Below are 46,114 nucleotides of genomic sequence, written 5' to 3'. Positions count from 1 at the left end.
CGTCAGCGCGGCTGACCCGGACCAACAGAGGCCCGAACTCGTTCCGTAAAAAATAGTCTGCAACAAAACCTTCTGCTAACGTCACTCCTGTTCGGGGGAGCGGACAGGAGTGACGTTAGCAGAAGGTTTTGTTGCAGACTATTTTTTACGGAACGAGTTCGGGCCTCTGTTGGTCCGGGTCAGCCGCGCTGACGGGCCCGCCGGGCCGGCCTCGGGCTCTCGATCGGGGTCTCCAGGTGGCCGGTGACCAGCAGGTTCAGGGCGTCGAGCAGGGCGGCGCGCGCCTCGTCGGGGAGGGACGCGAGGGTGCTTCCGTGTACGCCGTCGACGATCTTCTGGCTCTCCCCGGCGACCTTCGCGCCCTCCTCGGTCACGGCGATGATCCGCGCGCGCCGGTCGGTGCTGGAGGGCCGGCGCTCGGCGAGCCCGGCCTTCTCCAGGGCGTCGACGGTGACGACCATGGTCGTCTTGTCCATGTCTCCGATCTCCGCGAGCTGCGCCTGGGTGCGCTCCTCCTCCAGGGCGTGCACGAGGACGCAGTGCATCCGGGGGGTGAGCCCGATCGTGTCGAGCGCGGCGGTCATCCGGGTCCGCAGGGCGTGACTGGTGTGGTCGAGCAGGTAGGAGAGGTCGGGCTCGGTGCGGGTGGGTGCCATGGCGGTCATGTCGGCAAGGGTAACGAGGATGGATCCGTCGCGGATTATTGCGAAGTGGATGAATGGGGGTGGGGGCGTGAGCCCCCTCCTCGCCCGGCTCGACCCCGCGCAGGGGCCCCGGCTCGCGGCGCTCCCGTACGTCCTCGTCTGGGCGACGACCTGGGAGGACGACGCCAACGCCTGGGTCGCGCCGCGCCTCGGGCTTCCGGCCCTGCCGCTGGTCCGCTGGCCCGAGGACGAGCCCGACCCCGGGGCGGGAGTGCACTGGAAGGTGCCGGGGATCGTGGCGTGGGCCGGTGGGCGGCCGTTCGCCTGGGTCGACGACGAGATCCGCGCGGCCGACCGCGACCGGGTCGCCGCCCACCACCCCGGACGGGCCCTGCTGCATCGAGTCGACCCTCAGCGAGGTCTGACCGCACGGGACTTCGAGGTGCTCGGCGCCTGGGTGCAGTGACCTTGGATCCAACCACCACGTCCCGCGCGGGTGTTGGCTGATACAAGGGTCGCCCCGCCCACCTCTCGTGTCATTCGCCAGTACGGCGTGCGGTCCCTGGCGGAGCAGACTCGACGGGCGCGCAGGACTTCGGACCACATGACGAAGGACACGAGGGGGCGCCATATGGGCGTGCGTCAGCAGTACGACGGCATCGGTGAGGCGTTCGAGGGCTTCAAGTCCCTGCCGCTGATGCGGTACGGGGAGGTGCCCAGCTTTCTGGGCATGGTCGGGGACGTGACGGGCAGGTCGGTCCTCGACCTGGCCTGCGGGACCGGTTTCTACAGCCGGGAGTTGAGGCGGCGCGGCGCCACGGAGGTCTTCGGCGTCGACATCTCCGGCGAGATGATCGCCGCCGCGCGGGACTCCGAGCGGCGCGAACCGCTCGGCGGCGTGCGCTACGAGATCGGCGACGTGGCCGAACTCCCGCTCCTGGAAAGCAAGTACGACATCGCACTCGGCGTGCAGTGTCTCAACTACGCCGAGGACATCGCGGGGATCGAGCGGATGTGCCGCCGCATCCACCGCAACCTCAAGCCGGGCGGCGAGTTCTTCGTGCTCGCCCAGCGGCCCGACTACCGGTTCGACTGCGCGTCCCTCCCCGCGTACGGCTTCCGCTGCGAGCCGACGGGCGAGGAGGGCGAGGCCGGGCCGCGCGTCCGGGTCACGGCGCTTCTCGAACCCGAACCGATCAGCATCATCGGCACGGTCCCGCGCCGCGAGGTCTACGAGGAGTGTCTGCGGGCGGCCGGGTTCCGGGAGGTGGAGTGGGTCCCGCTGGGCGTGTCGGAGGCGGGTGTGGAGAAGTACGGCGAGGACTTCTGGGCGGACCTCCTCGCCCACCCACCGCTGGTGATGCTGCGCTGCCGGGCCTGACGAGCGACCGGGCCGCCGTGCGCGGGCCGACGCGCCTCGGTAGGAGCGGGGCGCGTCGGCCCGGGGCCGGTTTCCACGGGTCGGCGTGCCACCGCCGACCCGTGGGGGCGGCCCCTCGCCGGCGCGCGGGCGCTACGAGGAGCGGGGCTGGGTGAAGCGCAGCATGTTGCCCGCCGGGTCGCGGAAGGCGCAGTCGCGGACGCCGTACGGCTGGTCCACCGGCTCCTGGATGACCTCGCCGCCGGCCGCCCGGACCTGTTCGAAGGTCGCGTCGACGTCCTCGGTGGAGAAGATCACGCCGCGCAGCATGCCCTTGGCGAGCAGCTCGGCCACCGCCTGCCGGTCGGCGGGGGAGGCGTTGGGGTCGGCGAGCGGCGGTTCGAGGACGATCTCCACGTCCGGCTGCGCGGGGGACCCGACGGTCACCCAGCGCATCCCCTCGAACCCGACGTCGTTCCGCACCTCCAGGCCGAGGGCGTCGCGGTAGAAGGCGAGGGCCTTGTCGTGGTCGTCGACTGCGATGAAGCACTGCGAGAGCTTGATGTCCATGCCTCCGAAGCTACGGCCGGCCACCGCATTCCGCTTCTCCGAAACGGACCGATCCGGGGGCGGGCGCCGTCGGGCCCACCGGTCCGCCGCGCCGGGTCAGGGCCGGCGGACCGGCCGCGTGCGCACCTTCGCGACGCACGCCGGGATCGCGGCCCCGTCCTCGTGGGGGCGGGCCCGGTAGGCGGACGGCGTCTCGCCGACGAGTTCGGTGAAGCGGGAGCTGAACGAACCGAGCGAGGTGCACCCGACGGCGAAGCAGACGTCCGTGACGCTCATGTCACCCCGTCGGAGCAGCGCTTTGGCGCGCTCGACGCGCCGGGTCATGAGGTAGCTGTACGGGGTCTCGCCGAAGGCGGCGCGGAAGCTGCGGGCGAAGTGCCCGGTCGACATGAGGGCGACGGCCGCGAGGGCGGGGACGTCGAGCGGCAGCGCGTAGTCGCGGTCCATCGTGTCCCGCGCCCGGCGCAGCCGTACCAGATCCTCCAGTGCCACGCCCACCAGCATGGCACGGCGGGGCGCGGGGCGGGACCGGCCCCGTGTCATCGGGTCCGCGGGCTCTCGCGGGGCGTGGCCGGTCAGTCCCGCGGAGCCGTCCCCGGGGGCGAGGCCGGTACCGGTGCAGGCGTCGGTCCCGGCGTCGGCACCGCGCCGCGCGACGCCGTCACGTACGCGAGCAGCCGGTCGAGCGGGCGGGGGACCTCGCGGAGGTCGAGGGCGTCGACGAGCGAGCGGGCGTACTGGCTCTTGCGGCCGCTGATGGTGCCCATGAAGCGCCGTAGCTGCCGCTCGACCGCGCGCTCCCGCTGGGCGGGCTGCTTCTGGAAGATACGGAAGGCCCGCAGGTCGCCCTGGGCGTCGACGACCCGCTGGACCGCCTCGGCGCCGAGGGAGCGGATCAGCTCCTCCTCCAGGTCGGCGTCGCAGACGTAGAAGCCGAGCGGTTCCATGGCGGCGCGGGCGAGGTCGTGGCCCAGCCCCGCCCGTTCGAGGGCGGCCGAGAAGTGGCGCTCCTCGCCGGCGTCGCACAGACCCGCCAGCGGCATGCCGAGGCCCCGGGGCCCGAGGAGGTGTACGTACCTGCCGATGTTGGTGGCCCCGCCGAGCGGGACGACGGCGATGCCCTCGGCGTCGAGGGAGCGGCCGTGCCGGGCCGCGAGGGCGTCGAGCGCGACGTGGTCGCTGACCCCCTCCACGAGCACGGCCGTACGCAGCTCGCTGCCGGCCGCGAGTCCGCGGGCCACCTCGGCGGCCGCCGGGGCCCCCGCGCCGTCCGCCGCCCACTCCCGGGCCGCCGCCCGGAAACGCTCCGTGGTCGTCTCCATGCGCCCCAGTCTCCCAGCCGCGGCCGCGAAGATCACGGGGATTACCGGGCCGGCCGGCCGCCGGACACGGCCGCTCTGCCCCCAGCCGATCCCAAGCCGGTCTCCACCGCAAGCCGGACCCAAGCCGTCTCCATCCCAGGCCGGACCCAAGCCGGTCCCCATCCCAGGCCGGTCTCCATCCCAAGCCGGTCTGCCCCCAGCCGGTCTATCCGAGGCTGGCGTAGACGGTGACGTTCTTGCCGTTGTCCCTGGCTCCGACGCACAGCTCACGCCGGTCGAGCAGCCAGCCGTTGGAACGGCATCTCTCCTGCTGGAGGCCCAGTTCGCGGATGATCTCCGGGCGGGACAAGTCGTTGCCGGTGACCGTCACGACGCGCCAGCAGCCGCCGGAACCGCAGCCGACGCCCTCGCTGACCATGCTGATGCCCGGCGGCAGGGAGGGGAGGACCCTGGACGGCGCGGCCGCCGAGCCGTCGCTGATCACCAGTGCGTACAGGAGGCCGGCCACGAGGGTGAGGGCGAACTGCATCCCCAGGACGCCGATGGCTCCGCTGCGGCGGTCGGCCCATCCCGGGGAGGGGGGATTCCCGTGCCGGCCTTCCAGGCTCACACCGCAGGCGATGGCCAGGGGCGCCAGGGCGGTGAACAGGAGGTGGGCGTCGGGCCGGGGGGCGTGGATCCAGACCTGCTGGACGCCGACCAGCAGACCGGCTCCGGCGAGCAGAATGCCGCCGACGACGAGGCCGACAGGGCGCGTACGGGCGATCGCCGCCCAGACGGCGACGGGCACGGCGGCGAAGAGTATCCCCAGGACGGTCGGCATGTACGGGGGGACGTACGGCCCCAAGCCCCCGGTTCCGTACGGCCGACGCTCACCTCGGACCGCCGACCGACCGAGGGCGACTCTTGCTAGCGGCTGCTTGCAATAGTTAGCAAAGGCTGGCATGGTCGGGGCATGGCATCGCTCAACGTCGGCAATCTCGGTGAGTACCTCCGCGAGCAGCGGAGGACCGCGCAGCTGTCGCTGCGGCAGCTGGCCGACGCCGCCGGGGTGTCCAACCCGTATCTGAGCCAGATCGAGCGGGGGCTGCGGAAGCCCAGCGCCGAGGTGTTGCAGCAGGTCGCGAAGGCGCTGCGGATCTCCGCCGAGACGCTCTACGTACGGGCCGGGATCCTCGACGAGACGGAGCGGGAGGAGCTGGAGACGCGCGCCGTCGTCCTCGCCGATCCCTCGATCAACGAGCGGCAGAAGCAGGTGCTGCTCCAGATCTACGACTCCTTCCGCAAGGAGAACGCCGCCGAGGCGGCGGTCGCGGCCGCAGCCGAGGTCGACCGGGCCGCAGCCGACCGCGCCGGGGCCGCCGGAAGCACCGAAGCGACCACCGGCACCACCGGAGCCGGAATCACCGGCTCCACCAGCACCACCGAAGACCCCCCAGGCGCACGCGCCGCGGCCGCCGCCGAGCGGCCCGTGGACGCTTCGCCCGATGCCTGACCGCCCCTGACCAGCGCTCGCTCGCGCACGCCACACCCGGGAGGACCACCAGCATGGCCATCATCGACGAACTGCGTACCCCCCTCTACTTCGCCGCCGGCACCGCGGACCTCGCCGTGCAGCAGGCCAAGAAGGTTCCCGGCCTGATCGAGCAGATCGCCGCCGAGGCGCCCGCCCGTATCGAGGCCGTACGCAACACCGACCCCAAGGCCGTGCAGGAGAAGGTCACCGCGCAGGCGAAGGAGGCCCAGGCCACCGTGCAGTCGCGGTTCGCCGATGTCGTCGGCGGCCTCGACACGGACCTGAAGAAGCTCGGCGAGACCGCCCAGGACCTCGCCCTGCGCGGGGTCGGCGTCGCCGCCGAGTACGCCGTCAAGGCGCGTGAGAAGTACGAGGAGGTCGCCGCCCACGGTGAGGAGGCCGTCCGCGCCTGGCGCGGGGACGTCGCCGAGGAGATCACCGAGATCGCCATCGTCGTCGAGCCGGACGCGTCGAAGTCCGAGGACGAGAAGGCCGCGGAGGCCAAGGCCGCGGAGCCGGTGCAGGCCGTCGTCGTGCCCGAGCCCACCGCGTCCGAGCCGGCGGAGGCAAAGAAGGCGCCCGCCCGTAAGACCACCGCCCGCAAGGCGCCCGCCAAGAAGGCCGGCGTCTCCGCCGAGAAGGCGTAGTACCGGGCACCAATACGGGTACCCGGTGCGTTGAACCGGGTACCTTGACCGCGAGGCGCTCTTCCCCTCTTCCCTAGGCGGTGCTCAGCATGTTGCGCGCGGGATTCGACTCCCTCCTCTCCCTGGTGATGTTCCTGATCTTCACCGGCTTCGCCGTCGCCGCGCTCGTCTTCGCCGCCATGGCGCGCGAGGACGCGTACCGCGCCGCCGAGAAGCAGACGAAGAAGTTCTGGCTGATCGTCCTGGGCATCAACCTCGCCCTGAACCTGCTCTTCCCGATGCTGTTCCTGCAGATCGCGGGCGTGATCGCCGCCATCGTCTTCATGGTGGACGTCCGCCCCGCGCTCCAGCAGGTCTCGGGCGGCGGGCGCCGGGGCGGCGGCTCCAGCAGCGACGGCCCGTACGGCCCGTACAACGGCGGTCGTTAGAAGAGTCGCCGAAAGAGAAGCACCAGAGGCCTTGACGGTCCAGGTCGCCGGTACACGTCAGTACCGCGCCACCTGCACGACGAAGAGGACAGGACCCGGAGCACCCCGCTCCGGGTCCTGTCCTCTTCTCTCTCTCAGAGCGCGGGCGTCCGGCTCCGGGCCGCCCTGTCCCCGTCCCGGTCCCTCTCCAGGGCCAGGACGGCGACGTCGTCCGTCAGCTCCCCGCCGTTCAGGGACCGGACCTCCGTCACCGCCGCGTCCAGGAGCTCGTCCCCCCGCAGGCCCGCGGTCAGCTGCCGGTTGACCATGCCGACCATCCCGTCCTGGCCGAGCCGCGGCGAACCGGGTCCCGCCGACCGCCCCTCGATCAGCCCGTCCGTGTACATGAGCAGGCTCCACGCCCCGCCGAGCTCGACCTGCCGGCGCGGCCAGCGGGCGCGCGGCAGCAGCCCGAGCGCCGGGCCGCCGTCCTCGTACGGCAGCAGGTGCGCGGCCCGCCCCTGGCGGGCGATCAGCGGCGACGGGTGCCCGGCCAGGCACAGGCCCGCACGGCGCCCGTCGGGCGCGATGTCCACGGTGCAGAGGGTCGCGAAGATCTCCTCGCTCTCCCGCTCGTGCTCCAGGACCTGCTGCATCGTGGAGAGCAGCTCGTCCCCGCACAGTCCCGCGAAGGTCAGGGCCCGCCAGGCGATCCGCAGCTCGACGCCGAGCGCGGCCTCGTCGGGGCCGTGGCCGCACACGTCGCCGATCATGGCGTGGACGGTGCCGTCCGGGGTGCGGACCACGTCGTAGAAGTCGCCGCCGAGCAGCGCGCGCGAGCGCCCGGGCCGGTAGCGGGCCGCGAACCTGAGGTCGGAGCCCTCCAGGAGGGGCGTGGGCAGCAGGCCGCGCTCCAGGCGGGCGTTCTCCTGCGCGCGGAGCCGGGACTCGGCGAGCTTCACCTGCACGGCGTCGGCGCGCTTGCGCTCGACCGCGTACCGGATGGCGCGGCTCAGCAGCCGGCCGTCGAGCTCCTCGCGGAACAGGTGGTCCTGGGCGCCGACCCGGACGGCCTCGGCCGCCAGCTCGGCGTCCGCGGAGGTCGCGAGGGCGAGGACCGCGTGCCGCGGGGCCAGTCGCAGGATGTGGCGCAGGGGCGCGAGCGGGTCGTCCCCGGCGGCGGCCCTGGGGCCGGGCAGGGACAGGTCGACGAGGACGCAGTGGACGTCGTCGGTGAGGAGCCGCTCGGCCTCGGTGAGGTTGCGGGCGGTGCGGATGCGGACCCGGGTGCCGGCGGCGTCCGCCGCGTCGAGCAGTTCGGGTACGGCGAGGACACCCGCCGGGTCGTCCTCGACGACCAAGAGGATGAGATCGGTGCGGTCGGTGCCTGTGACTGTGCCTGTCATAGCGGTGGCGTCCATGGCGGTGGCGTCCGTAGGGGCGACGTCGCCGGGTCCCGCAACGGCAGAGACGTTTCTCTGACGCGGTACGGATACGGGCATCGGTCCGGGTTTCCTTCCCTCCCCCCGAGGGTGCGCAGGGCGCCGGGTGGCGTCCGGCCCGTCCCGGACCATAGCGGTAGGGCGGTGCGCAGCGGAATGGCGATCAGCGGGTCGGCCTCCGTGGCGGGATTGGCATATGCCGCGGAAGGGGAGGTACTTGCCCCCGTACGGCCGACGGGACGCCTCCCGGGGCAATGAGAAAGGTCACGCCGGGCGGGTGCGGCGCGGTTCCGCAACCGTGCGGGGAACGCCGTGACCGCGCGTGGAACGCCTACGTCGGGGGGCGGAATGCGGTACGTCGGGGGGCGGAATGCCGTACGTGTCCCCCTCACCCCCGAGGCGCCACCGCCTCCCACCGCACCGTCAGTTCGCCCTGGCGCCACCGTCGGGGGCCGTCCGTCAGGGGCCAGTCCGCCGCCAGGTCGCGGGCCGCGCGGATCCACCGCTGCCGCGCGCCGAGGGAGGCGTACGGGGCCGCCGCCGCCCAGGCGCGGTCGAAGTCCCGCAGGAAGGCGTGCACCGGCTCGCCCGGCACGTTGCGGTGGATCAGCGCTTTCGGCAGCCGCTCCGCGAGGTCCGATGGCCGGTCGAGCGAGCCGAGCCGGGTCGCGAAGGTCACCGTCCGCGGCCCGGCCGCGTCGAGTGCGACCCAGACGTGCCGGCGCCCGATCTCGTCGCAGGTGCCCTCCACGAGCAGCCCGCCCGGCGCGAGCCGGCCGCGCAGCCGCTCCCAGACCGCCGCGACCTGCTCCTCGTCGTACTGGCGCAGCACGTTCGCCGCGCGGATGAGGGCGACCCGGCCGGGTACGGGCACCTCGAAGCCGCCGTGCAGGAAGGAGAGGCCCTCCTGCTCGTACGGCCTCGCCGCCTCGACCCGGGCCGGTTCGATCTCGATCCCGTACAGCCGGGTGCGCGGCTCGGCCGTGCGCAGCCGGGCCAGCAGTTCGACGGCGGTCCAGGGGGCGGCCCCGTATCCGAGGTCGAGCATCGCGGCGGCGGCGCGGAGCAGGATGTCCGGGGCCTTGAGCGGCTGGATGCGGCCGGCGAAGACCGGGATGAAGGCGTCCCGCGGGAGCCCGAGCCGGGCACGGGCGGCGGCCCGGCCGTCGGCGGGGCGGAAGTGGGTGCCATGCCGAAAGGTTACGGGGTGGGGGTGGGGGTTGAGCGGCCCCAGGTAATGAATTGGCAAAGCGCTGTCCGGGGTGGAAATGAAAGGTTCCGTTCCGGTGTTGTCCCGCCCGGAGGGCGCACTACGTCCTCCCGCCGCCATGCCCACGGCGCCGGGCTCGGGAACGAGGCCGGCACCGAGCCTGGTACCGGGTTCGAGCCGAGCCGGGTACCAGGGTCGGCACCGGGACCGGCGCCGGACCCGGCAGCGGGTCCTGCACCCGCACCGGCACCGACCCGACCAGGCCGGACGCGCTCCCCGAGGCGACCGGTCCCGACGTGTCGGACCCGATGCGTTCGCCCCCGAGCGGAAGGACCGCCGACGTGAGCCAGTACGTGTCCCGGTTCGCCGGCACCCGGCACCGGCACCCGGCACCGGCCCGGCTCCGGCTCCCCGGCCGGAACCGCACCCCGCGCCGCGTGGCCATGCTCAGCGTCCACACCTCCCCGCTGCACCAGCCGGGCACGGGCGACGCGGGCGGCATGAACGTCTACATCGTCGAGCTGGCGAAACGACTCGCCGCCATCGACATCGAGGTCGAGATCTTCACCCGCGCCACCACGGGCGGCCTCCCCCCGGTCGTCGAGCTCGCCGCCGGCGTCCTCGTCCGGCACGTCGACGCCGGACCGTACGAGGGGCTGGCCAAGGAGGAGCTGCCGGCCCAGCTCTGCGCCTTCACCCACGGGGTGATGCAGGCCTGGGCGGGCCACCGGCCCGGCCACTACGACCTGGTCCACTCCCACTACTGGCTCTCCGGCCACGTCGGCTGGCTGGCCGCCCAGCGCTGGGGCGTCCCGCTCGTCCACGCCATGCACACCATGGCGAAGGTCAAGAACGCGGCGCTCGCCGAGGGCGACACCCCCGAGCCCGCCGCCCGGGTGATCGGTGAGACGCAGATAGTCGACGCGGCCGACCGGCTCATCGCGAACACCGCGGAGGAGGCCGACGAGCTCGCCCGGTTCTACGAGGCCGACCCCGGCAAGATCGCGGTCGTCCACCCCGGCGTCAACCTCGACCACTTCCGCCCCGCCGACGGCCGGGCCGCCGCCCGTGCCCGGCTCGGGCTCCCGCGGGACGCCTTCATCCCGGTCTTCGCCGGCCGCATCCAGCCGCTCAAGGCCCCGGACATCCTGCTCCGCGCCGCCGCCGCGATGCTCGACCGGGATCCCTCGCTGCGCTCGCGCATGATCGTTCCCGTGGTCGGTGGACCGAGCGGCAGCGGGCTGGCGAAGCCGGAGGAGCTGCAGAAGCTGGCCGCCCGGCTCGGCCTGGCGGACCTCGTGCGCTTCCACCCGCCGGTGGGCCAGGACCGGCTCGCCGACTGGTTCCGCGCGGCGAGCGTCCTCGTCATGCCGTCCTACAGCGAGTCCTTCGGCCTGGTCGCCATAGAGGCGCAGGCGGCCGGCACCCCGGTCGTCGCGGCGGCGGTGGGCGGCCTGCCCGTCGCCGTACGGCACGGTGTGACCGGCTTCCTCGTCCAGGGCCACGACCCGGTGGACTACGCCCAGGCGCTCGGGCGCTTCGTGGCGGACCCGTCCCTGTCGGACCGGATGGGCGCGGCGGCGGCGCTGCACGCCGGCTCCTTCGGCTGGGACACCGCGGCCGCGGGGACGGCGGACGTCTACACGGCCGCCGTACACGACCACCGGCTGCGCGAGACCCGCCGTCGCGTACGCTCCCACCATGGCTGAGACCGAGGACGTCCGACGGATCGTCGAGGACACCTTCAAGGACGCGGAGCTGGAGTGGGAGTCCCCCGAACCGGGCTCCTACGTCGTGAAACTCCCCGGCACACGGAAGCTCTACACGACGCTCTCGCTGCGCCTCGGACGCCACTCGCTCTCCCTCAACGCGTTCGTCATCCGCCACCCGGACGAGAACGAGCCGGGGGTCCACCGCTGGCTCCTCGAACGCAACCTCCGTCTGTACGGGGTGAGTTACGCGGTCGACGGCCTCGGCGACATCTACCTGGCCGGCAAGCTGCCGCTCGCCGCGGTGACGCCCGAGGAGCTGGACCGGCTGCTCGGCTCGGTCCTGGAGGCGGCGGACGGCGACTTCAACACGCTCCTGGAGCTCGGCTTCGCGTCGGCGATCCGCCGCGAGTACGAGTGGCGGGTCTCGCGCGGCGAGTCGACCCGGAACCTCGACGCGTTCAAGAACCTGACCCAGAAGCCGAGTACCGCGAGCGGGTGACGAGCCGAACGCCGCCGATCCGCGACGCGCTCAGCCGACGGTGGTGGCGGTGACGGTGGTGGCCAGTTCCGCGCGGTACCGGCCCGGCGTGGTGCCGAACTCCCGGCGGAAGGCGTGCGACAGGGCGTACGGCGTGCTGTAGCCGACGCGCCGGGCGACGGCGGCCAGCGGGTCCCCGGTGTCCCGGAGCAGGGCGGCCGCACGGGTCAGCCGCCACCAGGTGAGGTACGCCATCGGGGGCCGGCCCACGAGACCGGTGAACCGGCGGGCCAGCGTGGGACGGGACACCCCGGCCTCGGCCGCGAGCAGGTCGACGGTCCAGGCGGCGGCCGGGTCGGAGTGCACGGCCCGCAGGGCGGCGGCGGTCACCGGGTCGCCGAGGGCGGCCGGCCAGCTCCCGCCCGCGCCGCCCGCGCCCGCCGTCCAGGACCGGATCATGTAGACGAGGAGCAGGTCGAGCAGGCTCGGCAGGGCGACCGCGGAGCCGGGCAGCCGCTCGCCCACCTCGCCGCCGAGGAGGGCGATGGCGGCGCGCAGACCGGAATCGGCGCTGTCGGGGGCGGTAGCGCCGTGGCCGCCGGGCTGGTGCGGCAGGTGCACGACCGGGGGGAGCTCCGCGAGGAGCGGATGGACGTGACTGCGGTCGAGCCGGTACTTGCCGCACAGCATCTCGACGACGGGACCGTCTACGGCGTCCTCTCCGAGGCCCTTCCCGGGACCCTTCCCGTCGCCTGTCCCGGCGTACTCCCCGGCGCTTTTCCCGGCGTACGCCCCGGAGCCTGCTCCGGCGGCTTCCCCGGGACGCGCGGGCGGGGGCCGTGACGCCGTCCCGTCCAGCCACCGCTCGAAGGGCACGGCGCGCGAGAGTTCCGCCGCGTCGGCGGGCCGGTCCGCCATCACGTGCCCTGTGCCGTGCGGCAGCAGGACCGCGTCGCCGGGGCCGAGTTCGACCGGGTCGCCGCCGTCGGGCAGCAGCCAGCAGTGTCCCTCCAGGACGACGTGGAAACCCGCGCCCCCGTACGCAGCGAGGCGGGTGCACCAGCGGCCGGCGATCCGCACCCGCCGCGAGGAGGGCCGGCCGATCCGTACCGCCGAGATCGCGTCGCTCACCACGTCCATCGCGCCAGCGTAGCCCCGGCCGTGGGGCCTCCGGTGAGCCGTACGCGTATCCGGAGGAGCCGTACGGGCATGGAGAGTCTCACGCGTACTGCCTAACGTCGACGGCATGACACAGGAGAGCGTGGAACGCATGGTGCTGGGGGACGTCGAGCTCGTCCGGGTCGTCGAGTGGCGGGGGGCGTTCGCGAGCGCCGCGGACCTCGTCCCCACGGCCCCCCGGCGGACCTGGCAGGACAACCGGGGCTGGCTGGCACCGGACCACTGGGAGCCGGAGGGCGACCGGGCGGTCATGGCGCTGCAGACGTGGGTGCTGCGCAGCGCGGGCCGGACGGTCCTGGTCGACACGGGGGTGGGCAACGGGCGCGAGCGCCCCGGCGTGGCGCAGTTCCACCACTGGCAGGGGGACTTCCTCGGCCGCCTGGAGCTGGCCGGGGTCCGGCCCGAGGACGTGGACGTCGTCGTCAACACCCACCTGCACGCCGACCACGTCGGCTGGAACACCCGGGCGGCGGACGGCTCGGACGGCTCGGACGGGGCGCCGGGCGGAGCCCACGGCCCGAGCCGCGCCGGTACCGGCGTCGCTACCGGTGCGGACGCCGGTACGGAGTGGGTCCCGACCTTCCCGCGCGCCGAGTACCTCGTACCGGCGGCGGACGACGCCCACTTCGGCCCGGACAACGGCTACGGCGGAGGCCGCGCGCCGCACGACCGCCTCGTCTACGAGGACAGCGTCGCGCCCCTCCACCGCGCGGGGCGGACCGTGCTCTGGGACGGGTCCCACCGCATCGACGAGCACCTGACCCTGGAGTCCGCGCCGGGGCACACGCCCGGCTCGGCCGTCCTGCGCCTCGCGTCGAAGGGGGAGCACGCGGTGTTCGTCGGCGACCTGCTGCACAGCCCCGTGCAGATCCTCGACCCCGCGCACAACAGCTGCTTCTGCCTGGACGCCGGAGGAGCGGCGGCGAGCCGCCGCCGGATTCTCGAACGGGCCGCCGACCGGCGGGAACTGGTCGTCCCCGCGCACTTCGGCGGCTCGGGCACGGCCGAAGTACGCAGGGACGGGAACGGCTTCAGGCTCGCGGGGCAGGAGCACCGGCCGAGGGACTGACGGCGGACTCCGCGACGGCGGGCTCGGCGACGGTGGACGTCCCGACGCCGGGGCCGATGTCACCGACGCTCACGACGACGACTCCTACCTCGTCGAGGCCGCCGCCGACGCCGCCGTCATCCGACAGGCTGCCGCCGTCGACGACCCGGACACCGCCGCCACCGGTCTCCTCCGTACGGCCGCCACCGGTCTCCTCCCCGCTGCCGACTCCGGCGCCGTCCTCGCAGAGGGCCTTGCGGAGGCGCAGGGTGTAGCCGACGGCGGCGAGGACGCCGACGGCGAAGGTCGCGGCCCACAGGACGTCGGGACCGGGCCCGCCGACGATCGCGCCGGCGCCGATCGGGGCGACGAACCCGGCGACGGCCCAGGACATGCCCATGACGCCCTGGTAGCGGCCGCGGGCGTGCTCGGGGGCGAGGAGCGCGGTGGCGGCGGCGTTCGTCGGGACGTGGATCATCTCGCCCACGGTCCAGATGACGACGGTCGCGGCGAAGGCCACCACGGAGGAGCCGGCGAGGGCGGTGGCGCCGGTGCCGAGGGCGAAGAGGAGCGAGGAGAGGGTGAGCAGGACGACGGGGGAGCGCTTGTCGGTGAGCTTGTTGACGAGCAGCTGGAAGCCGACGATCACGATGCCGTTGACGGCGATGACGACGCCGTAGGAGGAGGGCGAGAGGCCCTGGTCCGCCATGGTGAGGGGAAGGCCGATCCAGGGGGCGGTGAAGACGAGGCAGACGAGGAGGTTGAGGAGGACGAGGGTGCGGAAGGGGGCGTCGCGCAGCACCGTCAGCATGCTGACCTCGGCCTCGACGACGGGGGCGCCGGTCTGGTCGGTACGGGCGGCGGGGCGGGTCTCGGGGAGGCGGAGGAAGACGATGACGGCGCACAGGGTGGTCGCGATGGCGTCCACGACGAACAGCGTCCGGTAGCCGAGGAAGATCGCGGCGCCGCCGCCGATGGAGGCGATGGCGAAGCCGAGGTTGAGGGCCCAGTAGTTGAGGGCGTAGGCCCGGCGCACGTCGTGGGCGGGGACCATGTCGGCGATGGTCGCGTTGATGGAGGGCCGGACCGCCTGCATGGCGACGCCCATGAGGAGGACGACCGTCGCGATGGCCCAGGCGCTGGTGACGACGGCGAGGGCGGCGGCGGACGCGGCGGCCGCGAGGTGCATGGTGACCATCGTGGGGCGGCGGCCCCAGCGGTCGGTGAGCGCGCCGCCGAGCGGGGAGCCGGCGACGCCGCCGAGGCCGTGGAGGGCGACGACGAGTCCGGCGAACCAGGCCGAGTGTCCGAGCTCCACCGTCAGGTAGAGGGAGAGGAAGGTGAGGACGAAGGCCCCGGTGCGGTTGACCAGGGTCGACAGCCAGAGCCACCAGAAGCCCCGCGGAAACCCGGAGACGGTCGCGCTGGCTGATCGTCTGAGCGAGTCGATGGACATGTGTGGCCGGCCCCCTGTGAGTGTAAGTCCCGCTTGCGGCCCTCGTAACTTACGTATCTCAGGTGTCGGACGCCAGCGAATTGACGACGCGCGTCAATCGTCGGAGGTCCATTAGGCTCGTCCGCATGGCCGACGCACCGTACAAGCTGATCCTCCTCCGCCATGGCGAGAGCGAGTGGAACGAGAAGAATCTGTTCACCGGATGGGTGGACGTGAACCTCACCGCGAAGGGTGAGAAGGAGGCGACGCGCGGCGGCGAGCTGCTGAAGGACGCCGGCCTGCTCCCCGACGTCCTGCACACCTCCCTCCAGAAGCGCGCCATCCGCACCGCCCAGCTCGCGCTGGAGTCCGCGGACCGCCACTGGATCCCGGTGAACCGCTCGTGGCGCCTGAACGAGCGCCACTACGGCGCGCTCCAGGGCAAGGACAAGGCCCAGACGCTCGCCGAGTTCGGCGAGGAGCAGTTCATGCTCTGGCGCCGCTCGTACGACACCCCGCCGCCGCCGCTCTCGGACGACAGTGAGTTCTCGCAGGCGCACGACGCCCGCTACGCGACGATCCCGCCGGAGCTGCGCCCGGACACGGAGTGCCTCAAGGACGTCGTGGAGCGCATGCTCCCGTACTGGTACGACGCGATCGTCCCGGACCTGCTGACGGGCCGCACGGTCCTGGTCGCGGCCCACGGCAACAGCCTCCGCGCGCTCGTGAAGCACCTGGACGGCGTCTCGGACGAGGCCATCGCGGGCCTCAACATCCCGACGGGCATCCCGCTCTCCTACGAGCTGGACGAGAACTTCAAGCCCCTCAACCCGGGCGGCACCTACCTCGACCCGGAGGCCGCGGCGGCCGCCATCGAGGCGGTCAAGAACCAGGGCAAGAAGAAGTAACCCTGACGCACGAAGGGCCCCCACCTGCGGTTTCTCCGCGAGTGGGGGCCTTGCTCGTACCCGTGGGCCCGGGCGCGGCCCGGCTCCTGCCTCGCTTCGGCCCGGCCATCCGACGCCCGCGCGGCGGGAATTCGCGCGCCGAATCCGTGGGTCCTCGCTAGCCTCCGCCCCATGAGTACGTCGCTCCGCCTGGAGGAGATCACCCCCGCCACCGTCGACGCCGCCCTCGCCCTGCGCGTCCACCCCCACCAGGAGCGGAACGTCGCTCCCGTCTCGACCTCCCTCGCCGAGGCCTACGCCTTCGGGGAGGCCGCCTGGCCGCGGCTGGTCTTCGACGGGGACAAGGCCGTCGGCTTCCTCATGGCCTTCCTCGACCTCCAGTGGAACGCCGAGAAGGACCCCGACGACCGCCGCAGCGGTCTCTGGCGGCTCAACATCGCCGCCGACGGGCAGGGCAGGGGATACGGCCGGTTCGCCGTCGAAGCCGTCCGCGACGAGCTGCGCCGGCGCGGCGCCTCACAGCTGTACGTCACCTGGGAACCCGGCGAGGACGGGCCCGGCGCCTTCTACGAACGGCTCGGCTTCCGTCCCACGGGGGAGACCAGCGGCGACCAGATCGTCGGCGTCCTGGACCTGTAGTAAGGGGAGAACGGAGACGGGGGCGGGTGCGGCATCCCCGCACCCCACCCCCTCCGCACATCCCGGTCAGCCCGAGCAGCCGCCGCACTGGCACGGGCCGCCCGACTGGCACCCGCAGCCGCAGCCGGAGCCGCAGCCGCAGGCGCCCAGCAGGGGCAGGTGCACCGCCTCGCGCGGTGCCTCCGGCCCCGAGGTGGTCGCGGTCGGGTTGGGGGAATCGGCCATGGGGGTCCCTCCCTTTCGAGGCGCACATCGCCTCCCCCCATTGCATGCCCACCCGGACCGGCGCATCAACGGCGCATCGGCGCCCGCGCGCCTACGCGCCCTCGACCGGCGCGTCCGCCGCCTGCAGCTCGTCCGCGTGCTCACCCGTCACCAGGTACACCACGCGCTTCGCCACCGACACCGCGTGGTCGGCGAACCGCTCGTAGTAGCGGCCGAGCAGCGTCACGTCGACCGCCGTCTCGATGCCGTGCTTCCAGCGGTCGTCGATCAGGTGCTGGAACAGCGTCCGGTGCAGCAGGTCCATCTCGTCGTCGTCCGTCTCCAGCTGGAGCGCCAGGTCGACGTCCTTGGTGATGATGACCTCCGCCGCCTTCGCCATCAGGCGCTGCGCCAGCTGCCCCATCTCCAGGATGGTCGCGTGCAGGTCCCGGGGCACCGCCGTGTCGGGGAACCGCAGCCGGGCGAGCTTCGCCACGTGCTGCGCCAGGTCGCCCGAGCGCTCCAGGTCGGCGCTCATCCGCAGCGACGTGACCACGATCCGCAGGTCCGTCGCCACCGGCTGCTGCCGCGCGAGCAGCGCTATCGCCCGGGCCTCCAGCTCGTGCTGGAGGTCGTCGACCTTCTGGTCGGCGGCGATCACGCTCTCCGCCAGCTTGAGGTCCGCGTCGAGCATCGCCGTGGTGGCGCGTCCGACCGCGGACCCGACGAGGCGGGCCATCTCGACCAGGCTCTCGCCGATCGAGTCCAGTTCCTCGTGGTACGCGTCCCGCATGGATGTCCCTCTCTACGCAAAGCTCGGCAAAGCTCCGGGGTCCGGATGGGGGGCTCGGATCCCCACGCTCCCACCCTCCGTCCCTCACGCGTCCGGCTCCACCCGCACACATGAATCAATACTTTCCCCAAGGTGAACTCTGGGCGACGTGAGCCGTCGGCCCGCCCGGGGCATGTGAACCACTCCGGTCCTCGGGGTGAACTCTGAGCGACGAGTGTTCGAGGAGCCACTCGGACGGCTGGGAGAGAGTCCTCGCACCCGCATAACCTGGGAGGCATGGACGTGAACGCGGCGGTCGCCGCCCTGGCCGCGATCGCCGGCGTGTGCACCGGCGTGATCGCCATGCTGGCGTTCCGCTGGAGCGAACGCGACCAGGCCAGACCCACTCGTACCTCCCTGCACACGGACGCCGTGCTCCCGCCCGGCGTCGACACCGTGCTGTCCGTACTGCGCTCCTCCGCGGTCGTCCTCGACGAGAGCGACTCCGTGGTGAAGGCCAGCTCGGCGGCGTACGCGCTCGGCCTGGTCCGCGGCGGGAAACTGGCCGTCGAGCCCATGCTCAACATGGCCCGTGACACCCGGCGCGACGGCGAGATACGACAGGTCGAGCTGGACCTGGCCCGGCGCGGCAGCGGCCGCGGCGAGGCACTCGCCGTGTCCGCGCGGGTCGCCCCGCTGGGCTCGCGACTCGTGCTGCTGCTGGTCGAGGACCTCACCGAGGCCCGCCGCATCGAGGCGGTACGGCGCGACTTCGTCGCCAACGTCAGCCATGAGCTCAAGACCCCGACGGGCGCGCTCTCCCTGCTCTCCGAGGCCGTCATGGACGCCTCGGACGACCCCGAGGCGGTCACCCGCTTCGCCGGCCGCATGCAGATCGAGGCGACCCGCCTCACCAACCTCGTACAGGAGCTCATCGACCTCTCCCGCGTGCAGAACGACGACCCGCTGGAGGACTCCGAGCCGGTGTCCGTGGACGAACTCGTCGACGAGGCGATCGACCGCTCCCGGCACACGGCCACCACCAAGCAGATCACCATGGCGTCCGGAGGCAACGCCGACCTGCGGGTCTGGGGCAGCCGCGGCCAGCTCGCCGCCGCCCTCGGCAACCTCGTCGAGAACGCCGTCAACTACTCACCCGCCCGCACCCGCGTCGGCATCGCGGCCCGCAAGATCGCCGCGCCCGGCGGCGACCTGATCGAGATAGCCGTCACCGACCAGGGCGTCGGCATCCCCGACAAGGACAAGGAGCGCGTCTTCGAGCGCTTCTACCGCGTCGACCCGGCCCGCTCCCGTGCCACCGGCGGCACCGGACTCGGCCTGGCCATCGTCAAGCACGTGGCCGCCTCCCACGGCGGAGAGGTCACCGTCTGGAGCACCGAGGGCCAGGGCTCCACCTTCACCTTGCGGCTGCCCGAGGCGGGCGCCGTACGGGACCGCCGACCCGCCTCGTCCCCCACCCCTGATCTCATGACCGAACCGCTTCCTGCCCCGGAGGTCCTTCCGTGACCCGAGTGCTTGTCGTCGAGGATGAGGAATCCTTCAGCGACGCCCTGTCCTACATGCTTCGCAAGGAGGGTTTCGAAGTCGCGGTAGCGGCGACCGGGCCCGACGGCCTCGACGAGTTCGAGCGCAACGGGGCCGACCTCGTCCTCCTCGACCTGATGCTTCCGGGCCTGCCCGGCACCGAGGTGTGCCGGCAGCTCCGCGGCCGCTCGAACGTCCCCGTCATCATGGTGACGGCCAAGGACAGTGAGATCGACAAGGTCGTCGGGCTGGAGATAGGAGCCGACGACTACGTGACGAAGCCCTTCTCCTCGCGGGAGCTGGTCGCCCGCATCCGCGCGGTGCTGCGCCGCCGCGGCGAGCCGGAGGAGGTCACCCCGGCGGCCCTGGAGGCGGGCCCGGTCCGCATGGACGTCGACCGCCACGTGGTGACGGTCGCGGGCGGCAAGGTCGACCTGCCGCTGAAGGAGTTCGACCTCCTGGAGATGCTGCTGCGCAACGCGGGCCGCGTGCTGACCCGTATGCAGCTCATCGACCGGGTCTGGGGCGCGGACTACGTCGGAGACACCAAGACCCTCGACGTCCACGTCAAGCGCCTCCGCGCCAAGATCGAGCCCGACCCGGGCGCCCCGCGCTACCTGGTCACGGTCCGCGGCCTGGGCTACAAGTTCGAGCCGTAGACGAGAGCCCGAAGCGGGCCGGTCACCGCGGACGACGACCGCGCCCCAGGCCGGCCACGACGCCCGTAGCCGGCCGGCCCCGGCCGCCCGTCCACGACCGGCCCGCACGTACGCCGAAGGGCGCCCTCCCGGGTGGGGAGGGCGCCCTTCGGCGCGCATGCGTGCGTACGGGTCAGTGGCCGGCCGCGTGGCTCGCCTCGCCCGACGGCTCGCCGGAGGCCTCGCCGCCGTGCCCGCCCTCGGCCGCGCCCGAGGGCGAGGCGGTGGCGGTCGGCTGGGCGCCCGGGGGAGCCGGGAGGATGGTGGGGCCGAAGTCCTTGAAGTAGCTGGCGGCCGGGACCACGAAGGCGCTCAGGCCCACGTCGCCGGTCCGGCTCAGCTTGAAGACGACCTTCTGCGCGTCGCCGTCGCGGGTGGCCTCGCTGCCGTTCGCGATGACCGCGGAGGCGTTGCCCTCGCCGCCGATGACGACCGAGCCGAAGGCCGGGACGACGATCGGCCCGGCGCCGGAGGCGGCCTTGAGCGCCACGGCCGTGCCGGTGCTGCCCGGCAGGGTGATCGACTCGAGGGTCTGGGGCTTGTCGCCGTTGTTGAAGACGGTGGCCGAGACGACGGCCGGGCCCTTGGCCACGTCCAGGGGCTGGGTGATCACCAGCGCGTTCTGGATCTTGACGTCGTCCACCGTGACGGCGGCGTTGTCCGGCTTGACGCCGAGCGTCTGCGCGTCGTTGCCCGCACCACAGGCGGACAGCGCGGCGACGGAGAGAACGATGGCGGTAGCGGCGAGGGCGCCGCGTCGAAGGCTGCGGCTCACGGCGGCGGCATCTCCTAGGACGTACGGACAGGCTACGGACAGGCTTCGGACAGTTGTGGAACCACAGACCGACGACAGGACCGAGGACCGGCTGAAGGTGTGTCAGCAGACGGGCCAAGGGTGTGTCAGCGCGCTCAGGTTACCGAGCCGCACTCTCCGTCCCGCACCCGACCCGCCCCTTACCGGCCACGGGGTCGCCGCGGACGAGGTCGCCGGACGGCCCCCGCCGCTTTCGCGCGTCGGCCGCCGTGGCCGGATCACGACCCATTGACCTGTTGTTCACATAACCGCCTTGATCAATTCGGGGGCCACGCCGCATTCACGGAGCCACGCCTACGAAAATTCCTGACCGGCGTCCACTGATCAATTACGGGAATCACCCCGTGATGCATCCGTACGGGTGGACGATCCTCGAACGGAGTACGTTGGGAAGGGCACTCCCAACCGGACAAAACGGGACATCGGGTCTCTCTTGTGAGGGTTCGGGTAGGTGTAACGTGCGCGTTTCTCTCCGTCCGCACAGCGGCTCCGACCTGCGAATACCGCCTTCCGGAAGCCCGTCGCAGCACGTCCGTGTCACCGTTGTCAAGCCCCGAGATATGCCCTGACCTGCGAAAACGCCATTCAGAAGAAGCCGAATCCGTGTTACCCTGGATAGCCACGGAAGGGGTACCTGTCACATGACGTTCAAGGTTGGCGACACCGTGGTCTATCCCCATCACGGGGCCGCGCTGATCGAGGCCATCGAAACTCGCCAGATCAAAGGCGTGGACAAGACCTACTTGGTGCTCAAGGTCGCGCAGGGCGACCTGACGGTTCGTGTGCCGGCGGACAATGCGGAGTTCGTCGGTGTTCGCGACGTAGTCGGTCAGGACGGGCTGGACCGGGTCTTCGAGGTGCTGCGCGCGCCGTACGCCGAAGAGCCGACGAACTGGTCCCGTCGCTACAAGGCAAATCTCGAGAAGCTCGCCTCCGGCGATGTCATCAAGGTCGCCGAAGTAGTCCGCGACCTGTGGCGGCGTGAGCGCGAGCGCGGTCTCTCCGCCGGTGAGAAGCGCATGCTCGCCAAGGCCCGGCAGATCCTGGTCAGCGAGCTGGCCCTCGCGGAGAACACGAACGAGGACAAGGCCGAGGCTCTCCTCGACGAGGTCCTCGCGTCCTGAGCGCGTTCTGACGGCATCCGAGCGCGCAACCAAGTGAAGCGATGCCGCGGTGCCCGTCGGTGAACTGTGATCCACACAGTGCCGCCGCCGGGCGCTTCGGCATGTCACGACCACCCCACGGGCCCCACGAGCAGCCTCGGAAGCGATCTCGCGACCGGAGCGATGTACGTACGGGTACAAGCATGACCTGTACGCACGCTCGCGCACGCGTGTTCATGTACGTATGCTCTCGTTCCCCCTGTTACGTCCGAACCCCTGTGCGCGTGCGCCCACGCCTCGACCGTCGTCACGGAAAGGGCCCGGTCAAGGCGGAGCGTCCGGCACGGTGAGGCCATACCCATGTCGGCCGCGGAAACAAACCTGCCGGAGTGCAACCGATGTCAGACGAAGCGCGTCCTTCTCGTACCGCCGTGGTGATCCCGGCGGCCGGACGGGGCGTACGCCTCGGTCCGGGCGCCCCCAAGGCGCTGCGCCCGCTGAACGGCACCCCCATGCTCATCCACGCCGTCCGCGCGATGGCCGCCTCCCGCGCGGTCTCGCTCGTCGTCGTGGTCGCTCCCCCCGACGGCGCCGGAGCCGCCGAGGTCAAGAACCTCCTCGACGCCCACGCCCTCCCCGAGCGCACCGACTACCTCGTCGTCCCCGGCGGCGACACCCGCCAGGAGTCCGTGCGCCTCGGGCTCGACGCGCTCCCCGAGGGCATCACCACCGTCCTCGTCCACGACGCCGCCCGCCCGCTCGTCCCCGTCGACACCGTGGACGCGGTCATCGAGGCCGTCCGGGACGGGGCCGTCGCCGTCGTCCCCGCGCTCCCCGTCGCCGACACCGTCAAGGAGGTCGAGCCGGCCGAGAGGGCGGGTGACCCCGAGCAGGTCGTCGCCACCCCGGTACGAGCCCGGCTCCGCGCCGTCCAGACCCCCCAGGGCTTCGACCACGACACCCTGGTGAACGCCCACGCCACCGTCGCCCTCACCGGCGAGGGGGCCACCGACGACGCCGGTATGGTCGAGCGGCTCGGCGCGCCCGTCGTCGTCGTGCCCGGCCACGAGGAGGCCTTCAAGGTGACCCGCCCCCTCGACCTCGTCCTCGCCGAGGCCGTACTCGCCCGCAGGAGGGCCAACGATGGCTTCTGAGCCGACCGCACCCTCTGTACTGCCGATGTTTCCCCGTACCGGCATCGGCACCGACGTCCACGCCTTCGAGAAGGGCCGCGAACTCTGGTGCGCGGGCCTCCTCTGGGACGAGGCCGCGAGCGACGGGTACGGCCTCGCCGGGCACTCCGACGGCGACGTCGCCGCCCACGCCGCCTGCGACGCGCTCTTCTCCGCCGCCGGCATCGGCGACCTCGGCGCCCACTTCGGCACCTCCCGCCCCGAGTACGCCGGCGCCTCCGGCGTCACCCTGCTCGCCGAGGCCGCCCGGATCGTCCGCGCCGAGGGATTCGAGATCGGCAACATCGCCGTCCAGGTCATCGGCGTCCGCCCCAAGGTCGGCAAGCGGCGCGACGAGGCGCAGAAGGCGCTGAGCGAGGCGGCCGGAGCGCCGGTCTCCGTCTCCGGCACCACCACCGACGGCCTCGGTCTGACGGGTCGTGCGGAGGGCCTCGCGGCGCTGGCGACCGCCCTCGTGTACCCGGTGGCGCGGGCCTGACGGCGTTCCGGGACGCCCGCCGTCCCGTTCACCGGTACCGGCATCCACCGGTACCGGCATCCACCGGTACCGGCATCCACCGGTACCGGCATCCACCGGTACCGGCATCCACCGGTACCGGTGAAAAACGTCATCGGAGACGGGGAACGGGTATCGGGGCACTACCACACGCCCACTACCCTGGAGTGGTGACTATTCGCCTGTACGACACCAGCGCCCGGCAGATCCGTGACTTCACCCCGCTCACGCCGGGCCAGGTCTCGATCTACCTCTGTGGTGCCACCGTCCAGGCGGCCCCGCACATCGGCCACATCCGTTCGGGGCTGAACTTCGACATCATGCGCCGCTGGTTCGCGTACCGCGGCTACGACGTCACGTTCATCCGCAACGTCACCGACATCGACGACAAGATCATCAGGAAGGGTGCCGAGCAGGACCGCCCCTGGTGGTCCATCGGCTTCGAGAACGAGCGCGCGTTCAACTCCGGCTACGAGGCGCTGGGTTGCCTGCCGCCGAGCTACGAGCCGCGTGCCACCGGGCACGTCCCCGAGATGATCGAGATGATGCGCGGCCTCATCGAGCGCGGTCACGCGTACGAGGCCGACGGCAGCGTCTACTTCGACGTGCGCTCCTTCCCGGGCTACCTGGAGCTGTCGAACCAGGACATCGACGACCTCCGCCAGCCCGACGAGGGCGTCGCCGGAAAGCGCGACCCCCGGGACTTCGCCATGTGGAAGGCGACCAAGCCGGGCGAGCCCGACTGGGAGACCCCGTGGGGCCGCGGCCGCCCCGGCTGGCACCTGGAGTGCTCGGCGATGGCCCACAAGTACCTCGGCTCCGCCTTCGACATCCACGGCGGCGGCCTCGACCTGATCTTCCCGCACCACGAGAACGAGATCGCCCAGGCCAAGGCCTTCGGTGACTCCTTCGCCCAGTACTGGGTGCACAACGCCTGGGTCACCATGAGCGGCGAGAAGATGTCGAAGTCGCTCGGCAACAGCGTGCTGGTGTCCGAGATGGTGAAGAACTGGCGCCCCATCGTCCTCCGCTACTACCTGGGCACCCCGCACTACCGGTCGATGATCGAGTACAGCGAGGAGTCCCTGCGCGAGGCCGAGTCGGCGTTCGGCCGCATCGAGGGCTTCGTCCAGCGCGCCACCGAGAAGGCCGGCAAGGACGTCGCCCCCGCCGCCGAGGTCCCGCCGGCCTTCGCCGAGGCCATGGACGACGACCTGGGCGTGCCGCACGCGCTCGCGATCATCCACACCACCGTCCGGCAGGGCAACAGCGCCCTCGCCGCGGACGACAAGGACGAGGCCATCGCCCGCCTCGCCGAGGTCCGGGCCATGCTCGGCGTCCTCGGCCTGGACCCGCTCGACCCGCACTGGGCCGAGGAGGGCGGTGGCGGCGGCGAGCTCCACGGCGCCGTCGACACCCTCGTACGGCTCGTGCTCCAGCAGCGGGAGTCGGCGCGCGAGCGCAAGGACTGGGCGACCGCGGACGCGATCCGTGACCAGCTGGGACAGTCCGGTCTCGCCATCGAGGACAGCCCCGACGGCCCCCGCTGGACGCTGGGCAACCGTTAGAAGACGTGCCGCTCGGGCCCCCGGGCGGCACACTTCAGTTACAGACTTTGTACGTCAGCAGAGGAAACAGGTAGTCATGGCCGGGAACAGCCAGCGCAGGAACCGTCGCACGTCGAACAAGAAGGGTGCGACGGTCGGCAGCGGTGGCCAGCGGCGCAAGGGCCTCGAAGGCAAGGGCCCGACCCCCAAGGCCGAGAACCGCAAGGGCCACAAGGCGTTCCGCGTCTCCAACGCGATGGCCCGCAACGTGGCCAAGCGCAAGCCCGTCGTCCGCCGCGGCGGCAAGGGTCAGTCCGAGATGGTCGTCGGCCGCAACCCGGTCTTCGAGGCCCTCCGCGACGGCGTGCCCGCCTCGACGCTGTACGTGCAGCAGTTCATCGACAACGACGAGCGCGTGCGCGAGGCCCTGAACCTCGCCACCGGCCGCGGCAACATCAACATCATGGAGGCGCCGCGCCCCGAGCTCGACCGGATGACGAACGGCCTGAACCACCAGGGCCTCGTCCTCCAGGTCCCGCCGTACGAGTACGCGCACCCCGAGGACCTCGTCACGGCCGCGTTCGACGACCACGACGACCCGCTGATCGTCGCCCTCGACGGCGTCACCGACCCGCGCAACCTCGGAGCCGTCGTCCGCTCCGTCTCCGCCTTCGGCGGCCACGGCGTCGTCGTCCCCGAGCGCCGCGCCGCCGGCATGACCGCCGGTGCGTGGAAGACCTCGGCCGGCACCGCCGCCCGTACCCCGGTCGCCCGCGCCACCAATCTGACGCGCTGCCTGGAGCAGTACCAGAAGGCCGGCGTCACGGTCGTCGGCCTCGCCGCCGACGGCGACCGCGAGGTGCACGAGCTGGAGGAGCTCGGCGGCCCGGTCGTCATCGTCGTCGGCTCCGAGGGCAAGGGCCTGTCCCGCCTCGTCGGCGAGACCTGCGACTTCCTCGTCCGCATCCCCATGCCGGGCGGCGCCGAGTCGCTGAACGCCGGTGTCGCGGCCGGTGTCGTGCTCTACGAGGCGGCCCGCCGCCGGATGGCCCGCTGACACCGGGCCGGTAGTCGGTTCCCGGCCCCGGCCGTGGCGTGATCTTGACGGGTCTCGGACATTTGCGAGCCGTCAAGGCAGTGTCCTAAACCCAGATCACTCGGTTAGATGAGTGTGGACACCAGAACGCCCCGGCCGGGGTTCGACGATCAGCCCGCGTTGAGCATGGTCAAGGTGGATTCCGATCCCGCCCAGGTGATCGTGAACCACGCCAGCTTCCGTGTGCGGCTCGCGCCCGCCCCGCCGAAGATCGGCGCCGGCGCCCGCACCGCAGCCCTGTCCGGGGCCGGGGCAGGAGCGGGCGGACCGCGCCGTCGTCCCGTCGTGTGGACCGGAAAGTCCTCCCCGGGCGCGACCGGCCTCCTCCAAGCCGTACGGGAATCCTCCGTCTCCACGCTGGAGCCGGTGGGCGGCCGCCCGGGCCTCGCCGGCCTGGACGGCGGCGCCACCCAGGCCATCCCGCGCATCGACGACACCATGCCCACCCCCGTGCTGCCCGCCGACTCCGGCCCCCTGCTGCCGCCGATGCGCCGCGCCGAGGGCGCCTACGACGACCTGTACGAGCTCCGCCCCGAGACCGACGGACCCGGCGCGGGCGCGTACGAGTCGGGCGCGCACGAGGAGAAGCCGGAGGGCCGGTCCGCGCAGCGCCACGGGCAGGACAACGTCCGGCACGCCTACTACCCCGGCCGCCGGATGAACCTCGGCGTCGTCCTCCTCCCGCTCCGCGTCTTCCTCGGCTTCATCTCCATCTACGCGGGCATGGGCAAGCTCTGCGACCCCGTCTACTTCGACGGCGGCGAGCGCGGCTCCATGGTGAAGTGGCTCAACTCCCTGCACCCCTGGCCCCTCGCCGAACCCCTCCGCGACTTCGCCCTCCAGCACCCGGTCGGCGCCGGACTCACCGTCGCCTTCCTCCAGGTCGTCGTCGGTGTCCTCACCGTCCTCGGCCTCTGGCAGCGCGTCGCCGCCGTCGTCGGCGCACTGCTCTCCGCCGCGCTGCTCCTCACGGTCAGCTGGCGGACCGTCCCCGTCTACGACTCCGCCGACATCATCTTCCTGGCCGCCTGGTCGCCGCTGATCATCGCCGGCGCCCCCGTCTACTCGATCGACGGCCGCCTCGCCGGCGAGGCCTGGCGCACCCTCGGCCCGCGCGCCGACCTGTGGGACCTGCGCCGCCGCGTCATGCGCCGCAGCAGCCTGGTCGCCGCGGTCGTCGTCGGCCTCACCCTCCTCATCGGCTCCGTCCTCGGCGGCGCCGTCCGCTCCACCGAGATGGTCACCGTTCCCGGCCCCAACGACGACCCGATCAACCACCTCCCGGGCCGGCCGCTCCCCACCGAGCCGACGCGCCGCGCCCCCTCCGAGAAGGCCTCCACCGCGCCGACGCCGGCCGCGACCAGCGCCGCCCCGGCCGAGCGCGAGGCGACGCGGGAGGCGACCCGGCCCACCGAGAAGACCCGCGAGGCCACCCGGACCCAGGAGCAGCGTCCGACGGCCACGCAGGGCGCGGGCACGGGCACCGGCGGGGGCGGCGGAAGCCGCACGCCCACCCGGTCCGACCCGGAGCCGCCGCCGTCCACCAGCGACACCCCGAGCACCACGGGCGGCAGCTCTTCGGGCGGCTCGACCTCGGGCGGCGGCTCCGGCGGCGGCTCGACGGGCACGCCGTCGGAGAGCGGCTCGACCTCGGGCGGCGGCGGGGCGAAGAACCCGATCGGCGGACTGCTGGGTTGAGACCCCGATCTGCGGACGGCTGGGCTGAGACCCCGTAGGACGCTCGCAGCACGGCGAAGGGCGGCACCGCTTTCGGGCGGCGCCGCCCTTCTCCGTGTGCCGACGCGTCCGCTGCCGGGGTGGAAGGTCATCCGCGCTGCGCGGCGAGCTCCTTGGCGGCCTCGGTGAGGTCCTTGGCGGTGTCGATGGCCCGCCAGTAGGCGCCCTGGGGCAGCGGGAAGCCGGCCAGCCGCTTCTCGCGGGCGAGCCGGGGGAACGTGGTGCGCTCGTGGTCGCCCAGGTCCGGGAGGAGGTCCGTGAAGGCCGCGGAGAAGACGTACACGCCGGCGTTGATGAGGTACGGCGACGGCGGCGCCTCGACGAAGTCGGTGATGTGGCCGAAGGTGTCGGTCTCGACGGCGCCCCAGGGGATGCGGGGGCGGGCCAGGGCGAGGGTGGCGAGGGCGTCGCGCTCGTCGTGGAAGGCGGCCATCTCGCGCAGCGAGAAACGGGTCCAGATGTCGCCGTTGGTGGCGTACCAGGGCCGGTCCGGCGCGGGCAGGTGCGCGGCGGCGTACTTGAGGCCGCCGCCGCGGCCCAGCGGCTCGGTCTCGACGACCGTGGTCACCTTGAGCGGGAGGTCGGCGCTCTCCAGCCACTCCTGGAGCACCTCGGCGAGGTGGCCGCAGGAGACGACGGCGTCGGTCACGCCCTCGGCGGCGAGCCAGGAAAGCTGATGGCCGATGATCGGGGTCCCGGTGCCCGGGATCTCGACCATCGGCTTGGGGCGGTCGTCGGTGTACGGGCGGAGCCGTGAGCCCTGGCCGCCCGCCAGGACCACGGCCTGTGTCGGAGAGGTGTGCATACGGGGAACGATAGGCGCCCCGTACGTCCGGCGGTCGGACAGCCGACGGCCGGACGCGCGTCGTGGCTCAGCGTCGTCGCTTCGGCGTCGTCGCTCAGCTCGCGCGCATCACGCCGGTCGCGTACGAGGTGTCGCACACGGGCCGCGAGAAGCCCTGGGCGCGGGAGGGGCCGTACTGCTCGACGGCGGCGCGGCCGAGGGAACGGGCGATGGACATGCAGTGCTTGGCGAGGGAGGGCCGGTTCTCCACCTCGCGCTGGAGGTGCGTGAGGGCGACCCCGGGGTCCTTCTCCTGGAGCTCGGCGAGGAGCTGGTCGCGCAGAACGTCCTGCGGGGCACGGGACTTGGCCGGGACGGAGACCTCGGAGGAGGAGGCCGTCAGCTGGGTCCCGGCGTCCTCGCCGGCCCACGGAACGGCGGACACCGCGAGCGTTCCCGAGAGGACCAGGACGACGGGCAGGACGAGGGCGAGAGAGCGGCCGATTCGGCGGGCAGTAGGCGTCACGCAGGCGAGCGTAGCGGCCGGTAGTGATATGGCGACATTTAGTCACTCTCGCGGGGGATGGTTCGAAGTGGCTTTTCGAATTCCGTGTTGACGCGGAGGGTGCTGCGGGGCCGGGAATGCCGGGGTTCTGTCGGATAAACCCCTTGGCGTCCTCCACCATGGCGAACGACCCCGCATCCACGGGGGATGCGGGGTCGTTCGGCCGTGCCGGAGCGGTTCTCCCGCCGGAGGTCAGTCGCTGAGGCGGGCGCCGGTCGACGTCGAGAAGACGTGGAGCTCGGCGGCGCGCGGGACGACGTGCAGCGTGGTGCCCTTGGCGGGGACGTCACGGCCGCCGACGCGGACGACCAGGTCCTTGTCCTCGCCGCCGACGCGGGTGGAGCCGTAGACGAAGCCGTCGGAGCCGAGCTCCTCGACGACGTTCACGGTGACGGCGAGGCCGTCCTTGCTCGTCGGGCCCGAGACGTCGAAGTGCTCGGGGCGGACGCCGACGGTGACGGTGGTGTCGCCGTTGGCGGAGGCGGCGGCGATGGCGTCGCGGGAGACCGGGACGATGCTGTTGCCGAACTTCACGCCGCCGTCGGTGATCGGGACCTCGACGAGGTTCATGGCGGGGGAGCCGATGAAGCCGGCGACGAAGAGGTTGGCCGGCTTGTCGTACATGTTGCGCGGCGAGTCGACCTGCTGGAGCAGACCGTCCTTGAGGACGGCGACGCGGTCGCCCATGGTGAGGGCCTCGGTCTGGTCGTGGGTGACGTAGACCGTGGTGATCCCGAGGCGGCGCTGGAGGCCGGCGATCTGCGTACGGGTCGAGACGCGGAGCTTGGCGTCGAGGTTCGACAGCGGCTCGTCCATGAGGAAGACCTGCGGCTCACGCACGATGGCGCGACCCATGGCGACACGCTGGCGCTGACCGCCGGAGAGCGCCTTCGGCTTGCGGTCGAGGTACTCGGTGAGGTCCAGGATCTTCGCGGCCTCTTCGACCTTGGCGCGGATCTCGGACTTGTTGACACCGGCGATCTTGAGCGCGAAGCCCATGTTGTCGGCGACGCTCATGTGCGGGTACAGCGCGTAGTTCTGGAACACCATCGCGATGTCCCGGTCCTTCGGCGGCAGGTGCGTGACGTCGCGGTCACCGATGCGGATGGAGCCGGCGTTGACGTCCTCGAGACCCGCGAGCATGCGCAGGGAGGTCGACTTGCCACAGCCGGAGGGCCCGACGAGGACGAGGAACTCGCCGTCGGCGATCTCGATGTCGAGCTGGTCGACGGAGGCCTTGGTGGCACCGGGGTACACCCGGGTCGCCTTGTCGAAAGTGACGGAAGCCATGGTGATGTGTCCCTTCACCGGCAGGAACGTGCCGGACGATCCGAGTAAAGGAAGGATTGAGGTCTAGTCCACCTGGATGAACTGCACGTGACGCTACCTGCCGCCGGGGGATCTGTCAGCAGTCCGACCGGGGTGAGATTTCCGACCTGGGCCGGGACGAGGTTGGTTACACTTCACTCGCTGCCTCCTTAGCTCAGCTGGCCAGAGCACCGCTCTTGTAAAGCGGGGGTCGTCGGTTCGAACCCGACAGGGGGCTCAACGGTAAGTAGCAGGTCAGATAGGTAGAGGGCCCTCTGGGTGATGTTGCCAGGGGGCCCTTCTGCCGCCCGGAGTCCACATGGAGTCCACATCCCCACCGAACACCGTGTGCAGAAACCACGAAACCTGCTGTGCTCAGCAGCCTTCCGCCGTAGAGTGCTGTCTACCGAGCGGGCCGACGTGCTCCCCACACGCGTCAGACGCATGCCGCTCGCCACTCTGTGGCTGTCCAGCGGGGAGGCTGGCGCCACAGGCAGAGACCCCCGCCGTGAATGTCGGCGGGGGTCTTCTCGTACACGGTAGGCGACATGGCGCTGCCCCGTCCCGCGAAGGGACGGGGTAGCTCTGCTCTGGCCGAAACCAGGGCAGTTGGCAGCGGGGCGGACGCACGTACGCCGCTCGCTGCCTGGTCCGCGCCGACAGGCCTGACTGCCGCGCGGACGTGGGGCGAAGTCGGTGGCTGATACCCGCCGTTTCCAAGATCAAACAATGTAGAGTCACCTCTACAGAGATTTGATCTTGATCCAGTGAGCGTGGACAGGTGCCACGCTCCACCCCACCGCCCGAGTGGGTCCTCGCCCGCCGGCGTCAGATCGGCGACCAGATCAGAGCCGCTCGATTACGCGCGAACCTCACCCAGGAAGCTGTGGCACATGCCGTCCCGATGGATCGGGCCGCCTACAACCGGATCGAGCAGGGTCACGCCGCAGCTACGCTCGACACGCTCATCCTCATCGCCCACGTCATCGGCGTGCCCCTCACGGAACTAGTGGGAGGGCTCCCGGCCGGATGATGCCCGGCCGGGAGCCCGAATCCTGCCCGCGGACGATCGGCGTGACGACCGCGGGCAGGAGATCACAGACTGCGCAGACGCTGCTGCAACGGGGAACGGTCCGTCGCAAGCTTCTGCGCGACCACGCAGTCGATGGCCTTCGGGTGCCAGTACGCGGTCGGCCTGGCGCCGCTCGCCGACTCCGACGGCAGCTCCTTCGCGTCGCCCACGATGACGTGACTGCAATACGAACAGCGCTTCACTGGCCCTCCTCATTGTGGCAGGGGCAGAAGCAGCGGCGCGGGAGCACCTGAATGTCGCCCACCATGACCGTCCCCGGGTCGCAGAAGCGGTGCCCGTAGTCGAGCTTGCACGCACCGGATACGCGGGTGCCTGTACGAGCCGGGGGTGGCGGGGTAGCTTGGGCCACGACGAGACCTCCCAGGGGTGTCGTCCGCACCCCCGGACCGTTCCACCGGTCGCGGGGGTCTTGTCTTGTGTGGGCCACCGTACTCAGCCTGTACATACCTGTACACCCTTAGCCATGCCTAGCTATGGGTATGAGCCTCTATGTCAGGGTGTGTCCTGCTACCTACCCTCACTCGAATGCTGGACTTCGACCCCACCCGCCCGAAGTGGGAGCAGATCGCCACCGTGCTGCGCGAGCGCATCGCCGACGGCACGCTGCCGCCCCGCGCGCTCGTATCCGAAGTCCAGCTTGAGAGCGAGTTCGGCGTAGCCCGCGGCACCGTCCGCAAAGCCATTGCCGCCCTGCGTGATGACGGGCTCCTCGTCACCACGCCCGGCATGGGCAGCTTCGTTACTGCTTCGGTCCGGTGAACCGCGCCCGGTCCTTGTCGCCCTGGAACCGGGCCGCCACACCATGCAGCAGAGCCAGCGTGGCAGCCGACCCGGACACAGTGAGGCTCGTGCCCCAGTCGAACGCAAGCAGGTCAAACGGCTCAGCAGCCGCAGCCAGGCCCGCCAGAGTGAGCGCGAACGCTCCACCGACGGAGTAGGCCAAGTCAAGCAGGTAGGTTCTCATATCGTCGTCATCCTCAGGAGAGTGATGGAACGGCGACCGAACGTCGCCGACGAAGCACCGGAAGACCGGCGCACCAGAGCCCGCAGGCCCACCGTGTCGCCCGCGGTCAAGAACAACCCGGTCGACGCGTCAATGAGGAACGTCGACACCCCAGCGATGGTGGTGTCGTGCGATCCATGCCGGCACAACGTCGGGGTTGCCAGACCGTTGCGGAGGATCTCCACCCCCAGCTCGTCGATGTTCGCGGACGTGGGCACCGTGTTCGCCTGCACCGTGCCGTAGATGAACCAGAACCCGCCGCGGTTCACCGTGAGCGCCGTCGTCGCGGGATCCGTGAACGGAACGACCGCACTGACCCCGTCGCGGCTGGTGTTGAAGTCGGTCAGCTGCCACGTCATCGTGCCGCTCGCGGAAGTGCCCGCCAACGTGTTGTTCACCGTCCCCAGGAACTGGGCCATGTGCCGCGGCAGGGCCTGCTGCTCCAGGTCGTCGAGGACGATATCGATCCGCTCGGCCAGGCTCTGCATCGCCGTGGGCACGTCCGCCGGGTCCGCAGGGATCGAGTACGGGAGAGCCTGGTTCGGGGTGAGTGCGGGCATCAGGAGATCCTCGTTGCCGTGAACTGGGCGCCGGACGCCGTCAGGCTGCCAGCGTGGTTGTGCCGGACGAAGGCCGTCAGCGTCTCCGGGACCGTCGCCACCCGGTGCAGAGTCATGCAGCTCAGCGATGTCGCCTTGTCGTTGTCGAGGTTCTTCGACGTCCCGATCGGGTTGGGAATGACGCCGCCCGTCGATGCCGCGACGATGGCGGCCGCCCCGCCGGCCACACCGGTTGCGGCGAGGTTGACCGAGCAGGAGAGCAGGTAGACCCCGGGGGACTGCACCACGATGTTTGTGGTGCTGCCCGCCAGGTTGATCATGTTGTCGTTGTCGTAGCTCTCGGTGTCGTACGCCAAGGTCACGTTGACGCCCGTCGCGATGGTCTGCGTCGTCAGCTCACGGGAAGCCCGGCACGACTTGGCTTCGATCGCTGCATCTATCGGCGCGTCAAGGCTGTTCGTAAGGTCCGTGTCCACAGCGGTCGCAAAGTTCTCGATCGCGTCCGGGAAATCACCCAGCTCGTTGTAGTCCGGGTACGGGTAGCCCCGATTGTCGGTGGTGTAGATCATCAGACTCTCCGGACAATCACGGAGTCCCACTGCACACGCTGGGACGCCTCGGTCGTGGACCGCAGAGCGATCCGCATGAATCCCGTCACCGGTGCCGTCACCGTCCCGCCGAGCGTGGCGTAAGGCGGCGACTGCACCAGGTCGGTCGACGTCGCAATGACGACGTCCACCGCCGACGTTGTGGGATACAGGTCGGTGTCGTTCGCGAACCACAAGGCGGCCAGCGCCGCGTCGGCGCCCAAGGTGTCGCCGGGCTGATAGTCGCCGCCCGCATACGCCGACACCGTGAACTGCTGCCCCGACGTGACCTGAATCGGCTGCGAGTACAGGTACGACTGGGTGCCCACCGCCGAACCCGACACCGACGCCACCTGCGTACCAGCCGGCGCGCTCGTGTCGGTGACGACAGAGACCGACGAGGTGCCCGACAGGTTCGCCTGGAACCACAGCGAAGGGAAGCTACCGGGCCCGCTTGCCTCGAACGACGGGTTGCCGGCCGCCAGGAGGTTCGCGCCGACGCCCGCCAGAGCGCCCACCACAGTCCAGGAGCCGCTCTGCTGGAGGCAGTACACCAGGTCGCCTTGAACGAGGGTGGTGCCGCGGAGGTAGGCCGCGGGGAACGTCGATCCGCCGACCGATACGAGAGCCTGGTTGGTGGTGAAGGACACCACCGTGCCCACGCGGGCCTGCGTGAACGGTCCCGGCGCCCCAGCGGCCACTGCGTTTGCTGTGTTCGTCATGCGTCCACCAGCCTCACGGCCCACAGATGCGGCCGGTAGTCCCACACAGGCGTACCCGCGGCCACATGCTGGATCTCCATGCGGATGATGTCGCCCTCTACCAGCGACAGCGGCACGGCGGACAGCGACGCCAAACGGCCGTTGCCGACCCCGTAGTTCCCTGCCACCGCCGACCACGAAGACGCCGGCGACCCGTTCAGGGTGATGCGGACCATCGGGAGGACAGCGGCTGTGGCGGACGTGACCAGGGCGTGGCAGCCGATCAGGTACCAGCCGGGCGTCGAGATCCGAACCCCGCCCGTAACGGGCACCAGGGCAGGTGACGGCCCCCAGTTGATGGAGTACACCGTGGTGTCGAACACGGGGCTTTCGAGCGTTCCCGAAGCGACGACAGGGAGGGTGGCGATGGCGAACCGTGCGGCTGCCGGGTGGATCAGGTCCCGCTCGGCCACGTTGACGACCCGCTCCACCTCCTCGTCCACTGCTACCGCGAGCGCCCGCAGCTGCGAGATCTGCGACGAGTCCTTGACCTTCGGCGGGTCGCACTCCGGGTACGGGAACCCGTACGTCTCAGTCGTCTTCACTGCGGCTCCACCCCCGCACGGCCGACCACCGTCATCGTGTCCTCCTCGTTCAGCGGATACCGCACCTGGTCCACAATCTGTACGGCGCTCCGGCCGCGGTAGGAGAAGCGGGCGGTATCGCCGGGCTCCAGGGTCATGTCGGGGACGATCTCGGCGCTCCACTGCTCGCGCAGCGCCGACGAGGCAGAGAGCTGGGTCTGCGCCAGGAGCTGCGCTGTGGGCGCCCCGACCGGCGTGTTCACCTTGATGATCTGTCCCACGCGCCCGTACTTCCCGCCGAAGAGCAGCGGGTTGGTCGGATCGCTCACGCGGGCGGGCACACGCACCGGGTCGGTACCGTCCGTGCGCTCTGACACCACGACCACGCTGTTGAACGCGCCGGCGCGGGACCGGCTGGCCGTGGCCTCCGACACCGTGCCCTGCGGTCCGTCGGTGTAGTGCGCGACGATCACGCCGGGCGCGTAGGAGAAGTCCCGCACGACGAACGTGCCGTCGCCGAGCGCGTACCAGCGGCCTCCCAGCGACTGGCCCAGGTCGTCGAGTGCCGCGCCGCGGTCCTCGTCCCACGTCAACTGCGGCGTCGGGGCGTCCGGAACAGTGTTCGTGCCGAACTGGGCCTGCGGCAGCGCCTCCCGGATGAGCGCCTCGATCTCCGCCAGCGTCGTGGCAGCGGACGTGGTTCGCGGCTGCTCGAACGGGTAGCCCACGACGTCCTGCGCCAGGTCGTAGCAGCTGAACGCGACAGACCCATCAGGCTGACGGTCTGCGGTATCGACCCTCCCCCGAAAGATCGGGAACAGCTCGACGAGGCCATTGCCGTACTCCACACCAGCGCTGATGCTCACGACCGCGAACTCGGGGCATAGGGCATCGTCGGAGGTGCCCGGGTACCAGACGTCCTCCAGGGAGAACGTGGCACTTCGGGTGACGCGCTGCACGAGCGATGCCTCCACCTCCCCGTCCAAAGGCGTCAGGTCGGAGGCGCGGACGACACCGTCGATATCGGTGACGTCAATCCGGAACGCCCGCTTGTGCGGGGTGCCGAGGATCTGCCGGTACAGGTCAGACGACGGGAGCATCAGCTGACCGCCACCCACCACGCGCGGCCGGCAGTCGTCCGAGACGCCATCGTCACCGACGCCGGCAGCGCAGTCACCGTGCCGGCCGTTGCGTACCGGGCCGTAGCAGCGGTCAGCCCCAGGTTGAGGAGGTCGGCGCCGATGCCCAGAGACGATCCGCGAGGCATCTGCGGCGGGGTGGTGCCGTTGCTGACGAACGCCACGTAGTAGGTGCCGGCCGCCACCACCTGCGGGGCAGCCAGCGGCATCACCTTTACGCCTGTGGACGCCCAGGCCGTGGTCTGGTCGGCCGTCTGCGACAGCAGGGTGCCCGCCGAAGAGTAGAGCCCAGCCCAGTTCTGCGAAGCAGTCAGACCCGACCCGGCTGTGGAGATCGCGGCCACGATGTTCGTGATCGTCGTCGCCGTGCGGATGGGCAGCTTGACCATCTCCAGCAGGCCTGTGGTCAGTACCTGCGCCACGAGGTTGGTCGCCGGATCGAACGTCCAAGCCTTCAGCGAGCTGTCCGCCGGCCGCGTCGCGTTGGCAGCTTCGAGAGCAATCGTGCGACCGTCGAGATCCTGGATCTGCCCGTTGAGCAGGGCACCCCAAGGGGTGGTGCCGATCGGAATGGGGGTCAGTGGCATGTCATCCTCCGTCGCCGTAGGGGCCGTCTCCGTAGGGCCCAAGCCCGTACCCGTCCCCGGAAGTGCCGGGACACACCGTCTCTCCAGCGGCGATAGCGCCGAAGGTCTGGCCGGTCGCTGTGAGATCGGCGAAGGTCGGGAACGTCTCAATCGCGCACCAGTTGGCGCAGTCGGTTCCCTGCTGCACAGCCAGCACGTCATCGACGACCGTGTAGCCGAAGCTCCAGATTCGGTGCGGCCACCGCTGGTCGATGGCCTCCGTGAGGTAGTCATCCGCCAGATCCTGCGGCTGGATCGTCACGTCCCTGATGCCGTACACCGCCGGAGCGCGCAGATACAGCGGCCCACCAGCGGTGAAAAGATCATCGACCCGGTCACGCGCGGCCAGGGTCTTCGTCAGCAGGCGGGCTCCGGAATCCCACGACTTCCGTCGGCCGTACACGTCGGCAGGAGTCTGGGAGTCGAGCCGGTCGAAGAGGCCCACGGATGCGCGCTGGGTGCGGCCGTCGAACCGTGACCAGACGAACTCGGCGCCGCCGGGGTTGCAGGCTTGCGTCATCAGCGCTTCCGCGGATGCGCACAGGGAGAACTCGATGTCAGCCCACGGCCGGTTGGGGTCGGATAGGATGATCGTTCCGTCGCTGTCGAGCGTGACCGGGCCGACCATAAAACCGGACACGGTTTCCACCCCGGCCAAGTTCAGGTACACGAACCGGTACCAGACGGGCGTGTCCAGAGGGGCGGTGTTGTCGTAGAAATAGCCGCGCCCGCCTGTGAGCTGGACGATGCCGATGCGCTTCCACGGTCCCGTTGCTGATGTGCTCCGCTCGACGTAGGCGGTGAGGGGCCCGTCGAACGCGCCAACGCTGATGTCGGCACGGACTGTGATGGACGTGGCCATTAGACGCGTACCCCCTGTGCTGCGATCCGGTCACGCTTCTTGTCGTTGATCTTGATGCGGGAGTCGATGATCTGGTTGTAGAGCTTGCCGTCGAGGAAGACGTTGACCACGGAGGTTCCCTGGCCCGACAGCGTCAGGCGCTGGGTGAAGCTCGATTCCGCGGCCATGCCCTTGACCGTCTTGGACGTGTCGATGGCCTTCACGCTGCGGGCGAAGTCCGATACAGGCGTCGTGCCATCCGCAAAGGCCAGCTTGACCTCGTTGGCGATCTGCTTGGCGACCTTCTTGACCTTTTTTCCCTCCCGCTCCAACCCGTTCGAGAATCCCTTTGCGGTGTCGCTGCCCAGCTTGTCCGTGACCTTCGACGGCGACCGGATATCCAGCGCACCCTTGATCGTGCTGGTCACCGAATCGGCAATGTTCCTTGCGATACCGATGATCCGACCGATACCCGACGTCAGACCACCCGCCAGCCCCGCCATGATCTGGACACCGATGTCGTACGCGCGGGACGGCAACGTGGCGAGCGTGTGCACGAACTCGCCGATGAAACTCCGCAGCGCCCGCAGCATGCTGCCAAGGGACTCGATCACCGCCGCCGTCAGCCGGTCCCTAAGAGACGCACTGAAGTCGCCCAGCGCATTCTGGAAGCTGCGGATCGAGCTGTACGCACTGCTGGTCCAGTCGATGAACGCGCTCTTCAGGATGTCTCGGTGGGTCACGGCCGCATTCGATGCTGCCCGGAACGACTCGATGAAGTCGCTGTGGTAGAAGTCGGCAAACTTCTCCGACCCCTGACGTGCCACGTCCATCGCCACACCGAGCACCTGCAACGCGATGACGATCGCGTCGATAGCCGCGTTGGCCAAGTCGATCGCCAGCGGTAGCTGCTCGCGCATGATAAGCGCCAGGTCAACCAGGATCGGCCCCAGCTCCTGGATGATCGGGATCAGCTCAGGCCCGATCGCGGCGACAAAGTCCCGGACCACCGGTGCCAGCTCCTCGATCACCGGACCGAGCTGGACGAACGCCTCCTGGATCAACGGCAGAATGTTCTGCACCAGTGCGTCAGCGGTGGCGGCCAGCTCGCCCAGAATGGTCTGGAATTCTTGGGACGCAGTCAGGTTCTCGAACGCTACGGAGATGTCCTCCAGGATCTGGAAGAGACCCCGGCCGTTCTGCGTCAGGCCACCGAAGATGTTCCCGATGGCCTGCCCGAAGTTCGCGACCACACCGAGGAGCTGGCCGATCGTGTCGACCGCCTTGTTGATGGCCTCCTCAAGCTCGCCCGACGCGAACGACTGCTGCAACCGCTCAACCATCGACGCCGCCACCCGGTCCACCGCCGCCGTGATCCGGTCGAACGCCGGCGCCGATGCCGCGGCCAGGAGACCGAACGCCGTCGCCAGCCGTGCGGGAACCTGCTCCAGGTTCTGCAACCCAGTCGTAGCGCCGTCCAGCGCTTGACCCAGCACCCCCTGCTTGTCCAACGCGAGGGCCGCAATGCCGACTTCCTTGGCCATCCGGTTGAAGGTGCCGGCCGTCTGGTTCAACGCCCGGCTGACGTCGGGGCCGACGTCTCGACTGAGGGCCCGAAACAGCTCGTCGAAGTCCTTGAAGACCCGGTTCTGTACCCCTTGCTGCAACGCCTTGAGTTCCCGGCGGATCGTGTGGATCTCATCGACGAAGAGCGCGGCTTCGGGCGCCAGCGTCTTGAGCGACTTGTGGAAGTCCTCGACGCTGATGTCCGGGTCGAACGCGTCCTGGATGGCGTCCTGGACACCGACCATCGCCAGCTTCAGGGTGCCGGTCGCGAGCTTCTGGGCCAGGATCGCCTGAGTGCCCACCGCCGCGGCAGGGGCGACCTGCTGTAGGGCGGCCACCAGACCCGCCAAGGCCTGAGCGCCGCCACCCACCGCCAGGCTCAGGGCAGCCACGCCCTTCGTGACCGTGCCCAGCCCCTTGGCTGTGGTGATCGATGTGCGGCCAAGGGCCCGCAGGACACGCTCAGCGCGGGGGACCTGATCGGTGTCGACGTCCACCTCAAGGTCGATCTCCGGCGCAGCGGCTTCTACGTCGTTCACCAGGTCGGTGATCGCTTCGGTGACCTCGGCCAGGGACCGCGGGAAGTCGAGGGCCGCTTCCAGCTCGATGATGTCCGTGGTCCCCCGCGCGGCTGCGCGCGTCAGCTCGTCGAGATCCTGGCGCAGGTTCCGCAAGGACGCCTGAGCATCGAGTGCGGCTTCGACGTCGATGCTCGGGTCATTGGCGTCGATGTTCCGCAGCACCTGATCGAGCTGCGTCGACATGACCGCGAGCGAGTTCTGCACGGCCAGCGAAGCCTGCACGTCGACCTCAGGCGCCCCGTCCTCAGCCGTCCGGACGATCTGGGACAGCTGCTGCTCAAGATCCGGCAGAGCCCCGGCAGCGTTGACGATGAGGTCGACCTCAGCCTGGTTTGCGGCCATCTCAGCCTCCCATCCATCCGGTCAAGGCTTTCTGAACGTCCTCGGGGTCGTCGCCGCCGTCGTCCATCCATTCGTCCTCGTAGCCGCGGGGCGGGATGGACAGCTGGAAGTCGAAGCGGAGCCGCTCTTTCTCGTCCGTGTAGCGCGTGTAGAGGGCGTACGTGGCGGCGCACCACTCGTAGGCCGACCGCTGCCACGGATCCACGCCGGCCAGCGTCAGGTGGCCGAGGGCTTCGGGCTGCACGGACATGGAGAGCAGGCGTTGTGCTTCCCACCAGCGCCGTCCGGTCGCCGCCTCCAGCACGTCGTGCGCAGTCTTGGCAACGTTGTCAGAGTTCACAATGCCGTCAAGGACCAGCCGGCCGATGGTGGTTCTGTCTTCCTCCGAGAGGAAGCGGAGCACGTCCATCTCTGTCTGCACGGTGGTCCACTCTGCTGCGGGACGCCACGCAAGCATGAGGGTCCGGCCGCCGATCTGCACCGGCACCGGCCCTCGCGACAGAGGGGACGCACTACGCATCCGCGGTGAGCCCCTCGCTGATCGCCATGGAGTCGGTCAGATCCTTGATCGCCGTCAGAAGGTCTTGGACGCTGATCTCGTCGTTCAGGAACCGGCGCATGATTGCGGCCCACACCGTCCGCCCGGCGGCGACGGAGAACCACTTCGTGCAGGCCTCCAGTGTGGTCAGGGTGTCCGCGTTCATGTGGCTGATGAGGATCATGCGCTCGATGAGCTTCGGGTCCGGCTGGGCGAACTGGTACTCGGTCCCGGCGATGGTGACGGTGTAAGTGGGCTCGTCGATCGTCTTGTCGTCGTCCATAGGTTCAGCCTATCTCTGGGTGATGCTGTAGCCACGCGACCGCGCTACATCCGCGAGGGCCCTGTCGAGGAACGGGCGCGCCCGAGTCCCCGGATGGTGCACCACCTTGGCGTACACCGTGCGGCCCCCCACCTTGAACTTGAGTGCCTTCGCCCGCCGCGGCCGGATGATGTGCGGCCGTGTTCCGTCATTCACCATCGGCGCGTACTCGACGTCCGAACCGACCGTCCACCGCTGCCTCAGCCCGAACGTCGACCGGCGCTCCACCCGAATCGACGACCGCAACCGCCCGGTGTCGACCGGCGCCAGAACCTTCGCCCGCGCCACGACTTGCCGGGCAGCGATCTCGCCCTCACTCCGGCTCGTCGCCCTGAACGTCCTGTTCAACGCTGCCCGGTCCAGCCGGATCCTCGCCACCCTCGATCACCTCCATCAGGCCCAGCTCCACCCAGCCCACCACCGGGCCCTCCAGCGGGCCCTCGTGCTCCTCGCCGCGGCGGAACCCGTCGAAGCTCGTCCGCACCCGCAGCCGGGCGTTCCTCGCGCTCGTCTTCCTCGGCATCAGCAGCACGCCTCCATCACGATGTTCACAGTGGTCTTGCCGCCGATGCAGTTCGCATCGGGGCCAATGGGCTCGTACAGGCCGACCGCCACCGGACCGATCCGCAGACTGTCGGGGTCGTCGAACGCGCAGCAGACAGCAGCCTCCATGGCCTGCCAGTCGGCATCCAGCTTGAGAGCCGCCTCGCTCCACTGCTCGGCAGTCACGATCGCGCCGGCGGCCGGGGTAGGAATGCACCGGTACACGCCGAGTTCAAGCGTCAGGAGACGCTCCGCCATGAAGCAGCCGGAAGCGGCCATGCGGTCGGTGACGTCCCGGACGCCTTGGATGCCAGCGATCCGGACGTAGCCGAGCCCGGTGCAGCATTCGTCCGTCGATGTCGACGCCAGGGGGATCACCTGCTCACCAGCCCGCAACATCACCCGATCTTCTGGGACCGGCCACGGGTGTGGCGCCTGCAACTGGGTCTCCAGGCAGCCGAGGAGGATCTGCGCCAGCTCCATGGCCTGCGTCACGAGAACCGCCCCCGGTACGTGTCGACCGACGCCACACGGGACCGCTGAGCACGCCGCGCCGGGTTCACCGACCGAATCCACAGGTCCACGTTCTGGAGACCCGTCAGGCCCTCTTCGGCAATCGTGGTGGGATCGACCACCTCGATGTCGACGCCGTTGCGGGACAGGGATGCCATCTGCTGCGGCAGCACACATTCGGCGCCTACGCAGGCCTTGGCGATCTCGCACGCGTACTCGCCCGCAGCGATCTGCCCGGCCACGGGAAGCGGCCGGCCCGGCTGGTAGGTGATGACGAAGCTGCCCTCCTCGTCCGGGCCGACGGTCATGTCCTGGCATGTCGGCCAGCAGTCGCCATCGACACGGACGAGCATTGGCCGCCCGCGCCACGAGTCCAGCCGGTAGGCCGTCGGGTCCAGCTCCAGGCCGTCGACAGTGACCGAAGTGACCGAAGCGACGGATGTCGGGAACGGCACTTCGCAGCGGGCCGCGCAGGAGCAGCCACCCGAGCAGGTGCAGTTCCGCCACACGCCGGCATCGACGTACGGCAGCATCCACGGCCCGCCGCCCGCAGAGACCCCGGGAGTCCCGACAGGCCACGACAGGTACCCAGCGCCGCCCTGGCATTTCGGACCGCACGGCCGGTAGTTCACCGCACACTGCGAGAACTGGCGTCCCGTGAGCCCGTCAAGGATCGCGGTGGCCAGCGAAGTCGCCCGCTCCCGCACCTCCTCCGGGTACGCGTCCCAGCCGGAGCAGCAGGTGGTGTCGATGGGCCACTCGCATGGGCCCGGTACAGGTACAGCCATGGGGTGTCCCTCAGAGGAAGGGGGGTTCTGGCCGGGAGCCGTCGGCCAGAACCCCCGGCTGCTAAGCGGTCAGCGTGACCGCGCCACATGCCGGCGTCGGGAGCGGCGCCGATGTGACCTCGAAGTGCATCGGCTGTGTCGCGCCGATCGGTGTGAGCAGCGGCTCCAGCGTTGCCGGGGTCGTCGCGTCACGCCGCACGTCGTAAGGACCGACACCCCATGCACCGCCATACACCGCGCGCGCGGTGAGGGTGATGGTGAGCGCGTCGTTCTGGACGACCCACTCACCCCACTGGGCATCCCGCAACCAGGGGAACAGCCAGTAGCCGTACTTCGTGAACCCGTCCGGGTCGCACGCCTGGCCGGTTACGCCGGACCAGAGTTCCAGGCCGAAGTTGGCGGAGCCGGTAAGGTCGGCGTCCATACGGAAGCCGACGGTGTCCGGCGTCGGGGTGGCGTCGTTGAGAACGAGCGGGTCACCCGTGATCAGGTTGATCATCGTCGGGTCGAGGGTGCAGATCACGAGGCTGACGTCGATCCAGCGGAGCTGTACCGGCGACCGGTCCTCGATGCAGATGTCGCCGTTCGCGTCCGGAACGGAGATCTCCTGCACCTCCTGGTAGTTCGGGGTGAACGTCCCGGAGACGAAAGCCTTCGCCACCAGCGACGAGCCAGCCCCCTCCACGATCGCCCCACACTCGTTCAACTTCGTGATGCGCAGCATCTTGCCGCGCGACATAGAGGCGCACTCAACAGCCATTACTCGTCCTCCTCATCCTTCTTCGCGCGGCGCCGCGGCTTCGGGCGCAGGCTCTCGTGGTAGCGATCCGCCAGAGCAGGCGGCACCAGGAACTCGGTTCCGTTCCCGTCCGTGCGGACGTCCGCCGGGCTGTCAGCCAGCGCCAGCAGAGCAACCGCTGTCTCCTTCACCTGACCTGCCGCCGGAACGACGACCGTCCAGTCCTTGCTCATGCGGGCACCGCCGGGGTTGCTGCGGTCGCCGGCGCCGCGATCGGCACCTGCACGGCCATCACTTCGGGGCACGCCCACGCCGCGGCGTACACGCGCTCGGCGACCACGTCCCACTGGTTGAGGGTGCGGTCCATGACGCGACGCGGGTCGGGCTGCGGGATCTGGGCGTCCGTCGACCGCCACACTGTGGTGTACGACGTCATGAACGCCCACACGAACCCAGCTGCGGGAGCCTCGTCCTCGGGGCCGTTGATGCCGTAGCCGTCGCCCAGGGACACGGCAGTGCCCTTCCGGGTTCGGAGCACTCCGGCATCCGGGTTGAGGAACCCTGCGTACTCCAGGGCGCCCTCGGCCACGGTGTTGACGTGGATGGTGCCGACGTAGCCGGTCATCTGGTAGAACGCGTTCTCCAGAGCCGAGATGGCCGCACCGGCGCCGGGGGCCGTGGGGACGACCGTGGTCGTGCCCACGTTGTTGACGAGGTTCAGAACGTCCGGCTGCGCGGCGATGCCGTTCCACAGGACGTTCTCGACGCGCCGCTGCTCGGACGCCACCAGACGGGCCTGCGCGGCGGCCTTGATCTCGTCGGCGGTCCGGCCGACCGTGCCGCAGCGGAGACGTGTCTCCACCCAGAACGGGTCGGTGCCGATCAGCTCGGTGCCCTCGTGCGGAGTTTTGACCGGGGAGTCGACTCCGCACTCCTGGTTGTACAGCTCGGTGTGGTCGCCGCAGTGGTCGGCGTAGAACTGGAGCCCGTTGCCGATCATGCGGTCGGTCATCGGTAGGACAGTGGCCGCGTTGAACAGGCCGTAGCGCAGGCGCTGAGTCGGCGGCGGCGCGATCAGTTCACGGTTGGGCTGGAGTACTGCCATGAGGTCCCTCCTTCCTTCTCCTGGGGTGGCGCCCCCGCCTCAGGGACGACGAGCGGGGGCGCCGGATCAGGGGAGGGGCTACGGGGTGTCGTCGGTGCAGTTGATCGCCGCGGCGCCGGTGAGACCGCCGATGCAGCCGGTGACCGTGTACAGGCGCTGGCCGGGGCACGGGTAGATCGGCGCGAAGCCCTCCTCGGCGAAGAGCGACGTGAACTCGTTCTGCGCGAGGCTGGCCGCGTCGTACACGTTCGTGAGGGTCACGACGTCCTGCCGGGCCACCGCCACCGACCCCGCCGGCCAGGCGACGAAGCTGAACGTGGTCGGGAGGGCCGTCATGTACGGGGCGGTCGCATCGCCACCGGGGAACGACGCGGACAGTGCGCCGCCGGTGATGAGGCCGTCCTGCCAGCCGCGGACGAACTGGATCCGGACGCCGCGAACCGAGAACATCGACGCGATCTCGGAGTCGGAGACCTGGAGCAGGTTGACGCCGTTGCGGCGGGACAGGTCCGCGCGGATCTGCGGGAGGACCCAGTGCGGGAGGGCGATCTCGACGGTCGCGTCCCACGCCATGTGGTAGCGGTAGCGAATGTCCTCAGCCGCCAGCTCGGCCGCCGCGAGGGCCGCGGAGGTGAAGCTGTCGCCGTCCGGGTCGGGGGAAGCGAACACCGTCGCGGCGCCGGCGCGGGTGATGAGGTCCCCGATGATGATGCGGTTCATCTCCGCCTCGTGGGCGGCGAGGAGACCGTCCTGCCAGGCGTTGACGACCTCGGGGTAGCCCGCGGCCTGGAGGAAGCTGACGCGGATGCAGAGCGCCATGACGTCGAGGCGCCGGTTCTCGAACGTGGGGCAGGGGATCTCCGAGCACGTCTTCGCGGTGTCGGCGATGACCTGCGCTTCCGTGAGGAAGTTGGAGCCTCCGCCGGACGCGACGGCGTTCGCGTAGATGTCGGGGAAGATCGGCTCGTCGGTGTAGTTGATGCCGCCTCGCGTCACGGTGACCGTGGGGAGGTCGAGGGTGCCAACGCCGGCCGCCCAGTTCCGGCAGAGGTCGTAGTCGTTCTGCGACGGGGCACACCAGCCGGCGGCCGCGGTCAGCGAGGACGCGCCGGTGTCGATGGAGTGCTGCCAGGCCTTGGCGAGCGAGCCGCCGTGAAGGCGCTTCTCGTCGCGGGCGTGGCGAAGGATCGCCATGGTGTCGTTGCCGTCGAGCGTGTCGATGACGAGGGCCTCGTCGCGCTGCCGGCGGAACTGGGCGATGGCCTGCCGGGTGCCGGGGGCGCCCTTGGAGCCGAAGCTCTTCGCGTTCTGGATGAGGGCGTCGGAGATCTCGGTGTTGCCGGAGAACGTGTCGCCGACGTTCTTGCGGACGAATCCGGCGGCGGAGGGGAGGACGTGGGCGGTGATGGTGGTGCCGTTGTCCTTGGCGGCCGGTACGTCGGGGAGGGTGGTCTGGGCGGCCATCTGGGAGACGGACGGGACCGGTGCGGGGGGTGTCTCCACGACGGGCTCCGTGGCCGGGGGTTCGACGGTGGGGGCCGGGATGACCTGACCGGGGATGGTG

Annotated in this window: 55 protein-coding genes and 1 tRNA gene; 21 read left to right on the top strand and 35 right to left on the bottom strand. The window is 70.7% G+C overall.

The features are described 5' to 3' along the window. Positions 1–179 precede the first annotated feature (179 nt). On the bottom strand, positions 180–665 hold the full coding sequence (locus EAO70_RS13095) for a MarR family winged helix-turn-helix transcriptional regulator (RefSeq protein WP_148003176.1): 486 nt from the start codon (positions 663–665) through the stop codon (positions 180–182). A 19-nt stretch (positions 666–684) separates the two neighbouring features. On the opposite strand from EAO70_RS13095, the gene EAO70_RS13090 reads away from it, so the two are divergent. Together EAO70_RS13090 and EAO70_RS13085 are read left to right on the top strand one after the other, a co-directional pair. Continuing rightward, complete coding sequence (locus EAO70_RS13090) at positions 685–1,110, top strand: hypothetical protein (RefSeq protein WP_410091268.1); 426 nt, start codon at positions 685–687, stop codon at positions 1,108–1,110. 165 nt (positions 1,111–1,275) lie between these two features. After that, the gene (locus EAO70_RS13085) at positions 1,276–2,025 is read left to right on the top strand and encodes a class I SAM-dependent methyltransferase (RefSeq protein ID WP_148003457.1); all 750 of its coding nucleotides are present in this window, start codon (positions 1,276–1,278) and stop codon (positions 2,023–2,025) included. Positions 2,026–2,157: 132 nt separating this feature from the next. Here EAO70_RS13085 and EAO70_RS13080 read toward each other — a convergent pair whose 3' ends face one another. The 4 genes from EAO70_RS13080 to EAO70_RS13065 form a co-directional block, all read right to left on the bottom strand. Then, positions 2,158–2,574: a VOC family protein gene (locus EAO70_RS13080; RefSeq protein WP_148003175.1), complete on the bottom strand. Its 417-nt coding sequence runs from the start codon at positions 2,572–2,574 to the stop codon at positions 2,158–2,160. Positions 2,575–2,670: 96 nt separating this feature from the next. Then, positions 2,671–3,066 carry a helix-turn-helix transcriptional regulator gene (locus EAO70_RS13075; protein ID WP_187283869.1) on the bottom strand — a complete coding sequence of 132 codons (396 nt, stop codon included), beginning with the start codon at positions 3,064–3,066 and terminating at the stop codon, positions 2,671–2,673. An 83-nt stretch (positions 3,067–3,149) separates the two neighbouring features. After that, positions 3,150–3,896 (bottom strand): ATP-dependent endonuclease, encoded by a 747-nt coding sequence (locus tag EAO70_RS13070; RefSeq protein WP_261992834.1) that lies wholly within the window; start codon positions 3,894–3,896, stop codon positions 3,150–3,152. Positions 3,897–4,101: 205 nt separating this feature from the next. Further along, positions 4,102–4,719, bottom strand: a complete 618-nt coding sequence (locus EAO70_RS13065) for a hypothetical protein (RefSeq protein ID WP_148003173.1) — start codon at positions 4,717–4,719, stop codon at positions 4,102–4,104. Positions 4,720–4,851: 132 nt separating this feature from the next. Between EAO70_RS13065 and EAO70_RS13060 the strand changes: the two genes are divergently transcribed. From EAO70_RS13060 to EAO70_RS13050, 3 genes are all read left to right on the top strand, one after another. After that, positions 4,852–5,391 carry a helix-turn-helix domain-containing protein gene (locus tag EAO70_RS13060; RefSeq protein WP_261992833.1) on the top strand — a complete coding sequence of 180 codons (540 nt, stop codon included), beginning with the start codon at positions 4,852–4,854 and terminating at the stop codon, positions 5,389–5,391. Between the two features lie 53 nt (positions 5,392–5,444). Then, positions 5,445–6,059, top strand: coding sequence for a hypothetical protein (locus EAO70_RS13055; RefSeq protein ID WP_148003172.1), 615 nt, complete (start codon positions 5,445–5,447; stop codon positions 6,057–6,059). A gap of 89 nt (positions 6,060–6,148) precedes the next feature. Beyond that, positions 6,149–6,487, top strand: coding sequence for a DUF2516 family protein (locus tag EAO70_RS13050; protein ID WP_148003171.1), 339 nt, complete (start codon positions 6,149–6,151; stop codon positions 6,485–6,487). Between the two features lie 134 nt (positions 6,488–6,621). On the opposite strand, the gene EAO70_RS13045 is transcribed toward EAO70_RS13050, so the two are convergent. Together EAO70_RS13045 and EAO70_RS13040 are read right to left on the bottom strand one after the other, a co-directional pair. Further along, positions 6,622–7,887 carry a PP2C family protein-serine/threonine phosphatase gene (locus EAO70_RS13045; RefSeq protein ID WP_410091267.1) on the bottom strand — a complete coding sequence of 422 codons (1,266 nt, stop codon included), beginning with the start codon at positions 7,885–7,887 and terminating at the stop codon, positions 6,622–6,624. 409 nt (positions 7,888–8,296) lie between these two features. Beyond that, positions 8,297–8,956, bottom strand: a complete 660-nt coding sequence (locus EAO70_RS13040) for a class I SAM-dependent methyltransferase (RefSeq protein WP_261992863.1) — start codon at positions 8,954–8,956, stop codon at positions 8,297–8,299. A 503-nt stretch (positions 8,957–9,459) separates the two neighbouring features. Between EAO70_RS13040 and mshA the strand changes: the two genes are divergently transcribed. Together mshA and EAO70_RS13030 are read left to right on the top strand one after the other, a co-directional pair. Next, positions 9,460–10,827 carry a D-inositol-3-phosphate glycosyltransferase gene (mshA, locus tag EAO70_RS13035; protein ID WP_148003169.1) on the top strand — a complete coding sequence of 456 codons (1,368 nt, stop codon included), beginning with the start codon at positions 9,460–9,462 and terminating at the stop codon, positions 10,825–10,827. Then, positions 10,820–11,329 (top strand): YbjN domain-containing protein, encoded by a 510-nt coding sequence (locus tag EAO70_RS13030; RefSeq protein ID WP_148003168.1) that lies wholly within the window; start codon positions 10,820–10,822, stop codon positions 11,327–11,329. Before mshA ends, EAO70_RS13030 begins: the two co-directional genes overlap by 8 nt. A gap of 30 nt (positions 11,330–11,359) precedes the next feature. On the opposite strand, the gene EAO70_RS13025 is transcribed toward EAO70_RS13030, so the two are convergent. Next, positions 11,360–12,448, bottom strand: coding sequence for an AraC family transcriptional regulator (locus tag EAO70_RS13025; RefSeq protein ID WP_148003167.1), 1,089 nt, complete (start codon positions 12,446–12,448; stop codon positions 11,360–11,362). A 106-nt stretch (positions 12,449–12,554) separates the two neighbouring features. Here EAO70_RS13025 and EAO70_RS13020 point away from each other — a divergent pair, with 106 nt between their 5' ends. Beyond that, complete coding sequence (locus EAO70_RS13020) at positions 12,555–13,556, top strand: MBL fold metallo-hydrolase (protein WP_148003166.1); 1,002 nt, start codon at positions 12,555–12,557, stop codon at positions 13,554–13,556. On the opposite strand, the gene EAO70_RS13015 is transcribed toward EAO70_RS13020, so the two are convergent. Beyond that, a complete protein-coding gene (locus EAO70_RS13015; RefSeq protein ID WP_261992832.1) occupies positions 13,519–14,991 on the bottom strand; it encodes an MDR family MFS transporter in 1,473 nt (490 codons plus the stop codon). The two genes, EAO70_RS13020 and EAO70_RS13015, sit on opposite strands and share 38 nt — an antisense overlap. Before the next feature lie 125 nt (positions 14,992–15,116). Here EAO70_RS13015 and EAO70_RS13010 point away from each other — a divergent pair, with 125 nt between their 5' ends. Next, positions 15,117–15,878, top strand: a complete 762-nt coding sequence (locus tag EAO70_RS13010; protein ID WP_148003165.1) for a phosphoglyceromutase — start codon at positions 15,117–15,119, stop codon at positions 15,876–15,878. Between the two features lie 171 nt (positions 15,879–16,049). Then, positions 16,050–16,517, top strand: a complete 468-nt coding sequence (locus EAO70_RS13005; RefSeq protein ID WP_148003164.1) for a GNAT family N-acetyltransferase — start codon at positions 16,050–16,052, stop codon at positions 16,515–16,517. 66 nt (positions 16,518–16,583) lie between these two features. On the opposite strand, the gene EAO70_RS37890 is transcribed toward EAO70_RS13005, so the two are convergent. Next, entirely contained in the window at positions 16,584–16,742 is a 159-nt protein-coding gene (locus EAO70_RS37890; RefSeq protein ID WP_187283868.1) for a hypothetical protein, read from the bottom strand. Positions 16,743–16,833: 91 nt separating this feature from the next. Beyond that, complete coding sequence (gene phoU / locus EAO70_RS13000; protein WP_148003163.1) at positions 16,834–17,514, bottom strand: phosphate signaling complex protein PhoU; 681 nt, start codon at positions 17,512–17,514, stop codon at positions 16,834–16,836. A 276-nt stretch (positions 17,515–17,790) separates the two neighbouring features. Between phoU and EAO70_RS12995 the strand changes: the two genes are divergently transcribed. Continuing rightward, entirely contained in the window at positions 17,791–19,020 is a 1,230-nt protein-coding gene (locus EAO70_RS12995; protein WP_148003162.1) for a sensor histidine kinase, read from the top strand. Continuing rightward, on the top strand, positions 19,017–19,697 hold the full coding sequence (locus EAO70_RS12990; protein WP_015035162.1) for a response regulator transcription factor: 681 nt from the start codon (positions 19,017–19,019) through the stop codon (positions 19,695–19,697). The genes EAO70_RS12995 and EAO70_RS12990 overlap by 4 nt, the downstream gene beginning before the upstream one ends. 172 nt (positions 19,698–19,869) lie before the next feature. On the opposite strand, the gene EAO70_RS12985 is transcribed toward EAO70_RS12990, so the two are convergent. Then, positions 19,870–20,511 carry a DUF461 domain-containing protein gene (locus tag EAO70_RS12985; protein ID WP_148003161.1) on the bottom strand — a complete coding sequence of 214 codons (642 nt, stop codon included), beginning with the start codon at positions 20,509–20,511 and terminating at the stop codon, positions 19,870–19,872. Positions 20,512–21,191: 680 nt separating this feature from the next. Between EAO70_RS12985 and EAO70_RS12975 the strand changes: the two genes are divergently transcribed. From EAO70_RS12975 to EAO70_RS12950, 6 genes are all read left to right on the top strand, one after another. Next, on the top strand, positions 21,192–21,674 hold the full coding sequence (locus EAO70_RS12975; RefSeq protein ID WP_003953493.1) for a CarD family transcriptional regulator: 483 nt from the start codon (positions 21,192–21,194) through the stop codon (positions 21,672–21,674). A 377-nt stretch (positions 21,675–22,051) separates the two neighbouring features. Further along, positions 22,052–22,807, top strand: a complete 756-nt coding sequence (gene ispD / locus EAO70_RS12970; RefSeq protein WP_148003160.1) for a 2-C-methyl-D-erythritol 4-phosphate cytidylyltransferase — start codon at positions 22,052–22,054, stop codon at positions 22,805–22,807. Continuing rightward, positions 22,797–23,324: a 2-C-methyl-D-erythritol 2,4-cyclodiphosphate synthase gene (ispF, locus tag EAO70_RS12965; RefSeq protein WP_187283867.1), complete on the top strand. Its 528-nt coding sequence runs from the start codon at positions 22,797–22,799 to the stop codon at positions 23,322–23,324. Before ispD ends, ispF begins: the two co-directional genes overlap by 11 nt. 188 nt (positions 23,325–23,512) lie before the next feature. After that, positions 23,513–24,910, top strand: a complete 1,398-nt coding sequence (cysS, locus tag EAO70_RS12960; protein WP_148003159.1) for a cysteine--tRNA ligase — start codon at positions 23,513–23,515, stop codon at positions 24,908–24,910. Between the two features lie 76 nt (positions 24,911–24,986). Continuing rightward, positions 24,987–25,946, top strand: a complete 960-nt coding sequence (gene rlmB / locus EAO70_RS12955) for a 23S rRNA (guanosine(2251)-2'-O)-methyltransferase RlmB (RefSeq protein WP_148003158.1) — start codon at positions 24,987–24,989, stop codon at positions 25,944–25,946. A 108-nt stretch (positions 25,947–26,054) separates the two neighbouring features. Continuing rightward, complete coding sequence (locus tag EAO70_RS12950; protein ID WP_148003157.1) at positions 26,055–27,683, top strand: DoxX family membrane protein; 1,629 nt, start codon at positions 26,055–26,057, stop codon at positions 27,681–27,683. 127 nt (positions 27,684–27,810) lie between these two features. On the opposite strand, the gene EAO70_RS12945 is transcribed toward EAO70_RS12950, so the two are convergent. From EAO70_RS12945 to EAO70_RS12935, 3 genes are all read right to left on the bottom strand, one after another. After that, on the bottom strand, positions 27,811–28,527 hold the full coding sequence (locus EAO70_RS12945) for an NDP-sugar synthase (protein ID WP_148003156.1): 717 nt from the start codon (positions 28,525–28,527) through the stop codon (positions 27,811–27,813). Between the two features lie 94 nt (positions 28,528–28,621). Next, complete coding sequence (locus tag EAO70_RS12940) at positions 28,622–29,032, bottom strand: hypothetical protein (protein WP_148003155.1); 411 nt, start codon at positions 29,030–29,032, stop codon at positions 28,622–28,624. Positions 29,033–29,263: 231 nt separating this feature from the next. Continuing rightward, on the bottom strand, positions 29,264–30,361 hold the full coding sequence (locus EAO70_RS12935) for an ABC transporter ATP-binding protein (RefSeq protein ID WP_148003154.1): 1,098 nt from the start codon (positions 30,359–30,361) through the stop codon (positions 29,264–29,266). 182 nt (positions 30,362–30,543) lie between these two features. Between EAO70_RS12935 and EAO70_RS12930 the strand changes: the two genes are divergently transcribed. Both EAO70_RS12930 and EAO70_RS12925 read left to right on the top strand, forming a co-directional pair. Next, positions 30,544–30,617, top strand: a tRNA-Thr gene (locus EAO70_RS12930). 543 nt (positions 30,618–31,160) lie between these two features. After that, positions 31,161–31,412 (top strand): helix-turn-helix domain-containing protein, encoded by a 252-nt coding sequence (locus tag EAO70_RS12925; RefSeq protein ID WP_148003153.1) that lies wholly within the window; start codon positions 31,161–31,163, stop codon positions 31,410–31,412. A 62-nt stretch (positions 31,413–31,474) separates the two neighbouring features. On the opposite strand, the gene EAO70_RS12920 is transcribed toward EAO70_RS12925, so the two are convergent. After that, positions 31,475–31,654: a hypothetical protein gene (locus EAO70_RS12920; RefSeq protein ID WP_148003152.1), complete on the bottom strand. Its 180-nt coding sequence runs from the start codon at positions 31,652–31,654 to the stop codon at positions 31,475–31,477. A gap of 343 nt (positions 31,655–31,997) precedes the next feature. Here EAO70_RS12920 and EAO70_RS12915 point away from each other — a divergent pair, with 343 nt between their 5' ends. Further along, positions 31,998–32,231 carry a GntR family transcriptional regulator gene (locus tag EAO70_RS12915; RefSeq protein ID WP_148003151.1) on the top strand — a complete coding sequence of 78 codons (234 nt, stop codon included), beginning with the start codon at positions 31,998–32,000 and terminating at the stop codon, positions 32,229–32,231. Here the strand turns inward: EAO70_RS12915 and EAO70_RS12910 are convergent. The 19 genes from EAO70_RS12910 to EAO70_RS12820 form a co-directional block, all read right to left on the bottom strand. Next, on the bottom strand, positions 32,212–32,436 hold the full coding sequence (locus EAO70_RS12910) for a hypothetical protein (protein ID WP_148003150.1): 225 nt from the start codon (positions 32,434–32,436) through the stop codon (positions 32,212–32,214). The genes EAO70_RS12915 and EAO70_RS12910 overlap by 20 nt on opposite strands. Next, positions 32,433–33,035: a hypothetical protein gene (locus EAO70_RS12905; RefSeq protein WP_148003149.1), complete on the bottom strand. Its 603-nt coding sequence runs from the start codon at positions 33,033–33,035 to the stop codon at positions 32,433–32,435. Before EAO70_RS12905 ends, EAO70_RS12910 begins: the two co-directional genes overlap by 4 nt. After that, complete coding sequence (locus tag EAO70_RS12900) at positions 33,035–33,604, bottom strand: hypothetical protein (protein WP_148003148.1); 570 nt, start codon at positions 33,602–33,604, stop codon at positions 33,035–33,037. Before EAO70_RS12900 ends, EAO70_RS12905 begins: the two co-directional genes overlap by 1 nt. Then, the gene (locus tag EAO70_RS12895) at positions 33,604–34,344 is read right to left on the bottom strand and encodes a hypothetical protein (protein ID WP_148003147.1); all 741 of its coding nucleotides are present in this window, start codon (positions 34,342–34,344) and stop codon (positions 33,604–33,606) included. The genes EAO70_RS12900 and EAO70_RS12895 overlap by 1 nt, the downstream gene beginning before the upstream one ends. Continuing rightward, positions 34,341–34,928, bottom strand: a complete 588-nt coding sequence (locus EAO70_RS12890) for a hypothetical protein (RefSeq protein WP_148003146.1) — start codon at positions 34,926–34,928, stop codon at positions 34,341–34,343. The genes EAO70_RS12895 and EAO70_RS12890 overlap by 4 nt, the downstream gene beginning before the upstream one ends. Next, a complete protein-coding gene (locus EAO70_RS12885) occupies positions 34,925–36,007 on the bottom strand; it encodes a DUF5047 domain-containing protein (RefSeq protein WP_148003145.1) in 1,083 nt (360 codons plus the stop codon). Before EAO70_RS12885 ends, EAO70_RS12890 begins: the two co-directional genes overlap by 4 nt. Next, positions 36,007–36,633, bottom strand: coding sequence for a hypothetical protein (locus tag EAO70_RS12880; RefSeq protein ID WP_148003144.1), 627 nt, complete (start codon positions 36,631–36,633; stop codon positions 36,007–36,009). Before EAO70_RS12880 ends, EAO70_RS12885 begins: the two co-directional genes overlap by 1 nt. A 1-nt stretch (position 36,634) precedes the next feature. Further along, the gene (locus tag EAO70_RS12875; RefSeq protein ID WP_148003143.1) at positions 36,635–37,534 is read right to left on the bottom strand and encodes a hypothetical protein; all 900 of its coding nucleotides are present in this window, start codon (positions 37,532–37,534) and stop codon (positions 36,635–36,637) included. Beyond that, complete coding sequence (locus EAO70_RS12870) at positions 37,534–40,002, bottom strand: hypothetical protein (RefSeq protein WP_148003142.1); 2,469 nt, start codon at positions 40,000–40,002, stop codon at positions 37,534–37,536. The genes EAO70_RS12875 and EAO70_RS12870 overlap by 1 nt, the downstream gene beginning before the upstream one ends. Before the next feature lies 1 nt (position 40,003). Then, positions 40,004–40,489, bottom strand: coding sequence for a hypothetical protein (locus EAO70_RS12865; protein WP_148003141.1), 486 nt, complete (start codon positions 40,487–40,489; stop codon positions 40,004–40,006). A gap of 25 nt (positions 40,490–40,514) precedes the next feature. After that, complete coding sequence (locus EAO70_RS12860) at positions 40,515–40,823, bottom strand: hypothetical protein (protein ID WP_148003140.1); 309 nt, start codon at positions 40,821–40,823, stop codon at positions 40,515–40,517. Between the two features lie 9 nt (positions 40,824–40,832). Further along, positions 40,833–41,240 (bottom strand): HK97 gp10 family phage protein, encoded by a 408-nt coding sequence (locus EAO70_RS40315; protein WP_410091266.1) that lies wholly within the window; start codon positions 41,238–41,240, stop codon positions 40,833–40,835. Next, positions 41,176–41,385: a hypothetical protein gene (locus EAO70_RS12850; RefSeq protein WP_148003139.1), complete on the bottom strand. Its 210-nt coding sequence runs from the start codon at positions 41,383–41,385 to the stop codon at positions 41,176–41,178. The genes EAO70_RS40315 and EAO70_RS12850 overlap by 65 nt, the downstream gene beginning before the upstream one ends. Continuing rightward, positions 41,385–41,900 (bottom strand): hypothetical protein, encoded by a 516-nt coding sequence (locus EAO70_RS12845; protein WP_148003138.1) that lies wholly within the window; start codon positions 41,898–41,900, stop codon positions 41,385–41,387. The genes EAO70_RS12850 and EAO70_RS12845 overlap by 1 nt, the downstream gene beginning before the upstream one ends. After that, a complete protein-coding gene (locus EAO70_RS12840) occupies positions 41,897–42,451 on the bottom strand; it encodes a hypothetical protein (RefSeq protein ID WP_148003137.1) in 555 nt (184 codons plus the stop codon). The genes EAO70_RS12845 and EAO70_RS12840 overlap by 4 nt, the downstream gene beginning before the upstream one ends. Before the next feature lie 316 nt (positions 42,452–42,767). Beyond that, positions 42,768–43,445, bottom strand: a complete 678-nt coding sequence (locus EAO70_RS12835; RefSeq protein WP_148003136.1) for a hypothetical protein — start codon at positions 43,443–43,445, stop codon at positions 42,768–42,770. A 20-nt stretch (positions 43,446–43,465) separates the two neighbouring features. Beyond that, positions 43,466–43,678 carry a hypothetical protein gene (locus EAO70_RS12830; protein ID WP_148003135.1) on the bottom strand — a complete coding sequence of 71 codons (213 nt, stop codon included), beginning with the start codon at positions 43,676–43,678 and terminating at the stop codon, positions 43,466–43,468. Beyond that, complete coding sequence (locus EAO70_RS12825) at positions 43,675–44,550, bottom strand: hypothetical protein (RefSeq protein WP_148003134.1); 876 nt, start codon at positions 44,548–44,550, stop codon at positions 43,675–43,677. Before EAO70_RS12825 ends, EAO70_RS12830 begins: the two co-directional genes overlap by 4 nt. A gap of 78 nt (positions 44,551–44,628) precedes the next feature. Then, the coding region (locus EAO70_RS12820) for a major capsid protein (protein WP_222723464.1) at positions 44,629–46,114 on the bottom strand (1,486 nt) is incomplete at its 5' end.

The sequence above is a fragment of the Streptomyces sp. adm13(2018) genome (assembly GCF_008042145.1).
In the GTDB taxonomy this organism is placed as follows: Bacteria; Actinomycetota; Actinomycetes; order Streptomycetales; family Streptomycetaceae; genus Streptomyces.
The sequence above is the reverse complement of the archived record's forward strand: the minus strand, read 5'-3'. Positions and strand labels throughout refer to the sequence as shown.

Excerpts from the sequence above, each read along its gene's own strand:
- EAO70_RS13095 (WP_148003176.1), bottom strand. The coding sequence starts at position 665 with ATGACCGCCATGGCACCCACCCGCACCGAGCCCGACCTCTCCTACCTG.
- EAO70_RS13090 (WP_410091268.1), top strand. The coding sequence starts at position 685 with ATGGATCCGTCGCGGATTATTGCGAAGTGGATGAATGGGGGTGGGGGC.
- EAO70_RS13085 (WP_148003457.1), top strand. The coding sequence starts at position 1,276 with ATGGGCGTGCGTCAGCAGTACGACGGCATCGGTGAGGCGTTCGAGGGC.
- EAO70_RS13080 (WP_148003175.1), bottom strand. The coding sequence starts at position 2,574 with ATGGACATCAAGCTCTCGCAGTGCTTCATCGCAGTCGACGACCACGAC.
- EAO70_RS13070 (WP_261992834.1), bottom strand. The coding sequence starts at position 3,896 with ATGGAGACGACCACGGAGCGTTTCCGGGCGGCGGCCCGGGAGTGGGCG.
- EAO70_RS13065 (WP_148003173.1), bottom strand. The coding sequence starts at position 4,719 with ATGCCGACCGTCCTGGGGATACTCTTCGCCGCCGTGCCCGTCGCCGTC.
- EAO70_RS13060 (WP_261992833.1), top strand. The coding sequence starts at position 4,852 with ATGGCATCGCTCAACGTCGGCAATCTCGGTGAGTACCTCCGCGAGCAG.
- EAO70_RS13055 (WP_148003172.1), top strand. The coding sequence starts at position 5,445 with ATGGCCATCATCGACGAACTGCGTACCCCCCTCTACTTCGCCGCCGGC.
- EAO70_RS13050 (WP_148003171.1), top strand. The coding sequence starts at position 6,149 with ATGTTGCGCGCGGGATTCGACTCCCTCCTCTCCCTGGTGATGTTCCTG.
- EAO70_RS13045 (WP_410091267.1), bottom strand. The coding sequence starts at position 7,887 with ATGGACGCCACCGCTATGACAGGCACAGTCACAGGCACCGACCGCACC.
- EAO70_RS13040 (WP_261992863.1), bottom strand. The coding sequence starts at position 8,956 with ATGCTCGACCTCGGATACGGGGCCGCCCCCTGGACCGCCGTCGAACTG.
- EAO70_RS13030 (WP_148003168.1), top strand. The coding sequence starts at position 10,820 with ATGGCTGAGACCGAGGACGTCCGACGGATCGTCGAGGACACCTTCAAG.
- EAO70_RS13025 (WP_148003167.1), bottom strand. The coding sequence starts at position 12,448 with ATGGACGTGGTGAGCGACGCGATCTCGGCGGTACGGATCGGCCGGCCC.
- EAO70_RS13020 (WP_148003166.1), top strand. The coding sequence starts at position 12,555 with ATGACACAGGAGAGCGTGGAACGCATGGTGCTGGGGGACGTCGAGCTC.
- EAO70_RS13015 (WP_261992832.1), bottom strand. The coding sequence starts at position 14,991 with ATGTCCATCGACTCGCTCAGACGATCAGCCAGCGCGACCGTCTCCGGG.
- EAO70_RS13010 (WP_148003165.1), top strand. The coding sequence starts at position 15,117 with ATGGCCGACGCACCGTACAAGCTGATCCTCCTCCGCCATGGCGAGAGC.
- EAO70_RS13005 (WP_148003164.1), top strand. The coding sequence starts at position 16,050 with ATGAGTACGTCGCTCCGCCTGGAGGAGATCACCCCCGCCACCGTCGAC.
- EAO70_RS37890 (WP_187283868.1), bottom strand. The coding sequence starts at position 16,742 with ATGGCCGATTCCCCCAACCCGACCGCGACCACCTCGGGGCCGGAGGCA.
- phoU (WP_148003163.1), bottom strand. The coding sequence starts at position 17,514 with ATGCGGGACGCGTACCACGAGGAACTGGACTCGATCGGCGAGAGCCTG.
- EAO70_RS12995 (WP_148003162.1), top strand. The coding sequence starts at position 17,791 with ATGGACGTGAACGCGGCGGTCGCCGCCCTGGCCGCGATCGCCGGCGTG.
- EAO70_RS12975 (WP_003953493.1), top strand. The coding sequence starts at position 21,192 with ATGACGTTCAAGGTTGGCGACACCGTGGTCTATCCCCATCACGGGGCC.
- ispD (WP_148003160.1), top strand. The coding sequence starts at position 22,052 with ATGTCAGACGAAGCGCGTCCTTCTCGTACCGCCGTGGTGATCCCGGCG.
- ispF (WP_187283867.1), top strand. The coding sequence starts at position 22,797 with ATGGCTTCTGAGCCGACCGCACCCTCTGTACTGCCGATGTTTCCCCGT.
- rlmB (WP_148003158.1), top strand. The coding sequence starts at position 24,987 with ATGGCCGGGAACAGCCAGCGCAGGAACCGTCGCACGTCGAACAAGAAG.
- EAO70_RS12950 (WP_148003157.1), top strand. The coding sequence starts at position 26,055 with ATGAGTGTGGACACCAGAACGCCCCGGCCGGGGTTCGACGATCAGCCC.
- EAO70_RS12945 (WP_148003156.1), bottom strand. The coding sequence starts at position 28,527 with ATGCACACCTCTCCGACACAGGCCGTGGTCCTGGCGGGCGGCCAGGGC.
- EAO70_RS12935 (WP_148003154.1), bottom strand. The coding sequence starts at position 30,361 with ATGGCTTCCGTCACTTTCGACAAGGCGACCCGGGTGTACCCCGGTGCC.
- EAO70_RS12915 (WP_148003151.1), top strand. The coding sequence starts at position 31,998 with ATGCTGGACTTCGACCCCACCCGCCCGAAGTGGGAGCAGATCGCCACC.
- EAO70_RS12910 (WP_148003150.1), bottom strand. The coding sequence starts at position 32,436 with ATGAGAACCTACCTGCTTGACTTGGCCTACTCCGTCGGTGGAGCGTTC.
- EAO70_RS12905 (WP_148003149.1), bottom strand. The coding sequence starts at position 33,035 with ATGCCCGCACTCACCCCGAACCAGGCTCTCCCGTACTCGATCCCTGCG.
- EAO70_RS12900 (WP_148003148.1), bottom strand. The coding sequence starts at position 33,604 with ATGATCTACACCACCGACAATCGGGGCTACCCGTACCCGGACTACAAC.
- EAO70_RS12895 (WP_148003147.1), bottom strand. The coding sequence starts at position 34,344 with ATGACGAACACAGCAAACGCAGTGGCCGCTGGGGCGCCGGGACCGTTC.
- EAO70_RS12885 (WP_148003145.1), bottom strand. The coding sequence starts at position 36,007 with ATGCTCCCGTCGTCTGACCTGTACCGGCAGATCCTCGGCACCCCGCAC.
- EAO70_RS12880 (WP_148003144.1), bottom strand. The coding sequence starts at position 36,633 with ATGCCACTGACCCCCATTCCGATCGGCACCACCCCTTGGGGTGCCCTG.
- EAO70_RS12875 (WP_148003143.1), bottom strand. The coding sequence starts at position 37,534 with ATGGCCACGTCCATCACAGTCCGTGCCGACATCAGCGTTGGCGCGTTC.
- EAO70_RS12870 (WP_148003142.1), bottom strand. The coding sequence starts at position 40,002 with ATGGCCGCAAACCAGGCTGAGGTCGACCTCATCGTCAACGCTGCCGGG.
- EAO70_RS12860 (WP_148003140.1), bottom strand. The coding sequence starts at position 40,823 with ATGGACGACGACAAGACGATCGACGAGCCCACTTACACCGTCACCATC.
- EAO70_RS12850 (WP_148003139.1), bottom strand. The coding sequence starts at position 41,385 with ATGCCGAGGAAGACGAGCGCGAGGAACGCCCGGCTGCGGGTGCGGACG.
- EAO70_RS12840 (WP_148003137.1), bottom strand. The coding sequence starts at position 42,451 with ATGCTGCCGTACGTCGATGCCGGCGTGTGGCGGAACTGCACCTGCTCG.
- EAO70_RS12835 (WP_148003136.1), bottom strand. The coding sequence starts at position 43,445 with ATGTCGCGCGGCAAGATGCTGCGCATCACGAAGTTGAACGAGTGTGGG.
- EAO70_RS12830 (WP_148003135.1), bottom strand. The coding sequence starts at position 43,678 with ATGAGCAAGGACTGGACGGTCGTCGTTCCGGCGGCAGGTCAGGTGAAG.
- EAO70_RS12825 (WP_148003134.1), bottom strand. The coding sequence starts at position 44,550 with ATGGCAGTACTCCAGCCCAACCGTGAACTGATCGCGCCGCCGCCGACT.